Genomic DNA, 57671 nt, shown 5'->3' on the forward strand with positions numbered 1-57671 from the left:
CGGCTTGAATCCGTGGGCCGCCGCCACGCGCCATCCATGGCGCGGGGCGGCTAACCCGGCGTCCTGCCGGGTTACCCACGGATTCAAGCCTGCGTTCGGCCAGCGTGGTTTGACGGGGCGCCTAAGATCAAAAGCAGATCAAGATCAAGGGCGACTCGCTGCGCATCGTGGTTACGGTTGGGCGCTACAGCGTTGTGTGGAGACCTATGCTCATCGGGGGCACGCCCCCTCCCACATTTTGATCGGTGTCCGGCTCTAGTTTTTGGACTCAGTGATGATCTGACGGATCGCGCCAACGAAGGCTTCGGCCGGCTGGCCACCGCTGACCGCGTACTGGTCGTTGAACACGATGGTCGGCACCGAGGTCACGCCGCGGGTCAACCACAATTTCTCCTGCTCACGCACCTCGGCGGCATATTCGTCAGAGGCGAGAATATCAGCGGTGCGCTGGGGGTCCAGGCCAACGCTTTGGGCGATGATCGCCAGGGTTTTGTGGTCGGAAGGGTCTTGGCCGTCGGTGAAGTAGGCCTTGAACAGCGCTTCCTTGAGGTTGTACTGCAAACCTTCCAGCCCGGCCCAATGCAACAGGCGGTGCGCGTCGAAGGTGTTGTAAATGCGGCTTTGGCCGTCGGTACGAAAGGCAAAGCCCAGCTCGGCGCCCATGTCGCGGATGCGCGCGCGGTTGGCCTGGGACTCTTCGGCGCTGGAGCCGTATTTCTCGCTGATGTGCTCGACGATGTTCTGCCCTTCAGGGGGCATCTTCGGGTTCAGCTCGAACGGCTGGAAATGAATCTCGGCCTGCACCTCGGCGCCAAGCTGATCGAGTGCCTCGGTCAGGCCGCGCAGGCCGATGATGCACCAGGGGCAGGATACGTCGCTGATGAAATCGATTTTCAGGGGAGTACTCATGGTAGGCAACCTCGCTGGCATTAATGCGGCGCAAAGCGACACGATACACCACCTCTACAGCAGCTTCGAACGCGCCTCCACGTCAACCCGCGCCCAGTGCGCCGCATCATCGCGGTGGGCCTGCAGGTAAGGCAGCACCGCCGCCAGCAACGGCGCCTTGAATGCTTCCTGAAAACGATGGGCCAGGCCCGGAATCAATTTCAGCTGGCTGCCCTGGATATGCGCGGCCAGATGAACGCCATGCATCACCGGCAACAGCGGGTCGGCGGTGCCGTGCACCACCAGGGTCGGTACGCGCAGTTGGTTGAGCAACGGCACGCGGCTCGGTTCGGCGAGGATCGCCATGATCTGGCGCTTCACGCCTTCGGGGTTGAACGCGCGGTCATAGGCCAGCGCCGCCTGATGCAGCAAGGCCTGGCGGTCATCCTTCACCGTCGGGCTGCCCAGCGCAGCAAGCAGATCGGCTTGCTGCTCCAGGGCGACTTCGCGATTGGGCGCGCTGCGCCGCGACAACAACTGCACCAGCGCCGCATTCGGAGCGGGCAGGCCCTCGGCGCCGGAGCTGGTCATGATCAGCGTCAGGCTCTCCACCCGTTGCGGCGCCATCGCCGCCAGGTGCTGGGCGATCATGCCGCCCATGCTTGCACCCAGTACGTGGAATTGCCGAATCTGCAACGCATCCATCAAGCCCAGGGCGTCGTCGGCCATGTCGGTCAGCGTGTAGGGTGCCGACACCGGCAGGCCGAGCTTGTAGCGCAGCACTTCGAAGGTCAGGTTGGCACTGGCCGGGGTCTGGCGCCAGGTTGACAGGCCCACATCGCGATTGTCATAGCGGATCACCCGGAAACCCTGCTCGCACAGGGCGACCACCACTTCATCCGGCCAATGGATCAACTGCCCACCCAGGCCCATCACCAACAGCAAGGCAGGGTCGGACGCACGCCCGATACTCTGGTAGGCGATGCTCACCTGAGCCAGGTCGACCGTTTGGGTCGGGACATTGACATCACATCGAGAAGCCGCAAAAGACGGCAGGCCGAACAACAGAGCGGCCAGTAAAAGCAACACGCGCATGAAAAACACCGAAACGCAGAACCCCAGTAGAGCGCGAGTCTGATGAACTTTGTTCAAGCGCGCTGCCACAGTTCGATGACAGTTTGATGAAGAGTGCCCAGCGGTCAGTCGATAGCTATATGCAGCAGACCGGTCGACGCGTCCACCTCTAATAGGGCTTTGGCCTTCTAGAGCGAATCAGTCCCATGCTTGCTTCCATTGTCCTGCCTGCAGCGACGCACCCATTATTGCAACCGACCATCGACGCGCCTCTGTTCTCGGACGCCACGCAACGCCTGCAAGATTGCCGGTCCGAGCTGCTCACCCTGATGGCCGGTATTCCAACGCTGCGTAGCACGATCAACCTGATGCTCCACGAGCAGCTTCAACTGGACGGTGAACGCGTGACCCTGGTGTTCCCCGCCACCGAGCAACGGGGGCGTAGCCGGATAGCCCTGACCGATGCTTGCCTCTACATGCAACAACACCCGGCATTGGACACCGCGCGCGTGCCGCAGGCCAGCGTGGTCAATCTGCCACCGGCCCATGCATTGGCGCAGTACACCGTCGCCATGCTGCTCGATGAACTGAAAGTCCTCGATCTGGAGCAAAGCCTGGATGACCAGTGGCTGCGCTACTGGCGTACGCAGCGCGCGCCTCATTCGCCGGTCACTTGCTACAAGCGGGTCATAGAGCTGTACCGAATTCACATCGAAGCCAGCGCCGAGCGCGCGCTCGCCGAGGGGCAGGTCCACACCGAAGTCCTGGACCCCGTGTTCTCGCTGCTCTATCCAGGGCCGGCCACGGCGCAGGCGCCAACACGCTACACCGAGCACGTCTTTCTCAAACCCCACGGCGCCCACGCCATCGCCCTGCCCGGCGCCTGGGTATTGAGCCTGGATACAGAACCGCCGGTCAGCCAATTGCTGTACCTGCCGACACAGGTGCCGGCATGGCAGGCATTCAGCAGCCGTGGGGCCATGGAGCGCTCGGTGCTCGACCGCCAGCAAGCGCTGTTCGGCACCACCGAGGTCGATCCTTTGGCAAGGGTCGAATACAAGGTCAACAGCAACCCGCTGGAAATGGGCATCACCCTGTGGTTGAAGCAGTTGACCGAGGAGCAGTACCAGGACGCTATCCGCCCGCTCGCGAACGTGCCGCTGCACGACGCATTCCTGGCCCTTCAACACGTCGACGGGCTTGATGCCCAGCGTAAAACCCGATCGTTGTTTGCCGCGATGCCCGCACCGCCGGAATCGGCTGACGACACCGTGATCACTGCACACCTCCCTCAATTCGGCCTGCTGCACAACGGTGTCGATAGCCACCAGCGCAAGGCTTTAATGCAACACCACCGTCATGCGCTGGAAAACCTGCTGGGCAGCGACACGCCAACGAGTGAGCGCTGGCAGTCATTCAAGCAACAATTGGACGCCCTCAGGGTGCAACAGCACGCCGCTGAAACGGCGGCGCGCGCCATGCTCAATCGAGCACCGCTGGATCTCGACGCACTCAACAGGCACTACACAGCGCTGTACCAGGCTCGCGTGCAAGGTTTGCGGATCGAGGCGCACATCCAGCGCACCCTGGCGCAGATCAGTGAAGACGAACTGCACCTGATCGAAAGCGCTTTGGCCTCCCCCGCGCCTGACGTCGTCGCGCTGACACTGTCGGTTACTCGAACCGGCCATTCAACGCCAACCCGTACCGAACTCAGTGGGCCACTGGTATGGCTCCCACCCCGGACGGCATCGACGCCAGGGCCCCATGACGGCGTACATATCATTTATTGGCCTGGCAGCGACGGCGGCTTGCAGCGCTTCGATTCGCGCCAGGCCCTTGAAGAAAGCGTATTCGGCATACAACCCCAGGATAAGCAACTGGCCCTGCAGTTCACCACGCTCACCCGGAACCCGTTCGACCATAGCCTCAGCAGCCAACAGCTTGCCTTTGAAGACCAGGCCGCGCGTATACGTCAGGCATGGCCAGGCGATGAACACGCCTCACAACGTGCCGCAGCGCTTGAAAAGCTGCGTGCGCAAACGCTGCCGGGCCTGTTGATACCCGATAACTCGGCGCGCGAGGCGGCGTACTTGTTGCTCATCGAGCAGCACAATGCGCGACTGCTGGCCGAACAACTACCGTCATGGCTGGGCGCCCAAGCCGTGGAAAAACGCGAGGCCCTCAAAACGCTCCTGCGCGCCTGCGTACCGGCGTTGAAACGTGCGCAAGCGTTGCTGCAGCGCTCCCTGCCGCCACGCGAGGTGTTCGTGAGGCGCAAGATCGACGCGCGTATACGCAAGGATTTCGCCATCCAAAAAGGCTTTACGCTCCAACTGGAGATGCCAGACTCGGTGGAGCAGCGACGCGACACCATCGCCGGCTCCGCGCCGGGCACTCCGGTCAAAGTCATTGACGTGCCCAGTGCCAGTCGCAGCAAGGTATCCCTGGACGATCTGGCGCTACGCAACCTCGATGCCGATCTGAGCCTGCGCCTGGGGTTCGTGAGCGTCGAAGTGACCGCCGACGCCGCCGAGGAACGTGACACCCTCAAGGCAGGCGTCACAAAACGCTATCTGGCGAACCTGATCACCGACCTCGACCTGGCCAAGCAGTACGAAGTCCGTATCCTCGAAGCCTTCAAGGGTGCCCCCGGGGAATCCATCCATCAAAAGCGCTACCGCCGCGAATGCCTGGTGGAGCCGTGGCGCCTGATGCTCAACATACAAGGCCTGTTGGCGCGCATGCAGAACCACATCAGCGCCGACGCACTGCAACTGCTCCAGACCGCCATCGATGCCGACACCCAGGCCGCCTGGAACGCAGGCGGCAAACGCATCCGCCTGCTACCGGCCCACCTCAGTGCCGGCGGCGCGGATACGCGCCAGCAAAGCCAGATCACGCTGTCAGGCATCACCTTCATCGAAGAACAAAACTCGGGCAACACCCTGCTTTACCTGCCCGACGCACCTGACGAACGCTACCTGCGCAGTTATGCCAGCCTCGAGCAGGCGCGCATTGCCCTGTTCGAACTGTGCCGGCTCGACACCATGGTGCAATACGTGGCGGGACGTGCGGTCCAGGGCGATGTGCAGGCACACGTCCAGCGCATCGACCACGCCACCGTCAAAGGCTACGACGCGATGATTCAGGCAGGTTTTCCCTGGCCAACCACCACAACGCTGGCCACCCACCAGTTGGACGCCCACATGGGCCGTCTGCTGGAGGCCCATCGAAAGGAGGCGCGCTCCAACGACGACCTGGCCCACGAGAAATACGCGCTCCAGAGCGGCAAGGTATTGAACGGCATCAAAATCGCCCTGTCGTTCATCCCCTTTATCGGCACGGCAGTGTCCCTGGCTGACGCCACCACCAGCCTGTATCAAGCCGTTGCTGCATTCAGGCGCGGTGACACCGCGCATGGCATCGATCAATTGGCTTCGGTATTCGAATGCCTGGTGTATGCGGCCATGGATGCGCTGGCGATTGCCGCCGCACCCCGCGCGCGTGGCAGCGCGGCGCGGCAACTGAATGCCGCCCACCAACTTAAACAGGGCGTCGGCCTCAGCGTCTGGCGCGCCTTGAAGTCACGCCAGGGCGCGACTGCCCGACAACGCTTTGCCGGCTATGAACACCCCGGCATCCTTGAGGCCGGCAGCCTGCAACCGGTCCAGACCGGGCCCTATCGCCACACCCTGCGCCATACCTCAGGCGAGCATTACATCCTGAGTGAAGGTCGCCCTTTCAAGGTCCGGTTCGACGCCACCACCCACGAAATGCGATTGGTTGCCCAGGGCAAGTATTACTCTCCGGCCATTGCCCTGGATCAGGCCCTGCAATGGGATACCTATGGGGCCCTGCATGGCGGCCACCTCACCGGTTATGGCGGCGGCAGCCGGCGTACACGACGTGGCGCGTCGCGGGCACAGGCGAACGTCCCGGCGGCTGTCGCCCGGCAACTGCCTGCAGCGGCACTTGAGGTCAACATGCAGCGCCTTGATCTGGGCCAGTCACTGCAAAACCAGGCGCGTGACTTTTATGGCCAGGTCACCACGACCACCCACCACCTCAAGAAATTCACCAGCGACTATCCGGACCAGTCCGCCATAGCCCCGCAAAAACTGGTGGACAGTAAAAACCTGGACATCGCGCTGACCAGGGACATTGATAACGGCAAGAAAATGCACGCGTCGTTCGAAACGGCCAAGCAACAGCACGTGCATATTCGCGACCTCGACTATGCCGAGGAACTGAACAGAACAGCGCACATCGTAGCGGACCGCTTGAACCATCTGATCCAAAACGCGAAAGACCGGGCCAGCGTTCTTATTGACCGGACAATCGAGATCACCGGCCAACTGAACGATTCATCTCATGCCCCAGGCGTACGTCAAGCACTGACCCGTGAAATCAGACAGTGTCGCCTGGACTCGCTGGACGAGTTGGACACGATAGAGCGCTCGATGAAAGACATGGGCCAGTGGGTCAAACACATCACCGTCAGACACACACGCACGGAGATCTCCTCCTACTTGAATGCCTGGAAACACCGGTTTACCGACTTGCGCCTGGCCAGCATGAGAAGCAGTAATCTCATGCAGGCGCTCACCCTGCGCACGGAAACGATGACCATTGACTGGCTGTTCCAGGAGGTCGCCGTGCATCAATCCAGGAGCAGGTTCGACCGTGCGTTGACCACGCACATGACCCTCAACGAGGCCAATATCAGCCGGGTAGAACGCAACCGGGTATTGCACAACTGCATGAACGTCTACGAAGAACTGTCCCGTGACCTGAGCGCCTGGAACGCAAGCTCGCCGAACCATTTTGACAAAAGCTTTCTCACGCGCCTGCAAGACGACCTTGAACGCCTGATTCGAAAAGCTCAACGTGCAATCAAGAAACCCGCCTCCGAGCCAAAGCCGACCGCCACGCACGCCATCTTCGAAACCGAAGACGGGCAATTATTGATCGGCACCGAAAAACCGGCGGGGCAACAGTCCCCCAGGCAGTTCATCATCAGCGACGCAGACGGCGCGCCCGTTGAAATCTGGGACAAGATAGGCGATGGCAACACCTATCGCTTAAACACCCTCCAGAGCCGCCCGGTAACCGCCCCGCTGCCGCTGCCGACCGACATCAATGGGGTCGTCGCAAATGCCCAGGCGCGCTTGAGGGCAGCGGACACCTTCGAAAACCATGTCCGAAGCTACAAGACCATGGAGCCGGTCAACCTCGAGCACAGGCTGGTCACCGAAGCCAAAGAGCTCAGGTCCCGCGCCGACAACGTGCAACGCCTGGCCGCCGAGCACCCGATTATCGAACAACTGCGTACCCGCGCCAGCGCACTTGAGCAGGCCGGGGAAGGCCTGAGGGTCCAGCGCAGCCTGGAAAGCAGAACCCCAACCGAAGGCTATCTGGATTACCTGATCAGCAAGGGCCGAGTCGTGATTCGAAAGAAAGGCCCCCGCCAGAAGCTCAGGGATAAACGCCCGGATGGGCAAGACGACTATCTGCAGGAGTATGAGGTGTACGACACCGGCAAACAGGGGCCGGCCGACAAACCGATCTGGTACGCGCATTTTCACTATGACGCGCAGCATTCACCTTTCGACGGTTTCTCCAAGGCACATTTGAAGCGCCACGATCAACAGTACCTGGGCATGAAATGGCAAGCCGCTAGAGCGGGTGCCGGAGCGGCCTTTGCGGACACGGCCATCTGGCGCGGCAATATTGACAAGTCCTTTGCACGCGCGCACTTCCAACCACTGGGGTGAACCGAATGGCGCGAGGGCCAACATGAATACGGCTCAATGTCTTATCATTGCGCATAAATTTAATTCATGGAGACCACCGTGCTCGAAATCCGCCACCTCAAAACCCTGCACGCCTTGCGCGAAGCCGACAGCCTGGTGGAGGCCGCCGAGCGCCTGCACCTGACCCAGTCCGCGCTGTCCCACCAATTCAAGGAGCTGGAAGAGCGCCTGGGCATGCAGTTATTCGCGCGCAAGACCAAGCCCGTGCGCTTCACCAGCGCCGGCCTGCGCCTGCTGCAACTGGCGGACGCGACCCTGCCCTTGCTGCGCGGCGCCGAACGCGACATCGCGCGGCTGGCTGGCGGTACGGCTGGACGCCTGCACATGGCCATCGAATGCCACAGCTGCTTCCAGTGGTTGATGCCGACCATCGACCAGTTCCGCGATGCCTGGCCGGAGGTCGAGCTGGACCTCGCCTCCGGCTTTGCCTTCGCGCCATTGCCGGCACTGGCGCGTGGCGACCTGGACCTGGTAGTGACTTCCGACCCGCTGGAACTGCCGGGTATCTCCTATGTGCCGCTGTTCACCTACGAAGCCATGCTCGCCGTGGCCAACCAGCACGCGCTGGCAAACAAGGCGTACATCGTGCCCGAAGACCTGCTGACGGAAACCCTGATCACCTACCCGGTGGAACGTGACCGCCTGGACATCTTCACGCGCTTCCTGGAACCGGCCGACGTCGAGCCCGCTCAGGTACGCACCTCGGAGCTGACGGTGATGATGATGCAATTGGTGGCCAGCGGCCGTGGCGTGTGCGGCATGCCGCACTGGGCGCTGCATGAATACAGCTCGCGCGGGTATGTGAAGGCCAAGCGGCTGGGCGAGAAAGGTTTGTTCGCCACGCTGTATGCGGGGATTCGGGAGGACATGCTGGATGCGCCGTACATGCGCGACTTTTTGCTGACGGCCAAGGACACGTCGTTTTCCACCCTGGATGGGGTCAGTGCAGTGCGCTGAGCGCCGCCGGCAAACAGGTGGGGCTTGCCCTGATGTTGTAGGAGCGAGCTTGCTCGCGAAAAACTCACAGGCACCGCGTTCATTCAGGAAGCACGCGTTATCGTTGAGGTTTTTCGCGAGCAAGCTCGCTCCTACAGTGGGTATCAGTGATCGGTCAATTCGCGCCACAGGTGGATCTTGTCGAAATACTCATCCCCCACCCGCACCGCCAGCGGCTCCAGGCCGTACTGGATGAAACCGCAGCGCTGGTAGAGCGCAAGCGCTGCCTCGTTGCCGGCAGTCACCGTCAGCTGGATCAACTTCAGGCGCGGATGCCGGCGCGCTTCCACCAGCGCCGCCTCTACCAGCTGCCGGCCCAGGCCTCTTTGCTGGTAAGCCTGGGTCACGTACATGCCGAACAGGGTCACTTTGTGCCGCGCCTTTTCCCGAGGCTCGAATGCCAACCCGACAATACCCGCCAGTTGATCGCCCTCGAAGGCGCCGAGCAGCCGATCCAGCGGGCTGTCGAGGCGTTTTTCCCACCAGCTCAACGGCATCGCTGCGCGCTCGGCAACGCTGGAGGTGAACGCCTGGGGATAAGTGTCGTAAGCCTCAAGCATCAACGCGCGATAGGCTTGCGCATCGTCGGCGTCCAGCGGGCGAATCATCACGCGCCAGCCAGCGAGTCGCGATAGAACGGCAGGATCAAATCGCGCGTCAGAGGCGCCAGGTGCAGACCACCGTCGCCTGCTGGATCGATCCAGCGTATTTCTTCAATTTCCGCGGCCGGAGTGACCGCCACGTCGATGTGCAACTGGAACAGCTCGGCCTGCACGGTGAAGCCCGGTTCGTTGGCGGCGGGCGCCGAGAACTGGCCGAGGTACAGCGCTTGTGCCGGGTCGATGTGCAGGTTCAGTTCTTCATGCAGCTCACGGGCGAGCGCCTCCACGGCCTGCTCGCCAGGGTCGATCTTGCCGCCCGGTTGCATGAAGGCCAACGTCCCGCGCTTGCGCACCAGCAACGTTTGGCCCTCTTTATCGATCAGGACGGCGGCGGCGATGCGAATGGTTGAGTGGCTCATGTAGGAAGGGTTATCTCGTCAGGTTGCTTGATAAATACGCTGTATTTTGCCCCCTCCATCGCCTCGAATGCGATCAGTTTGTCCACCAGCGGCAGGTTCAGCACCTTGCCGGCGTTGAGCAATAACATGCCATTGTCGGCATTGAGGTTGCGCGCCAGCACCATACCGTCCTCCAGTTCGCGCGTGGTGAGGACTTTGACTGTGGGATCACCCAGTGTCACATCGCTGAGAAAGGTGGCGCAGGCCTGGACAAAATCCTCGACCAATTGCGGGTCATACAGGCGCCCGGCGTACCTGCAGATATACAGCAGCGCTTCGTCGCTGTTCAGGTGCCGCTCCAGGATCAGGCCCTTTTGCAGCTCGATGAAGTCCACGGCCAACTTCAACAGCCGCGAACCCGGCGGGATCGCGTCGCCCTTGAGGTGGTCGGGAAATCCCGAGCCGTCCCAACGCTCCTGGTGATGCCGAATGATGCGCGCCGCGTCCTTCATCGGCTCCAGGGTCATCAGCAACGACTCGCTCTGGGTCGGGTATTCGCGATACAGCTCACGGTCGGTGCTGTGCAGCCTGTCCGACGGCGCAACCATCATGCTGTCGTTCCAGCTCAGCTTGCCTATGTTGTACAGCGCGGCGGCCATGGTCAGGTCGCGCGTGTCGGCTTCATTGATGGATTGGGTGGTGCAGTACACGCGGACCAATTCGATCAACGCGCGGTTGGTCTGCTTGTCCTTGGGCAAGCGCAGGTTGGCCAGCAGGGAAAACACTTCGGTACCGGTCACGTAGCTGCGCTTGAGCTCGTCGTAGGCCAGGTCGAGCATGTCGGCGGTCTGTTGCAACTCGGCGGTGCGCGCCGTCACGCGTTTTTCCAGCGTGGCGTTGAGCGCCTTGAGCTGGTCGTTCTGCGCATGGGTGAGACGCTCGAGCCGCTGGTGTTCGAGGGTTTGCTGCAGGATCAACTGCAACTCTTCGTCATTCCAGGGCTTGCTGATGTAGCGGTGAATCTGGCCGTCGTTGATCGCCTTGACGATGGTGCTCAAGTCGGCATAACCGGTGAGCAGAATGCGGCGGGTGCCCGGGTACAGACGGTGGACCTCGGCCAACAGTGTGGCCCCGTCCATACCGGGCATGCGCGCATCGCTCATCACCAGGTCGATGGGCCGGGTTGCCATGATCTCCAGCGCCTGGGCACCGCCGGTGGCCAGCACGACGTCATAGGGCTGGCTGCGCAACAGGCGGCGCAGGCTGTTGAGGATCGACTCTTCATCGTCGACCAGCAAAACGGCAGGCTTGGTAGCGAGTGGTTCATCCATGGCGACTCTGCCTTCAAATTAAATCAAATTAAGCTCGATGGAACCGGTGTGCCGGGCCTGTCCAGGCCGAGCGCGCGAAAGCGTTGTTGATTTGACGCCAACTCACCGTCGATATCAAGCGAGCTGGGCTATGCTGTCAGGGCAAGTCGCCAGCATGGGCGAAAGTGGGCAGCACGCTACCGACGCCAATCACCAGGCCCCGGGCCGCAAGGAGTGCTCGCTTGAGCAACACGTGGCAGTTCGCCAATCTGCAACACGGCATCGATTCGACGCTGAACATCGTCGCCAGCGAACTCAAGTACAAGGCCGATGTGATCAAGCACTACACGCCACTGCCGGACATCGAATGCCTGGCCTCGCAGCTCAACCAGGTGGTGATGAACCTGGTGATCAACGCCGCCCAGGCCATGGGGCCGGAGCGCGGCACCATCACCATCAGCAACGGCGTGGACGGCGACACGGTCTGGCTGCAAGTGACGGACAACGGCTGCGGCATTGCCGCCGACACCGTACAGAAGATTTTCGACCCGTTCTTCACCACCAAGCCGGTGGGCGAAGGCACCGGGCTGGGGCTGTCACTGTCCTACGGCATCGTCAAGAAACACCGGGGGAATATCTCGGTCAGCAGTGAGCTGGGCAAGGGAACGACGTTTCGTGTGGTGCTGCCGATCCGGCAGACGGCGGCGCAGGGCACGCCGCCAAAAAACCGGACTGCTCACCGGTCTTGAATTGACACGGCTATCGCATCATGCGCAATGCGCAACTTTCTCGACTTCCTTGCAGATCTGAGCGCCCTTGGCAATTTCCGTAGTACGCAAATCATAGGCGGTCTGCAAGTTCAGCCAGAACTGCGCGGATGTTTCCAGTGCAGCCGCCAAACGCAACGCGACATCTGCGCTGATACTGCGACGCATCAATACGATGTCATTCACCGTGGGCGCGGATACGTGCAGCGCCCTCGCGAGCGCTGCCGCAGTCAGGCCCAGCGGCTCCAAGTATTCTTCCTTGAGAATTTCTCCAGGATGTACGGGACGCATGCCATTCTTAAACATGATTCACCTCAGTGGTAATCCACAATTTCAACGTTTTCCGGACCATTAGGCCCCCAAACGAAACAGACCCGGAACTGACCATTGATTCGGATACTGTGCTGCCCTTCTCTGTCACCATACAACTGTTCCAACCTGTTTCCTGGCGGTGACCGCAAATCGGCGAGGTCAACTGCAGCATCAAGCATGCTCAACTTTCGTTCCGCCACAGAAACGATGGCAGACCAACGCCGGGTTCGGCCGGTTTCAAAAAGGGTTCGTGTGTCAGCGCATTTGAAGCTTCTTATCATCGCTTAATGCTTAACGTTATTCGTTAATGACTGACTTTACATGGCTTTCTTGAATATTCAACTGACACGGATATACGGCGACGAGCGGTCTGGAAAAACAGTCAAAAACAGCCGCTTTGGGAACCAGAGCGGCCTGTGAGGAGCGTCCCGCAGTGGCCGATAAAACCGTTGTCACGACTTTCCGGCGCGCAACGCGGTAGCCAGGCCCACGGCATCCGACACCTCGTGCAAGCCGGTTTTGACGGAGCCCGGCGTGGCCTCGTTCTTTCTCACCGCGTCGAAGTAGCCTTTGGCGACGGCCTTGTAGTCCCCAGTGGCCGCGCCGACCAGCGCCTGGTCAAAGCCATCTGTACAGGTCTTGTTGAACCCGGCCAGTGCGCCACTGACAGCGCTCTCGCCATTGGACTTGGCCTTTGCAATGCCCAGCAACACGTTACTCATGCCAGGGATAAACCACAGGTTCTTGCCGGCCTCGGCGGCGAACCGCTGAAGCTTTCCCGGTTGAGTGCCGTCGCGGTTGACGTGGGAAGCCTCGTGCCGAGCGGCCCCGACCCGCTGCCCGGGCTGGGCGACAGGCTGTTCACGGCCGCCTGCGGGGGGCAGGCCTTGATTGATAATGGAATGGCCGGAAACAGCAGACGAGATCGGCATGAGCGATGACTCCAGAGGCAGGGGAAAGCGGGCGTCCTGCACCGATAGTGGCTACCTTTCAGCCAACGGTTCCATGGCGTGCGCCTGCCGCGACAGGGCCTTCAATCCTTGTCGCGTGTTTGGATACGGGCGCAGAATGCCGGATCGACCTGAAGAGTCCGAACCAAGGAAAAAACCGTATGAGCCTGTCGTTACTAAGCCGTTACGCGTTCTTTGCCGCATGCGTCATATTCACTCTGGGCAGCCTGCCCTTTATCCAACACGAATGGCTGTGGCCCGTCACGCTGGTCACCGGGCTCCTCAGCCTGATCGGCATTTTCGACCTGCTGCAAAGTCCCCACGCCGTGCGCCGCAACTACCCGATCCTGGGCAACATTCGTTATCTGGTGGAAGCCATCCGCCCGGAAATTCGCCAGTACCTGCTCGAATCCGACAGCGATGCCCTGCCCTTTTCCCGAGCACAGCGCTCGCTGGTGTATTCGCGCGCCAAGAACGAAACCGCCGACAAACCCTTCGGCACCTTGATCGATGTGTATCAGGCGGGCTTCGAGTTCATCGGCCACTCCATGCGGCCCGCACCGTTGAGCGACCCCAGCGCCTTTCGCGTGATGGTCGGTGGCCCGCAGTGCACACAGCCGTACTCGGCGTCGGTGTTCAATATTTCGGCGATGAGCTTCGGCTCGCTCAGTGCCAATGCGATCCGGGCGCTGAACCAGGGCGCCAAACTGGGCAATTTCGCCCATGACACCGGCGAAGGCAGCATCAGCCCCTACCACCGCGAAAACGGCGGCGACCTGACGTGGGAACTGGGCAGCGGCTACTTCGGCTGTCGCACCAGCGACGGCCGTTTCGACCCGCAACGCTTCGCCGTGCAAGCGCAGGACCCGCAAGTACGCATGATCGAAATCAAGATGAGTCAGGGCGCCAAGCCCGGTCATGGCGGGATTTTGCCCAAGCACAAAGTCACCCGGGAAATCGCCGACACCCGCGGCATCCTGATGGGCGAAGACTGTATTTCACCGTCGCGCCACAGTGCATTTTCCACGCCAATCGAGCTGATGCACTTCATCGCCCAACTGCGTGAGCTGTCCGGCGGCAAACCGGTGGGTTTCAAGTTCTGCCTGGGCCACCCGTGGGAATTCATGGGCATTGCCAAGGCCATGCTCGAAACCGGCATCCTGCCGGACTTTATCGTGGTCGACGGCAAGGAAGGCGGTACCGGCGCCGCACCCGTGGAGTTCACCGACCACATTGGCGTGCCGCTGCGCGAGGGCCTGCTGTTCGTGCACAACACGCTGGTGGGGCTGAACCTGCGCGACAAGATCAAGCTCGGCGCCAGCGGCAAGATCGTCAGTGCCTTCGACATTGCCAGTGTGCTGGCCATCGGCGCCGACTGGGCCAATTCGGCGCGCGGCTTCATGTTCGCCATCGGCTGCATCCAGTCGCAGTCCTGTCACACCAACAAATGCCCGACCGGCGTGGCGACCCAAGACCCGCTGCGCCAACGAGCGCTGGTGGTGCCGGACAAGGCCCAGCGGGTATTCAACTTCCACCGCAACACCCTCCATGCCCTGGCGGAAATGCTCGCCGCCGCCGGGCTTGATCATCCGTCGCAGCTGTCGGCCAAGCACTTGGTGCGCCGCATGTCGGCAACCGAGATCAAATTGTTCTCGCAGTTGCATGTGTTCCTCAAGCCGGGCGAGTTGCTCACCGGCGAGGTGAACGGCGAGTTCTATTCGCGGATGTGGCAGATGGCGCGGGCGGACAGCTTTGAGCCGCATGAGGTGGCCGCTGCCTGATTCCTCCAGTAAATGCCTGCCCGGACGCCGGGCAGGCCGTCGAGACATTCGGTAATACCCAGCCTTTGCAATTGCCTACAAATACCGCCAACCTGCGCCCGCCCGACGCGCGCATACGAAAACGCCCGCGCTCGCTAATCTACATTCAACAACTTGTTCAAGAGCCCGCAGCCATGCTGAACGGACGCGACCCGCGCATCGATTTTTTTCGGGGCCTGGCGTTGATCTTCATATTCTGGGATCACGTGCCCCACAACCCCTTGGCCCATGTCACCGTGCAGAACTTCGGGTTCAGTGACGCCGCCGAAATCTTCGTCTTCCTGGCCGGCTACGCGGCGGTGCTGGCGTACGGCAAGATCCTGCAGCGCGATGGCTACTTCATTGCCTGCCTGAAAATCCTGCGCCGGGTGTGGACGCTCTACGTGGTGCATATTTTCCTGCTGGCGCTGTTGATGGGCATCGTGATTTTCGCCAACAGCCATATCGAAACCCGTGACCTGGTGCAGGAGATGGGCCTGGAGTATTTCCTCAACAATACCCAGCAGGCCCTGGTCGATGAGTTGCTGCTGCGCTTCAAACCCAACCTGACCGACCCGTTGCCGCTGTATATCGTGTTGATTCTCAGCCTGCCCCTCACGCTGCCCTTGCTGTTGCGTGTGCCGAGGGTGGCAGTGGCCATTTCTGTGACGGTCTACCTGCTGGCGCCCTGGCAGGGCTGGAACCTGCCGGCCAGCAACGGCGGGGTGTGGTATTTCAACCCGATCACCTGGCAATGCCTGTTTATCCTTGGCGGCGCAGCGGCCTTGCGTGCGGCGCGCCCGGTTGAACAGCGCCCGCTGCTGCGTCAACCGTTGTTCATCGCGGCGGCGGCTTATGTGGTGACGGCGTGCGTGATCACCCTGTCGTGGCGCTGGCCCGACGTTCACGATGCGTGGATGCCGCGCCTGATCGGCGAATGGCTGTACCCCATCAGCAAGACCGACCTGTCCCCCGTGCGCTTGCTGCACTTCCTGGCGCTGGCCTATGTCACCGCGAAATTGCTCCCCGGTGTCGGCTGGACGCAACAGTGGCTGGCACGGCAACTGGCGCGAATGGGGCGCTACTCCCTGGAAGTATTTTGCCTGGGCGTGGTCCTGGCGCCGTTGGCGGACATGGTCAACGCGCTGACCGGCGATACCTTCGTCATGCAGGTATTCACCGCGCTGGTGGGGGCCGCCGTGATGATCTTGTTTGCCGCGTGGCTGGAGTTCAATCGGCAACTGGACCAGCGCAGGGCCGCTGCGCTCCAGCCGCCGGCGGTCTAGCACAACGCTGTAGCCTCAACCGTAACCACGATGCGAAGCGAGTCGCTCTTGATCTGCTTTTGATCTCAGGCGCCCCGTTAAACCACGCTGGCCGAACGCAGGCTTGAATCCGTGGGCAACCCGGCAGGACGCCGGGTTAGCCGCACTGGGCCATGGATGGCCCATTGCGGCGGCCCACGGATTCAAGCCTGCGTTCGGGCACACCGAGCCTAGGCGAGGTGCCGAGTGGTGGGGCAAGAGCCCTTTGGTTACTTTGGGGCTTTTCCAAAGTGACCCGCCGTCAGGGCGGAACCCTAAGTGGCCGTTACCGCAGAAACGGATATGTACGCGATCTGATCCAACATCCTGATCGGCTCAGAGGCCGTCATCGGGGGCAAGCCCCCTCCCACATTTGGACCGGGATCGACACCAACATCCTGGTCGGCTCTAAGGTCGCCATCGGGAGCAAGCCCCCTCCCACATTTGAGCCAGGATCGACACAAAATCCTGGTCGGCTCTGAGGCCGCCATCGGGAGCAAGCCCCCTCCCACAGTTGGGCCAGGATCGACCCAAAATCCTGGTCGGTCCTGAGGCCGCCATCGGGGGCAAGCCCCCTCCCACAGTTGGGCCAGGATCGACCCAAAATCCTGGTCGGATCTGAGGCCGCCATCGGGGGCAAGCCCCTCCTACATTTGGACCGGGGTCGGCCCAACATCCTGGTCGGTCCTGAGGCCGCCATCGGGGGCAAGCCCCCTCCCACAGGGGATCTGCGTTAACTGATCGGCATCAGGGCAAGCCTGCTCCCCTATTTCCCGGCTCCGGTTCAGCCTAAGGGTTCAGGCTGCGGAGCGCGCCGCCGCATTGGTCGGCTGCAACTTGAACACGTAATACAGCACCGTCAACAGCACCAGAAACGCAGGCCCCACATACAACGCCACCCGTGTGTCCGGGAAGTACGCCATCAAGCCCACCACCAACAGCAAAAACGCCAGCGCCAGGTAGGAACTGACCGGGTACAGCCACATGCGGTACTGCAGACCGGCACGCTCGGCAGGGCTCAGGCCCTTACGGAATTTGAGCTGCGCCAGCAGGATCATCAGCCAGGTCCAGATCGCGCCGAAGGTGGCGATGGAGGTCACCCAGACAAACACCTGGTCGGGCACCAGGTAGTTGAGCAGCACGCCCAACAGCAAGGCGAAAATCGACAGCAGCAACGCCTTGCGTGGCACGCCATTGCTGGATGTGGTGCCGAACGCGGCCGGGGCCTGGCCATTCTGCGCCAGGCTGTAGAGCATGCGCCCGGTACTGAAGATGCCGCCGTTGCAGGATGACAACGCGGCGGTAATCACCACGAAGTTGATGATACCCGCGGCGGTCTTGATGCCCAGGCGTTCAAAGGTCATCACGAACGGGCTGCCCTGGGTGCCGATTTCATTCCACGGGTAGATCGACAGGATCACGAACAGCGCGCCCACGTAGAACAGCAGGATGCGCCAGAACACCGAACCGATGGCGCTGGGGATGGTTTTCTGCGGGTTGCGCGCTTCACCGGCGGTGAGGCCGATCATCTCCACGCCCAGGTAGGCGAACATCACCATCTGCAACGACATCAAGACGCCCTGTACGCCGTTGGGCATGAAGCCGCCATGGGCCCACAAGTTGGAAATGCCCAGCGCCACGCCGTCATTGCCGAAGCCGAAGGCAATAATGCCGACGCCGCCGATCACCATGGCAATGATGGTGACGATCTTGATCAATGCGAACCAGAATTCGAACTCACCGAACGCCTTGACCGCGATCAGGTTGATGGTGCCCATGCTGATCAGCGCCGCCAGGGCCCAGATCCAGCGCGGTGTGTCGGGGAACCAGACGCCCATGTACACCGCCACGGCAGTGATTTCCGCGACGCAGGTCACCAGCCACAGGAACCAATAGTTCCACCCGGTGAGAAAGCCCGCCAATGGGCCCAGATAATCCTGGGCATAACGGCTGAACGAACCGGCCACAGGATTGTGCACGGCCATTTCGCCGAGGGCGCGCATGATCACCAGAATGGCCAGGCCACCGATGACGTACGAGAGCATGATCGCCGGGCCGGCCATTTCGATGGCCTTGGCCGAGCCGAGAAACAGGCCGACGCCGATGCAGGCGCCGAGCGCCATCAGGCGAATATGCCGTTCACCGAGTTCGCGTTTGAGCGGGCCGCCTTGGACGGTCTCGCCAGGGGGCAGGGGTTTGCCGACAGGCATAGGGATACAACCTCATTTTGTTATTGGATTTGACCACCGAGCGTCGGCGTATCTGCAGGTAGGCAAATACACCGCCTTGACCGGGCCTGCCTCGTGGGCAAACCCGCCTGGCATGTGTCAGCGGCCAGGTCAGCGGGCATGCAGTATAAAAAGCGCGCGCCAGGGTATTTCACTCTATAAACAGGCAAATTTGGCGATATGCCCCGAGAAAAAGCGCTTGGACGGAGCAAGCACCAAGCGTCTGGAACGGCCTTCTGCGCGCAAAACGGCGCAGAGTATTGCATAACGGGCCGGGGTCCAGACACCTCGGACAAACTCGTGGCATGCGGGCCCATCGACAAACTTCGTAGATCAGACAATTCGCGTCTACGCTTCAGACAAGTCCGATCAATCTGTAGGAATGGATCAATCGACTATGGGCGCACTGTGGCAGACCGACTCGCATCAGGCTGAAGCCGACAGCCCGTCACCCGCCCCATTGCCGAAAAAATCCAGACCGCCTCGGCCATGGCGTCGACTGTTCTGGCTGATCCTGCTGCTGGCGCTGGCCGCCCTGGGGTTCGCCGCGTTACGCGAAATGCACAGCGCCCGCTGGCAGGCGCGCATGCTCAGCCAATGGGCGTCACACTTGACCTATCGCGTGGAGCCCGGTGCCAGCGATGCCATCGTGTATCCCGGTGCCGGGCCGTTCGATCGGCGCCTGGGCTACAGCGCCCTGGGCGAATTCCTGCCGCGCTTGCTCAAGCGCAACTACGTGATCCAGTCTCAGGCGCGTTTCTCCACGGCATTGATGAACTACAGCGGTCACGGCCTGTTTATCCCCTATGCAGAAAAAATCCAGGCCGGGCTGAACATCACCGATTGCCGTGCCGCGCCGTTGTACCAATTCAACTACCCGACGCAGCTTTACGCGCAGTTCAGCGATGTGCCGCCGTTGATGGTGCGCAGCCTGTTGTTCATCGAAAACCGGGCGCTGCTCGACCCCGAACCGGCCCAGGCCAACCCGGCGGTGGACTGGCCGCGTTTTGCCAAGGCCGCCTGGTCGCAGGTGGCGCGCCAGTTGCATCTGCCGGGGCAGACGGCAGGGGGCAGCACCCTGGCGACGCAGTTGGAAAAGTACCGTCATTCACCGGACGGCCTGACCCTGTCGAGCAGCGAAAAATTGCGCCAGATGCTGTCGGCCAGCGTGCGCGCCTATCAACACGGTACCGACACGCTGCCGGCCCGGCAAAATATAGTGCGCGACTACCTCAACAGCGTGCCGCTGTCGGCAGTGCCGGGCCACGGTGAAGTGCACGGCATGGCCGAGGGCTTGCGGGTGTGGTACGGCGCAGACTTCGCCCAGGTCAACCAGGCCCTGGCCGACACTACGAACACCCCGGCCGGTCTGGCGTCACGGGGTCTGGCGTTGCGCCAAGTGCTGTCGCTGATGATCGCCCAGCGCCGTCCTTCGCATTACCTGAGCAAGGGCCGCGACGAGCTCGCGCAATTGACCGACAGTCACCTGCGGCTGCTGGCGCAGGAGGGGCTGCTGGAACCTGGTTTATTGAAAGCGGCGCTGGCCAGCCAGGTCAGCTATCGCGACTGGCAGCAGCAACCGACCACGCAGAAAATCGAGGCCAACAAAGGCATCGGCATGGCCCGCAGCCGCCTGGGCGCACTGCTCGATCGCCCGCTCTACGACCTTGATCGCCTGGACCTGTCAGCCACCAGCACGCTGCAGGGCGATTTGCAGGAACAGGTCACCGCCTACCTCAAGCGCCTGGCGGACCCCGCCTACGCCCAACAGATCGGGCTGTTCGGCGAACGCCTGCTCACCCCTGCCAGCACGCCGCAGGTGCGCTACAGCTTCACCTTGTTCGAGCGCACTACCGACAGCGCCCGCGTGCGCGTGCAGACCGACAACACCGACCAACCGTTCGACATCAACGAGGGCAGCAAGCTGGAATTGGGCTCCACCGCCAAGCTGCGAGTGCTGACCACCTACCTGCAAATCATCGCCGAGCTGCATGAGCGCTATGTCAACGTCGCGCCCGCGGCCTTGAGAAAAGTCCAGATCGCCGAACAAGACCGCCTCAGTCGCTGGGCCGTGGACTACCTGCTGCAAAATCCCGGCAAACCCCTGGCGCAGATGCTCGACGCCGCCCTTGACCGCACCTATTCCGCCAGCCCCGGCGAACGCTTTTTCACCGGCGGCGGCCTGCACCGCTTCCACAACTTTCGCAACGAAGACAACGGCCGCAACCCGACCCTGCGCGACGCCCTGCGTGAGTCGATCAACCTGCCGTTTATTCGCCTGATGCGCGATCTGGTGCGCTACACCACCTACACCGGCGCCGACAACAGCGCGCAACTGCTCAAGGACGACAACGAGCCCCGTCGCCAGGAATACCTGGCGCAATTTGCCGACCGTGAAGGCACCACGTTCCTGCTCAAGTTCTGGAAGAAATACCAGAAGAAAGACACCCAGGCGCGCCTGGAAACCTTTCTCGACAGCCTGCATCCCACGGCGATCCGCCTGGCTGCGGTGCACCGTTATCTGCTGCCCGAGGCCAGCCGTGACAGCTTCAACAGTTTCGTACGCGCCCGCCTGGCCGGCACCAAGGCCCAGCAGACGCTGACCGACAAGCGTCTCGACGCGCTCTACGACAGCTACGGCCCCGGCGCCTACGACCTGCCCGACCAGGGCTATATCGCCAAAGTGCACCCGTTGGACCTGTGGTTGCTGGGCTACCTGATCAACCACCCGCAGGCGACGTTCAGCGAAATCGTCAAGGCCAGCCAGTTCGAGCGCCAGGAGGTCTACAGTTGGCTGTTCAAGAGCCGTCACCAGAGTGCGCGCGACAGCCGTATCCGCACCATGCTGGAGATCGAAGCGTTCCTGGAGATCCATCAGCGCTGGAAGGCCGTGGGTTATCCCTTCGATCATCTGGTGCCGTCCCTGGCGACCGCCATCGGCAGCTCCGGCGACCGACCCGCCGCCCTGGCCGAGTTGATGGGCATCATCCTCAACGACGGCGTGCGCCTGCCTGTATTGCGCATCGACAGCCTGCACTTTGCCGCCGGCACACCGTATGACACGCGCGTGATCAACGACCCCGGCCGCGCGCGTCGAGTGATGCCCTCTGAAGTGGCGACCGCCTTGCGCGGCGCGTTATCCCAAGTGGTGGACGCCGGCACCGCAAAACGCGTCGCCGGCAGTTTCAAACAGGCCGACGGCACACCGCTGCCCATGGGCGGCAAGACCGGCACCGGCGATAACCGCATCGAAGCCATCGGTTCGGGCGGGCGCATCCTCAGTTCCAAGGCGATCAACCGTACCGCCACGTTTGTGTTCTACATCGGCGAGCGCCATTTCGGCACGCTCACCGCATTCGTACCGGGCAGCTCGGCGCAGGGGTTCAAGTTCACCTCGGCGTTGCCGGTGCAAGTGCTCAAAGGCATGGCACCGATAGTGATGCCTTATCTGCAAGGCGAAAGCCGGAGCGCATGCCTGCCTCAATGACGCCCTGCCAGGGCGGTAACCGGCTGTTGATTACTCTTGATTAATTGATCCGAAGCGCCGGTTTGCCGGGGCCTTGCCTTGATTTTTCAAACTTATTTTCAAGCATTCGGCTGAATAGACTCGAACGTCTTTTAAAGGACTATTCAGGTTGAAAGAAATGCCCATTTTGCTCGCCCCTGCAACGCCGGACAGTTTTCAGGGCCGCCACATCGAACACCTCAAGAACGCCCTGCCCGACTGGCTGACAGGCACCAGCCCGGCGCGCATCAGCGCGCTTGAAAGCGCAACGTTGCCCACTGCGCAACCCTATGCGCATGCCATCCCCCAGGCTCACCTGCCCCTCAGGCAGGCCATCGCCGAGCATTGGCGTGCGCAAAACACACTGGACAAACGCCTGGGGGATATCAACGACCTCTACACCTTCGCCGAGCCGTTGCTCAAAGCGGCATTGTTCACTGAGTACGGCGACATCGACGTCAAAAACACCTTTGTGCGCCTCTATACCGACGCCGCCCTGGCCTGGTGGACTGTCAACGTCAAAAAAGGCGTACAGAGCAAAACCCTGTCATTACTGGACGCTGCCCTGGGTAATTTTTCCGCTACCGACCGTTTTGTCGACTTCGCCTTTCTCAGCGCACAAGACCCGCGCGGGCAACAGGACATCCTGCACTTTCCCCATCGTCGTACGGGCGTGCGCCTTGGTGCAGAGACTTTCAAGAACATCTGCCGAAACCTCGACATCGGCGCTCGTTACCAGGCCCGTCTCCGGCAGCGGCTGGGATTCGACAACCCGCCCGTTGCGGTCGTGGTGCGCGATGAGGCTATCACCACCCACAAGGCCGCCCTCAACAGCGCCGCCCATCTGGCGCAACTCAAAGGCGACCTGCGCGCCGATGCATTGACGGCCGTGCAGGGCTTGATCGAACAACGCGCCGACGTGAGGCTCGATGGCCTGCCGATCAACAGTTACAACCTGAGCCTGCTGGACTGCCAACTGACCGGCATCCTGCTGTTCATGGCACAACCGGCCAATGGCCGGGTCATTGCCTATGTACCGGGAGACCCTGAACACCCCGTCAAGGAATACCCCGACCCCACTGCATTCGTCCGAGAACTGACCCGCCAGTTGAAGGGCGGCCCCGCGCAAACCACTGGCACCTACCCGCGTTTTTTCAGCCAGTTCGTGCCTCATCAACTGCGCGGCCGGTTTTTCGCGCAGCTCAGCGCGCGACTGAGCGCAGAGGCCGACCGGCCCAACCTGCAATTTCGCCTGCAAAACATCACCGAGGATTATCAAAACCGCGCGGACGACCCGGGCACCGATAATCTGTGGCGTTACCTCTACCGTGTCCACCTGAACAAGGTCGTCAATGACGCCAGGGACATGGCGGTGTCCACCGCCTACGTCGACCACCTGGCCCGGTGGGCCTGGTGGGATAACTTGCAGCAGGCGCTGTCGGACCTGCTCAATGCCGGCCTGTTGCTGATCACACCCTTTGTGCCCCTGTTGGGAGAACTGATGCTGGCCTACACCGCCTATCAAGTGCTCGATGAGGTGTTCGAAGGCATTGTCGACTGGTCCCAGGGCCAGCGCACGGAGGCTGCGCAGCACCTGCTCGGGGTGGCGCAGAACCTGATCCAGGCGGCGCTCTTTGCCGGCGCAGGAAAACTCGGTGAAATCCTCCCACTCGCGCCTTCCTCCTTTGTCGACGGCCTGCACCCGGTGCGAATGCCCAATGGTGGAGTCAAATTATGGAACCCTGACCTGCACCCCTACGCGCGACAGGAGCATGGCCTGCCTGCCGACGCGCTGCCGTCGCCGTCGGGCCTGCATGAGCATCAAGGCAAGCACCTGCTGGCACTGCACGGCGAACACTATGAGGTGCTCCCCGACGCGGATACCGGCGAGCATCGGATCAGCCACCCGACACGCGCGGATGCCTATCGCCCGCAGGTATTTTTCAACGGCGACGGCGCGGTATTGCACGAAGGGGAGCAGCCGCAGACCTGGGACAGCACCACCCTCATGCGTCGCCTCGGGCATCGGGTCGAAGGGTTCACCGATCGGCAACTGGCACAGATGCGCCAGGCCAGCGGCACCGAAGAGGCCGCGCTGCGCGCCATGCACCTGTACCATGAGCCCATGCCGCCACTGTTGGCGGGCACCCTCAGGCGCTTTGAAGCGCAGGCTTATCCGGCCATCGCCAGCGAAAAAATTCGCAGCGGCCGGCCGCTGGCGTCGGACCCTTCATCAGACTGGTTCATACAGACGGTCACCGAGCTGGACGGCTGGCCCGCTGATAAAGCCATCGAAGTGTTCCTCAACCCTGACTTGTCCGGACGCAGCATCAAGGTGGGCAACCCGCATGCTGCGTCGGCAGATACCTTGCCCCTCAGTTTCGCGCAAATGATGTCAGGTCAACTGCCCGAACATGTCCTGGGTTTTCTCGATGAAGCGGCGACCCGCCAACTGCTGGGCGGCGACATCGCCCAAGCGCAACGGGTGCAGCACCTGCGCGATCAACTGGCCGATCACGTGTTGCGCTGGCGCCGGGATTTCGCCGACAACGTGTACCGCCAGGTGTGGGAAATGACCGACGACCCGGAGCACTTGCTGTTGCGCCACGCCTTCCCCCACCTGGATATGGCCCTGCAGACGCGCCTGCTCGGCACCGCCAGCGGCCAGGAACACCTCACCATGGCCGCGCAACGCCTGCCCTTGCGCCTGCATAACCAGGCCCGTGAACTGGACGTGGCCGCGCAATCGGTGCAGGCCTTCGAAGGGTTTTATGCCGCGCCGCCCTTACCGGTCGCCACCGAGCGGATGGCCCTGAACACCCTCAAGGTGCACAGCGACAGCTTTGCCGACCTGCGCATTCAAGTCCGCGAGCAGACGCCCACCGGGTCCTTGCGTTGTGAGACCGGCCCTGTCGACGCCACGACCCGGCGGGTTCTGGTGCCGACCGCGCGTGGCTATGACCTGTTCGATGAAGCGGGCACACGGCTGTCTTCCCACACAGACCTGTACGAGGCGATCCTCGGCGCATTGCCCGCCGATAAAGCCCTGGCGCTGGGCTACCACCCCGGCCAGGGCGTGCCCTTCAAACAATGGCTGATGGACCGGCTGGCATCACTGGCCGAACGGCGTGCGGTGCTGGCCGAGCCACCGACCTACCGCCGGGCCGACCGGCAAACCGTGCAACTGCTGGGCGGCGCCGGTGTAGGCCGCTGCGCCGAGCCCCCGGTCGAGACCTCCGCTGACCTTGCCCGGCAAACCTTGCAACTGTTGTTTCCCACACTCAATCAACAGCGCATGGAACTGTTTATCGACAGCGTTCCGCCTCGACAGCTGCGCGGTCTGCTCAATGAGCTGACCGAAGAAAAACAACGCTTGCATGTCGAGCTGCACGCCTGGAAAGCCAGCCCGACCCAGCATGCCCGAGGCAGTCGGGAGGACCGTGCGGAACGGGCCAGGAGAACGCACCTGGGCGTTGCCGTCGAACGCTGCTGGGGCGACCGATTTGCAGAACACACCGATGCCTACGGCCATGTTCAAAGCGGTGCCCGCCTGGATCTGCACGACTGGACGTTGCCGTCGCCACTGCCTCGGCTGACGGCCAACTTCGAACATACGACCGCCCTGAACCTGAGCAACACCGAATTTGGCCCGCCCCACAGTGACTTCCTCAGGCACTTCCCCACCCTGCGCAGCCTGGACCTGCACGCCAACAGACTCATGGATGTTCCGCCGGCGCTGGCGCACATGCGCTGGCTTAAAGACCTCGACTTGAGCAGCAATGACCTGACGCTCAGTCCCGACGATGTACGTACCCTGAGAAAGGTCCGCCGCCTGGAACACCTCGACCTGAGCAACAACCCGCTGGTACTCACACCCGATATCAGCCTGATGCCTAACCTGCGCCACTTGGGCTTGAGCCGCACGGCAATCACCCAGTGGCCGGGCGGACTGTTTGCTCACCCTCGCGCCGACGATTTTGTGCTCGATCTGCGCGCCAACCCCATCGACGCGCTACCGGATGCCACCGCCGGTACACCCAACGCCCGGGTGATTGCCCGCACGCGCCTGGACCGAAACGCCCTGACGGCCCAGGCGCTTACCCACTACGAACACTACCGGACCGCCGCCGGACTGGACCCCAACCGCACCTATGAACCCATAGGCAACAGCGGCCCCTGGCTGCTGGAGGCTGACGCGCAAACCCGACCCATCGCCGAGCAGGTGTGGAACGCGGTCGAACGGGAAAACGGCTCCCAGGGCTTTTTCGAAGTGATCCGCTACCTTGAGCCTCCCGAGTTTGTTGAACAGGCCGAGGACCGCCTGCGCTATGAAGACAATCGCCGGGCCATGACGCAAAGGCTCTGGCGGCTGGTACGCGCCGCCCATGAAGACACCCCGTTGCGCGAACGCCTGTTCAAGATGTCCGGTTTCCCTGGCCTGTGCGACGACGCCGGCGCGCAGATTTTCAATGAGATGGGGATCGAGGTCATGGCCAGCGAAGCCGTGCGTTACTCACAAGACGCCGCCGAATGCGAAGACAAACTCGTCACCCTGGCCAAGGGCGGCGCCCGCCTCAAGCTGTTGGGCAAGGTGGTGGGCGAAGACATTGCCCAACGCGTAAGACCGGTGGCCGAAGGCGGGCTGGGCCAACGGTTCAGGTCCGACATGCGCGATGGCGTGCCCGGAGAGGTCGACGAAGTGGACGTGCACCTTGCCTACCAGACCGACCTGGCGACCAGGCTGGATTTGCCCTGGATATCCAACCACATGCTGTACCGCACAACGGCCAACGTCAGCGAGGAGCAGATCAACCAGGCCTACACCCGGGTGCTGGCGCTGGGCGAAGGCGACGGGCTCGTCAATCAAATGTTGCTGGAGCCCTATTGGGAACAGTACCTGCGCGACAGCCACGATCAGGCCTACCGCGACAATGAACAGCTGTACTCCACACGCTTCCTGCAACTCGATGACTTGCAGACCGCGCAGGCACAGTGGGCGCGATCTGACACCCTGACATCGGCACAAAAAGCAGTCCTGCGCGACACATTGCGCACTCTGGGCGAAGCGCTCCAACTCCCGGACAGTGTGGTATTTGCCGACGCGCCCATGTCCGATGACGTGTACAACGGGCTGCTCAACGATCTGGGATACAAGGAAAAGGAATGCTTACGCCAACTGACACGTCAGGCCCTCGCCCGTGACACGGGGCGCCGCAACCGCGCGTCGTGAGTGGGTACAACGCGGGCCTGGCCGCTTGAACCCTGACCCGCACCTTCAATAGTTACCGCCGCGCTCACTCGCCCTCGCCGCATGCTGATGGATCATTCCATCAGCATGAGGACAGTGCCAATGAGCACACCGACGCCCCCTTCGCCCTCACCCAAGCTTCAAGAAATACACACCCAGCTGCTTGAAATCGACCCGCAGTTGCGCACTCAAACCCGGCAGCCTGCCGTGTTACCCCCTGAACTGCTTGCGCTGGAAAAGCTCAATACCACCCTGATCAGCGCCAACAACGTCCTGCTGGAGAGGTCACGCAGTTTGTTTGGGGCATTGACGCAGGCGGACCTCACCCAAGCCGCCGGAAAAACACTGCTCGCCCAGCTCAAAACCGACCTGAACACACACCTGCGAGGCCTTGACGAAGCCAGCACAGTCAGTGGTCTGGGCCGCAAGAGCTATCTCGCCCAGACGGCAGGTCTTGGCGCGCTGGAGCAGCAGGCCAGGCTTGATGTGCGCGATTACCTGCTGGCCCCGGCAGAACAACGCATGGTTGAAGACTGCTCCCGGGGCGCGGATTATCGGCCGGGGATGTACTCGCTCAACTTCAGCTACCAGGACAAAACCGTGGAGTTTGCCGGGGCCTTTGTGCTTACGCGCAAATCCAGCCCGGTTGTGGATAACCTGACCTCGGGAGAGGACCTCGGCCAGGTGCTGTTGTTCACCCCAAACCGAGGCCTGGAGTCCTTCGATTCGCTGGCGCAACTCGACCAGCGACTCAAGCCGACGCTAGCGTTGCCGGCAGGCCACGAGGAGTTCTGCCAACACCTGCCGGTGCGTTATCAGGCGCTGGACGTCGACGATATCTGGCCACTGCAATTGCTGCCCATCAGCGGCGAGCCCTTGTTCGAACATACCTACAACGCGATCATCGACAAGCGCAGCCAGGACATCGAACGGGCATTGAGCCTGGTCGGAAACCCGCTGCACGAGGCAACGCTGCTCCAGTCGGCACTGGACGACGCGGTGAAGGCCGCACTGCCGGATTTGTCCTCGCGCCTGGCGTTCAGGCGCCAACGACTGCTGGAGCGCAGCGTGTACAACGGCCTGCCGGACTGGTATCGCCACGCGGCTGCGACGGACCAGCAAACCCTGAGTCGTTGCCTGCAGGATTACAATCAGGCCCGGGCGACCTATATCGAGCTGCTGGGGCCTGCCGCTTCGCCTCAGGCGCTGGCGCATTTCCAGCTGACCGAGTACCTGGACGAAGCGCTGGAAATCCACGACCTGAACCCGCTCCACCTGAACATCACCACCCGACGCCATGTCGCCCATGTCGGCACCTATGAGCAAACGCGCAGTCTGGCGCAATTAAGCCATGACGGGCTGCATGCGGGCGACGAGCTGCCCGGCTCTGATTTTTTGACCAACACCACCCTGACGTACGCGGGGGCGGCACTGCAAGGCGAGCATGCCGTGCTGAATGCGCAGAGCCTGCTCGAGATACTCCGCGAATCCGGCCTGCAACCGCGCCTGGACTTCGCCGCGCTGCAAAAACAAATGCAGACCGAAACCCGCTTCAGACAGGCGACTCGCGACCTGTTTGATCATCGCCTGGTGCTGCTGGCCTTTATCGCCCGCTTGCGAGGCGACCTGAGCCACGCGGACCATGCCTTGTTCGACACCTTGCGCGCCGGTACCAACCCGCTCCTGTGCGCACGCACCGTGCTGTTGCACGGCGCGCAACTCAAAGACCTGTGGCTATTGCGCGAGGTGGACGCCACCGGCCAAGTCCGGCGCTTGTTGCTGTGCACCCCGAACTCGCCGCGCGAGCGACAGTTCCAGGCATTCGCCACCGAGCGCGAATGCCAGGCGCATATCATCAGTTGGGCTGATGACCACACCCGGTCAGAGGGGCGCACCCTGCGCGACTACCTGTTGGAGCAATGCCCGCTGCGATTTCGGCCGAAGATGGGCACGTTCCTGGCAGGTCTGGGCTTCAAGCCCGACGCAAGGGAACACGAAGAGGTGACATTCGGCCCTGTGTGCTCGCACACGGTATGCCTGGACGCCATGGTCGTGCATTCGCAAAGCGCAGCGCAGGACGATTACGACTACAGCACCCCGCTCTGGTATCGCTCGGCCCAGCCGCCAGACCGAACCCGTTTGACCCGCCTTGCCGACGATGCCGCAGGTGCCTTGAGCACCTATGACGCCATGCCCGATTCGCACGCCAACTTCATCACCTTCGATGCCTATCTGCACGCCAAGGCCACACTCAGCCTGAACACGCTGCTGGGCCGTCCTCAGAATGATGTCGACCCTGACAGCGTGTTCGTGTCGGCGCCCTGGCCACTGCTGGGCGGCAAGCCGAAGCCCATTACCTATACGAGGCTGTACCGCGACGGTTACACGGACAACGTCGGCTTCATCGATCCGAAATTCTCTACCTCGGCCACGTTCAGCGGGCCGGCGGGCGTCGACCTGAGCCGCCTGACCCCGCAGAACGTGTCAAGGTCGGTGACCGGTGTCTGGATCGGTCGACGCTACACCGACGAAGTGCGCGCCAAATTGCAAAGCGCGAACAGCCCCGGATATGCCAGACGGCGCGACGCCACGCTGGCCATCACACAACTGCAGATGAAATACGCGGCGCTCGACTGCTGCCTGCGTGGCCATATCGCCCGGCTCGACCTGACCTGGCTGGAGCGAGCCATCGACGGCCTTGGCGACACGGCGGCTGCGACTCGCTCCACTTATCAGGTACACCGCCTGACGATTGACGGCGATTGGGTAATGGGCAACTACCTGTTCAGCCATGCAAACAACCCGGTGTTGCTCTACACCCCCAACGCACCCGACGGCATCGGCTTTCGTGAGGCGAAGCTGTTCAACTACTGGCTGAAAAAAGTCAACGGTGTGTCGGCTTACCTGCACGGTCGGGTGCCGGTCCAATCCCAGGCGCGGATCACCACGTTCCTGACGACTGCCCGCGATGGACTGCCCGAAACGATTGACCGCACCACCCCCAGCCTGGCGCGCTATGACAGGACAACGCCTGACACCACCCTGACCGACCTGCGCAACGATGTCTACAACAGGGTGCTGCAACGAAAAATAGACGATGTGACTGCCACCACGGTCAATCGCACAGAGATGATCATGGGGATTGTCTGGACGTGCGTCGAACTGGTCACCACCATCGCCACCATTCCATTCCCCGTGTTGAGCCTGGGCCTGGGTGGCTTGTTGGCCTTCAAGGACGCGATGCTCGCCATCACCGCCTACCAACAGGGCGACATGGCCGGCGCCTTGAAACACTTCATCGGCTACCTGGCCAATGTGGGCGGTGCTGTGTTGTTTGACGTTCGCCAGGCCCTTAAAGGCCCCTTCAATACATTGTCGATCAGACCGGTGACCAAAGCGCTGACACAGTCCACGCTGATCAATGATATCGACCCCGGTATTGCTGCCGGCATGAAACCCGTGATGTTCGATACCCATCAGTACTGGGTCAAAAACACACCGGATTCTCTGGGGCGGTATCTGCTGTTTCGCCATGACCCCGTCACCGAGCAAATGCAGTCGACTGCACGCCTGGTCAACCAGAACGCCGATGGCCATTGGGTTCGTTCCGGGGTTGCGGGAGGTGGCCGTAGAAAGACCTATACGCTACTCCAGGAGGAGGCCAACCAGTCCCTGGCGCGCTATGAAATTGCACCCGAGCAAGGCAAGTACTTCAGATCAGCGCTCAACCTTGAGTACGTGCGCACCATCACCAGTCATCCGGATGACACCATTGCGCAGGGCGCACGTGAAGGGGCCTATCTGGATTTGAAGCCTCTACGTGACAGCTACCGCAATCAGGTGAAACACCTGACTGAAGATACGCAGGCACTTTACGCCTCGCCTCCAGCACGCCCGGACCGCACCGGCTTGCCGGTACTGGCACCCGACTCCAGCCCGTCTACCGTACTGGCCGGCCTGTTCCCACTCAAGAAGCGGCTGATCATTGGCGCCTCCAACACCAGCGTTGCCAGCAAGCAGTTACTGATCGAAAACCTGCCGGCCCTGGCAGCGCAAGGACTCAAGCGCTTGCACATCGAAAACCTGCCGGCTGACGTTTTCCGCACCAAACTCAAAATCATCAATGGCGAAACCAAGGGCAACCTTGCGTACGCCTTGAAAAAGGTCGGCGACCATCTGGCGCGCGTCGATGCGAGTTTGGGCTGGGGCGCGGATGCGCCGTTTACCTTCCGTAAACTGATGCTCGAAGCCCACAGGCACAAGGTCGCAATCGACGGCGTGGACGCCTCGAGTTCTTATCATCTGGAACACGCGCTGGAGCTGTCTGACAAAGAGCGGTTTATCCCGCGCAACAGCCAGCTCAGAAATTTCTATTCCCACAAAGCCCTCGCGCAAAACGATCCCGATGATGGCTGGATCGCCCTGGTAGATCACAGTCGCATAGGCAGTACCGACGAGGTGCCGGGCCTGGCTGACTTGCAGAATGTCATTGCCTTGCGTGTGGATGATGCTACCCCTGGCCAGGCAGTGGGCCTCCTGCCTGATACATCCGCCGCCGCGCTGTCGCGGGGTGATTACAGGCTGACAATGGCCACAACCGCCCAAACCTTGCCGACGGCCGGCCCCTCAAGAGCGGTACCGGGCCCCCCATCACCGTCTCATTACCATGAGTTTGATCTGCCCGCGTCGTTCAAACCGGACCTGGACGAGATGGTGCATAGGCATGACAGCTTTGACCCCATCTACGGGCCTCGAACGGGAGACCCGTACCATCCGGCGCACCAGGCGTTCAAGCAAACACGCAGTCGCCTGGATGAAACCGCCAAACAGGCGTTGGCCGCCTACACGCCACTGCCACGCCCGGATTTCGCCGACCTTGCCACGGCGACCAGCGAGGAGGCGTTCATCACGCAGTTGTTTAAAAAGATACGGGGACTGGTTATCGGCGAGTCCCATCTTGATACCTACAGCAAACGGTTCCTGATCAAACACATGAAGCTGTTGAAGCAGGAGGGCGTGGAGACCTTGTACCTGGAGCACCTGCTCACCGATCTGCATCAGGCAGAGCTGGAGGATTTCTTGCGCATCAGCGAAATGCCGAAAAACCTCAAACGCTACCTGAGCGCGCAGGATGCCGGCCATATGCGCGGTTATACCGGGCCCGACACTTACACCAATGTGGTCAAAGCCGCGAACAAGGCGGGCATTCGGGTGCGGGCGCTCGACTGCACAGCCAGCTATCACGTCAAGCGCATGTACGGGGACAAGGCCCGCATGAACCTGTTCAGCTATTTCGCCAATGAGGTGATCAAGGCTGACCAACTGGCACAGGGCCCGCATCGATGGGTCGCGCTCATCGGGGATGCCCACTGTGACCTGCACCTGGGTGTCCCGGGCATTGCCCAATTGCAGGATGGCGTCAGCTTGAGGATACGCGATGTCCACCCCACCCAGGCATTGCCGCTGCAGCGGGGCGGATGGGAGTTCGTCGAAGGTCAGATCGGCTCCCCCGGAACAAAAACCCTGCGCAGTGACTTCACGTTGCACGTCGGTATTGCCGGTAAGCCCATGCCGTTTCCCAAGGCGGTGCCGGACCGCGCATGGCTGAGAAACGTCGACGAGTTCCTGATCGAGCAGCCTTCAGCCGCCCACGCCAATGTGCTCCACCGTTCCGAGAGCGGAGCGATTGTGTCCACCCCCATTCAAATTAACGATACCGGGGAATTTTTTGTCGAGCGTTGGCCGCAGTTGCAAGGCAGGTCCTATACGACCCTGGAAAACCTGGCGGCGCAGCTTAAGGCGGAGGTGAACCTGTCACCTGCCTCCAGGGCGGCCCGGCCAAGCGAGCTACTGCGACAGGTGAAGGGGACGTTGCCTGCCTTCTGATCGCTAGCCGACGCCTGTCGGCTGAAGCACCACTCAATGTCAACTTTTCACGTTTATTCCTGCCCGGCCCAAGTGCCGGGCAGCCCTTGACTGTTCCTTAAAAAGGCAACCTGACCATGCTATTGGAGTCTCCTTATCAACACGCTGCACGCCATGCAGAAACGGGTATTCACTTTGACTTGATCAAGCGTGCACTCCCCGCTTGGCTCAGCTCGACAACGCTGGCCCGCGTTCGCGCGGTGCAGGCCGCGAGCCCCTGCGTCTACACACGAATCACGTCTATCGACAGGCCCCTGAACACGGCTTCGACAGAGGCCATGGCCGAGCATTGGACAGCCCGGAACACGCTGGATGAAACATTCAAATACGTAAAAGACGTTTATACATTCGCTGAACCCCTGCTCAAAAAAGCCTTACGTGAATACGGCAACATTGATGTAAAAAACACCTTTATTCGTCTTTATGCCCCCGCTAAAAACAGCTGGTGGGCCATTGGCGTGCGCAAAGGCGTGACCAGCCGGACCGTATCGTTACTGGACGCAGCCCTGCATAATTTTTCTGCCGGCGAGCAATTTGCCGACTTTGCGTTCTTGTCCAGGGCGGACGCTCAAGGCCAGCAGAACATTCTCCAGCTCACCTCGCGCATCAACGGCCAGGCCTTGACCGCACTGGGCTTCAAAGACCTGTGCCGCAGCCTGAATATCGGCCTGCAATACCAGACGCGATTATTGAAAGTTTTGGGGTTCAACAATCAGGTGCAGGCCGATAAATTACGCCGCAGGGTGATTGCCTGCGATAAGGCGGCGCTGAAAAACGCCGCCTGTATCGCCCTGTCGCAAGGGCATATCCAAGACGATGCCCGGCAATTGCTCTTGGATATCGCCGAGGGCAAGCCGGCCCCGGCCCTGGGTGGCATTGCGGTGCAGTACTACAACCTGAGCCTGCTGGATGCCCAACTGAGCGGTATTGTGCTGATTGCCGCGCCACAAGGTCGCGACAAACACATCGAGCGCTTGCTGGCCTTCATCCCCGAAGACCCCGAGCACCCGTTGAAGGAGTACGCCTCGCCGGTCGAGTTCATGAACGAACTGACACGCCAACTGCGCGACAGCACCGCGACCCTCGATGAAAAGGGCCAGGCACTCTCCAAAGCCACCTACCGGCAATTCTTCAGTCAATTTGTGGACCATAAACAACGCGGATATTTTTTCGCCGAGCTGCAAAACCGCCTGTTCAAGGTGCAATGGCATCAGAAGAAACGCACCGACAGCGGCCCCAGCTGGCAAACCATCCCGGTTGACACGCCGCAGTTGCATTTCAGCGTGCAAAACATCTTTGACGATTACCAGAACCGCCCTCCGGCCGGCCATTCCGAACCCGATACGCTGTGGCATTACCTGTACCGGGTCAAACTCAACAAGATCGTCAACGATACCCGGGAAATTGCCATCACCACCGCCTATGCAGACCTGATGGCCCGCTGGGCCTGGTGGGACAACCTGGGCAAGATGCTCTCGGACATCCTTAATGCCGCGCTACTGGTGGTCACGCCATTCGTACCGTTCCTGGGGGAGTTGATGCTCGCCTACACCGCCTACCAGGTGGCCAACGAGGTATTCGAAGGCATCGTTGACTGGGCACAGGGTGACGGGCTGCAAGCGATTGCTCACGCCATGGAGGTGGCTCAGGCGGTGGTGCAACTGGGGGTTTGGGCGGGGGCCGGCGCGGTAGGCCAGACGCTTGCACTCACGCCGTCGCCCTTCGTCGAAGGGTTGCACCCGGTGGAACTTGCCGGCGGCGAAAAACGCTTGTGGAACCCGGACCTTTCGCCGTACCAGCAAAGCATCAGCCTGCCCAAAGGCACCCTGCCTGACGCACAAGGCTTATATCAGCATGCTCAAAAACACTGGCTGGCACACGCAGACAACCACTATCAGATCGAACACGACCCCCAACTGCCTCACCAGCGCATCGTGCATCCCCGCCGTCCACACGCCTATCAACCGAAGATACGCTTCAATGGCAGCGGTGCCTGGGTGCATGAAGGTGAACAACCCCGCAGTTGGGACGATCACACGCTGATGCGCCGGATCAGTCCCGCCACCCAGGCGCTGAGTACCGAGCAGCTCGAGCAGATCCGGGTCATCAGTGGCAGCGAGCCGGACCATCTGCGCCACATGTACGTGCGCAACCGACCCTCCGCACCGCTGTTGGCCGACAGCCTTGAACGCTTTCAAGCAGGCCGGTTTGCCGAAGAATCAGCCCGCAGGATGCGCACAGGCCAAACACTCGAGCCGTATTCCTATTGGTTCGAACAGGCCGTCACAGAACTCCCCGGCTGGCCGCCAGACAAAGCCCTGGAGGTATTTCACAACAGCGACCTGAGCGGCGAGTCGCGTAAATATGGCAACGCCGACGCCGCACCGGCAGATACCTTGACCATCAGCCTGGCCGACGTAATGGCTGCCAGGCTGCCGGAGCGCGTGCTGGATTTTTTCGACGAACAACAGATCACTACGTTACTGGGCGACAGCTTGCCCCCGGCCGAACAGGTGCAGGCGTTGCGCAATCGACTGGCGGACTACGTCGACGGCTTTGGCGGTCATATCGCCAACAGCCATTATCAATTGGGCCAAGTCAGCAGCGACCCGCACGTGGCCCTGCTGCGCCAGAGCGCTCCCGAGCTGCCAGTGAGCTGTGCCAACGCCCTGCTCAGGCAGGCTTGGCCGCAAGAGTCCACGGTGATGACGCACGAGCAGCGCCTGCCCTTGCGTCTCAAAAGCCTGGCACGCGAGCTGGACGTCGACAGCCAGGCCTGCCGCGCTGTCGAAGGGCTCTACCCGCATCATCAACCCTCGGTGCAAAGCGAACGGTTGGTGCTCAACACCTTGCGTCTGCACAGCGATGCGTTCGCCAACCTGAAAGTCGACCTGCGCAACGGCAGCCCCGGCGGCCCTTTACGCTGCAGCGTCGGCGATGCCAATGCGCCCCAGACCCGCACCCTGGTGCGCAGCACAGACGGGCACTATGCGGTGTTCGACGCCGATGCCAAGCCGCTGACCGCTGCCGCCACGCTGTACGAGTCCCTGCTCTGGACCCTGGCACAGGACCCGCAACGCGCGCCTCTCTTCGCCGTCGGCGAAGGTGAGCAACTGCGCCAATGGGTGATCGAACGCAATCAGACGCCCGCCGAGCGGCGCCTGGCCCTGGCCGACCCCACCGTGAGCAGGCGACCTGCGCCCGAGACCGAAGTGCTGCTGGGCGGCGGTGCCTCGTGCAAAATGTCCCGCGTCGACAGCTATGACATGCAGCCCAAAACCATTGAAGAGCGCATCAAGCTGTTACTTCCCGCAATGAGCAAAGACAGCGTTCGACGCCTGTCTATCACGCTGGGCACAGCCGAAGGCGAGCAAACGCTGACGCAGATGGAGTCGCAAAAACAGCAGCTGTTCCATCAGCTCGATACCTACATAAAAAGCCCGACGCGCTGGGAAAGCACCCTGCTGGAACCGCAAGTGCGCAAGCGTCGAGCGGAAGTCGCGACCCGCCTCTATGACGGCTGGAGCAATGGCCTGACGGTGCATCTGGACGACAGCTTCGAACACCGCGGCGGTATCGCCCTGGACTTGTTCAACACCCCCCTGCCCGACGACCTGCCCACCCTCAATGTGCCACTGAACCACATCAGCGACCTGGACCTGCGCGGTTGTGAATTTTCCGATAGCCATGCCGCCTTTCTCGACAATTTCCCGCATCTGCGCGACCTCGACCTGAGTCGCAACACACTCACCAGGCTGCCTGAGACCCTCGGCAAGCTCAAACGCCTGCGCCGTTTGTACCTGGAAGGAAATGCCATCGTGCTGGATGAGGCGGCCATGTCGACACTCGCCCGGCTCAAGCGCCTCAAACAGCTTGAAATGGCCGGTAACCCGCTGGGGCAGGCACCGGACATCCGCCAGATGCCGGCCCTGACCCTGCTGAACCTGCGCGATACACAGATAAACGACTGGCCCGCCGGGCTCATCGGCCAATCCCGCGCGCGCGGATTCCAACTGGACCTGAGCGAGAACCCGATCACCCGGTTGCCCCATGTCGCCCCAGGCTCGGATGATGCCGACATCATCGCCCGCACACGGCTGGACCAAAGCAGGCTCACCTCGGACTTTCAGGACTTGCTCGCCGAATACCGCGAGTCAGTGGGGTTGGACGCGCTGCGCACCTATGCGCCCAAAGGCCAGAGCGAACCCTGGCTGACCTACATCAAGCCGGCAGAGCGCGAGCGCCATCGGCAACTGTGGGAGGAGATTGAAAAGGAACCGGGCTCCCAGGGCCTGTTTGAAGTGATCGGATCGCTTGAGGAACCCGATGAGTTTCAAGCCGAGGAGGACCGCCTGGCCTACCAGAGCAATCGGCCGGAATTGAGCCAGCGGGTGTGGCGCCTGCTGCGGGCGGTCGAAACCGACAGCGACCTGCGCGAACGCGTGTTCAAGGATACCCGCTACCCCGGACTGTGCCCCGACGCGGGCGCGTTGATCTTTCAGAAGCTGGGGGTCGAAGTGCTTGCCAGTGAAGCCCATCGCACCAGCACATCACCAGAGGAACTTGAAGCCAGGCTGGTGGTGCTGGCCCGCGGCGCCGCGCGCGACGCGTATATGGGCAAAGCCATCGGCGAAGATATCGCCCACCGCCTCAAGCCCAAAGACCAGGGCGGGCTGGGGCAACGGCTATGGTCGCAGGTCATCGACGGCGAGCATGGCGAGGTCGACGAAGCGGGCATTCATCTGGCCTATCGCAGCAGCCTGGCGGACCGACTGGACCTGCCCTGGCTCTCGTCGCATATGACTTACCGCACACTGGCTGACGTGACCCCCGCACAGATCGACAAGGTCGCCGCAGCGGTCGAAAGGCTCGAAGAAGGTGACGGACTGGTCAATCAGATGCTGCTGGACAAAGGTTGGGAGCGTTACCTTGAGCAGCACCACCCCACCGCCAAATGGAACAATGACACCGCCTTTGACCGCAAGTACCTCCAGCTCGATGAACTACAGGCACTGCAAGCGCAATACGCTCAGTCGCAGGACCTGCCGCAGACCGATCGGCAAGCCCTGCAGGCGAAACTGCGCGACCTGGCGCAGGCGCTGGAACTGGATGAAGCCGGCGTATTATCCGGCAACCCGATGAGTGCGGCGCAGTACGATACAACCCTGAACGAGCTGGGATACCGTCACAATCAGTGGCTGCGAGACCTGACCCGCGCCGCGCTGAACCGGGCAGGCGCACGCAAGAACCGCACTTGACGGAATCGAAGGCTCAGGGCGCCAGAAAGTCGAACATCAGGTGCACCGTGCCGTAGTAGGCACCGCCCTGGTAGCCCCCCTCGGGCTCGATCGGAGCAATCTCCAGCTCGACGCGCCGGCCCATGCCCGCCTCGTCAGCGCTGAGTACCCGGGTCGAGTCCAGGGTCAGGGGCACCCGGTTGAACAGCACGCGCAAATCAATACGGTCGCGGCCGCTCAACAAATAGGGCGTGTCCCCTAGGCGCGCGGCCACGCCGCCATTGAGGTTCTTCACGTCGAAGTTCTTGCGCAGGCGTCCGAGCCTGGAGGTGGCCAGGTCCCATGCCAGTACCTGGTCCTGCCCCATCCAGTCGGGTTCGGAGGGCAACACATAGGCCTCATGAACAGGGATAGTCACCGACACCTCAAAACTGTGGCGCTCCTGAAACGCCTGTGCCGGCCCGCCGATGAACAACGTTGCGACCAACCCCGCCCATACCGTCAGTTGCTTGAACATTGTCATCACCCGTTGCTGTTGACCGTCATCGGTTTTTTGTCGCGGCCTTCAATCATCTGGAAGCGGTACTCGCGGCCAGGTTTCTTCTCCAGCGTCCACTGACGGCCCGGCAGGATGTGGTGCTTGGTGGTGGCTTCGCAGTCGGTTTTTTTCGCCACCGAACAGTCCCGGAATTCGTCGAGCACCACCACACTGTTTCCGGCATTGCGCAGGGTGTACTGGCTGGCTGTCTCGACAACCTTCGTATCGAAGCGGGTGTCCTTGGGTCGCACGAAAAACACGGTGCCGTAGCCGGCCATGATGTTGACCCCGGCCGCCAAGTTCTTTCTGTACGCGTCACGCTCGACGTCGGTGACGGCAAAGTCGTCGTCCTTTTCCGGTATTACCGGGATGAAGCGCACCCGGAAGTAACGCTCTTTGTCGCGCTGGCCCATGTACAGCAGACGGGTGCCCTGGCGCCCGCCCGCCGGGACGATCAGCCGCGCCGGGCTGGCCATCAGACCGTCGCGGCTGGTGGCGCCACCCTTGTCATCGGCCAGGGAGGCGATCGGGATTTCCCTGGACGTGCCGTCGGCGCTGTAGACGATCTCCAGCACATTGACCTTGATAAAGGCGGTGCTGGTGCCCCCATTGAACACCCGCTTGAGGTAAGAACTGCGGTCACCTTCCAGGTAGTCGTACACCACGCCGACATTGATCGCCGGCCCGGCCTGTGCCGCCCACGACATCAGCAACAGCCCAGCCACTAACACTGCATGTTTCATGTTTGCTTACGCCTCATTGATTGAACGCGGCTCACCGCCCGCTGCGGCAGCCGATATGCGGGCAATGCCCGCTAGACTTCCGAATCCCAGATCACCGTGGCCACGCCGGAATAGGTACTGCCGGGTTTCTTGAGCATGTCGGCGACATCATCCCTGGCCACTTCGAAATGCAACTTGCCCTCGCGGTTGTTCACGTATTGCGTTGGCTGGAACAGTTCGGTGCCCACGCCGTCGAGGCGCAGGGGCAGCTTGTTGACGCCTTGGTCGTGCTGGTCACGCAAGCCATAGGGCAGGCTCACGGCCACTTGCAGCGGCACTTCGTCACCGTCGCTGTTGCGCAGGCCGCAGGTGTTGCCGATGACCAGGCCACACTCAAGGGTCATCTTGAAACGTGAGCTGGCGGAAATCGCAAAGGTCTGGTCGCGCCACAATCGCGACGGGCGCCGCCCCTGGTTGAGCCAGGCTTGCCAGCCGCCCTCGGGGAGCAGCTCGACGCGATTGGCGCCGGCCGGCAGGTCGACCTTGAGCACGTGTTCCACCGACAGGATGAAATTGAAGGTCAGGGCCGTTTCGTCGGGGATCATGGCGTTGCCGAAATCCATATCACCGCCCGGCCCCATGGTGTAGGTGATGGAGCCTTCATAGGTACCGGCGTCCATGCCCAACGGGTTTGGCGTCTTGAGTTCATAACCGTACTCAAGCGAGCTGTAGCTCAACCGCGGAATCTCCACACCGTTGGTGACGCTGCAGGCGCCGGCGTTCTCCGGGACGATCCAGAAAAACAACGCGAACGCGGCTCCTGCCGCAATGTAATTGATCGGCATACACGGTGCGGGCGCCCCTCGCCAATAAGTGCTCCAACCCACACCTGGCGTCGCCCAGCCGGACACGCCCGGAGGGTAGGAAACATTCCACCGGCCACCGATACCGGCAATACGCATCTGCACCGTCTCCGTGCGACCGGTAACGGCGTGTTTCACTTGCAGGTCGCGAAAGGCCGACGGCACCTTGAAATAAGCACTCTGGCGTGGATCCTCGGGGAACGCCGGTATTGGCCCATTGGAATAGGCCCGGAACGCAGTGTTACGAATACTGAAGGTATTGACCGCCTCGCACTTGGCTGGAACGTGCCAGGGACATAAGCCACTTTGCGGCGTGGTGTTGACGAATTTGTTGTTCGTCGGGTTGGCCGGATCGGGGCGAAACACCGCCGTGATCTGCTCGACAATAGCCAGCGCCGGCAGGCTGTAAGCGCCTAGAGCCAGCGCTAACGCACACAGGCCCAGGCGTTTTTTGGTTGCGGTAATCAAGGTCATGAACTCCAGTTTCAACCGCCGTCAACCGGCGGTTTCGGCGTGATAGGTCGCTTCGGCCAAGGTGTCCGGCGTGCAGCGCAAGTCACCAATCATCAACACGTCGTTTTCGTTCGGCGCATTGCTTGGGTCCAAACGAAACTGGCAAAGCAGCTGGTTTTGGTAGCGCACTTGCAAGGTGGGCGCGCTGGAACTCATTTCCATCGAGAAAAATCCGTCCACCTCGCTGACCCCACGGCTGGCGTGATTGATCACGTGATGCCCCTTGAGCGGTGCTCCGCGCTCGTCCAGCAACCGCCCAAGCACAGTGACGGTTTTCATCACGGTGATTTTTCGATAGTCCACACCGCCTTTGTTCAGGTGATAGCTGGCGCGGGTTGGTTGAATATTGGCCGCCGGCGGGTGGTTGCCTTCAAAGTCGAAACTCACGCTGCTGCTCTTGTAGGCCGAGACCGGCACGTAGTTGCGCCCCGGCCGCAGGATCGCACCGCCACCACCGAGGTCGTCGGCGCGCAGTTCGATTGCGTCAAGGTCGGTTTCAACGTCGATGATCATCCCCGCACCGTTACCCTGGTACTGGCTGCTCAGCAACATCTTGCCGGCACCGGCAACGAAGGTGCTGTTGAGGTTCAAGCCACCACTGAGGTCACCGTTGAAGGAGCTGCGCTGCACAAAGCCGTCACCGCTGACCGCGCTGGTATTGAAGCTGGCCATGCCCGACAGGCCAACGCCGTAGGTATCGGTGATGGCGGTCGCGGAGACGCTTTGCAGCATGTGGTCGGTGAGGTCCTGGCGCACCGTCACCGAGGCATTGTTGTCGCGCCCGCCGTCTCGGGCCGTGCGGGTGCCGATGCTGCCGGAAATCTGCCGGCCTTCAGTGCCCAGGTTGACACTCACGCTCACATCCACGCCACGATTGCGCGCGTCGTTGGTGCCGGCGCTGCCGGGCCGGTCGAACACCGAGAATCGCCAGTTGGCGTCGCTGCCGAACAGGTTGTCGTGGCGACTCCAGCCCAGGTCCAGCCCGGCCCCCTCGATATTGCCCTCACTGTGGGACAGGCGCATGTTCAGGGTGTTTTTCGCGTCGAGCCGGTGGTTGACCGACAACGCGGTGTTGCTGGCCTCGCCCACGAAGGTATTGCGGCGCAGGCGCGTACCATCCGGTAGGGTTTCGTACGTGTCACGGGTGTCCAGCCAGCTGCGGTTATGGCTGAACACCAGGTTGGTCGAGCCCAGGGTGTAGAGCCCTTGCAGGTCCAGGCCGGTGCCATGTTCCTGGGTCTGGTACAGGTTGGCATAGACGCTGGTGTTGTTGGCCACCGTCCAGTCCATCGACCCGCCGTATTGCAGCTGCTCGCGCACCTGGCGGGCCGACAGGCCGAGGATCACGCGCGGGTGCACCAGGTAATTGAGCGACGCTCCGGCCGTCACCGCGCCCGAGGCCTGCTCATCCCAGTTGCTGAGGAGCTTGGTCTCGCGTCCGGCAAATACGTTGTAGCGCCAGCGGTCTTCGGCGTTGCGCCAGTTGCTGGGTTTGTACACCAGTTCCTGGGTGGTGCTGGTCGTCAGGCCGTCCTCCACCAGGCGCACTTCAACCTCATAGATGCCGCCGGGCAGTGGCCGGGTATCCAGGGTTTGCAGCCCGGCCGCCACGGCCTGGGTGTTGATCAACAAGCCGTTGCGGTAGATCTCAACCGCTGCCTGGCGGTTGGCGGTTACGTAGATCGGATACACGCTGGGTTTGGAGTTGTTGATGGCCAGGCTGTCGGAACTGCCATACATCAGGCCCACCGCCGTATCGGGGCTGGCACCGAAGCTGCGCAGTTGACGGGTCAGGCCATCGGAATTGGGGGTGAAGTGGCCGAGGCGGAAAAACTGCCCTTCCAGTTCACGCTGGGTATACAGCTCATGGATCGCATGGCGTACTTGTTCCTCATCGCCACTTTGCCGCGCCAGTTGCAGGTTGAGCACCTGGCTCCAGTTGCCGAGGCTTGAACTGGCTTGCAAGCCGTAGCGTCCGCCCAGGCTGTCTTCCTGGCTGCCGTTGAGGTTGAGCTGGTTGTTGATGATCAACCCGAGGCTGCCGCCTTGCGGCTGGTCGTAGAAGCGCGGGGTGTCATCACTGCGTTCGACGTCCTGGGTGAGGATCGCGAGCTGGGAGTTTTCCAGGTTGTAGAACGCCGAGATCATCTTCTCCGGGCAGGTCTGGGTGCAGGCGCCCAATGCCACGCCGTTCTCCAGCAGCGCCTGCCAGGTATCACGGGTGGCGGCCGGGACTTTGCTGTCGCCGGTATCGGTAAATTCGAGCAGGGTCACACGGTCATCCCGCGACAAGACGATCAGCGCCTCGCCCAGCAGTTGCCGATCGAGATCCACGCGCACCGCCAGCGGCACGTCGAAAAAGTGATCGCTGAACCCCGCGGGCAGGCCTTGGGCCTGGGCGATCAGACTGCCGGGGGTTGCAGCGCCGGAAGCAGCAGGTGCCGCCAACGCACTCGTACACATCAGCAGCACAAGCGCAGCCGCGATAGGCGTCATCGGAAACATGAACGGATACCCTGAATGCCAAGAGAGAAAAAATCAGGTCGGCGGACAGAGAACGAAATCAGCCGACCTGCAAGCAAATGCCCGTGGTCAACGGGCATGCATTGGCATCAAAGCGTCGGCAATACGGCGTCGAATACCACCGGCATCACTGCGGTGTAGGAGCCGCGTTGAGTGGCGGTAGGCTTGGCCGCGACGATGCGCATTTCGGCGCCCACGCCTGGGGTGGAGTCGGCTTCGTTGACCACTTCCTGAGGCGTGCCGGTCAGGGTGACGCCGTTGAGGCTGGTGGTGAGCGCGATGTTCTGCGCAGCGTCACCATTGAACAGTACAGCCGGGCCGCCTTCGATGTAGGCGTGTACCGAACCGTTGGTGTTCTTGATGTCGTAGATCGCGCTCAGGGGCGCCAGCTCGCCGCTGACCAGGTTATAGGTCATGGTTTCGTCACGACCCCAGTTCGGGTCACGCGGTTGTGCGTGGAAAACGGTGGTCGGGATAGTCGCCTTGATGTTGACGGTATGGCTGGCTTCTCCGGCAGCAAAGGCTGTTACCGAGGAAGACAGGGCCAGAATAGCCAGAGGGGCAGCAACAGCAAACTTTTTGAACATGGAGTCAATACCTGTAGTTGGAAAACTTATTGATTTTTTCGTCGCCAAGAGCATCCTCGAACAACGAACAACCGCGCCGGTTAGTTGCACCGTGCGCTGCCAGGCAATAATCGACCCAAACTAAAAGCAGGTATGCAGGCGCATTCCAATATACGCGTAGCCCTTGTAAACAGGCGCCGCGTGAAAAAGATGGCATTTTGCCAAAACTTTAAAAGTGTCCGTAGGAATTGAACTACATGCGCATAATACAGGGGGCGTGAAACATCGAAAGGACGTGCACTAGACAAACAAAACAAGTTTCAAATAATCACGCACATCGGCGCACATTCGAGCATCAGCTCTAATTAAAGTTATAACTCTAATTTGATTATCCTCCAAGCAGCTTTCAACTAAAGGCCGTTGCACGCCGTGCGCAAACCTGGCCCTGACCGCTGGTCGGCAGAGACTGGCGCACACCACAAGATATATCTTAAGTTATATCTAAATGAGCGCAGAGGAGGACCATCATGAAGCCTGAACATCGCGGTGACTTTGAAAAACGCGGCGGTCGCGGCCCACGGGTTTTCGCCCCAGGCGACCTGAAGCTGTTGCTGCTGGCGCTGATCGCCGAGCAACCCTGCCATGGCTACGACCTGATCCGCCGCATCGAAAACCTCTTCGACGGTGCGTACAGCCCCAGTCCCGGCGTGATCTATCCCACCCTGACCTTCCTCGAAGAGAGCGAGTTGATCAGCGGTGACGCCCAGGGCGGGAAAAAACACTACACAATCACCGACGCCGGTCGTCTCTTTCTTAACGAGCAAGCCGTTGCCCTGGACGGCGTGCGCATGCGCATCGACGTCAGCAAACGCTCGCTGCGCGGCCACGACCGCCCACCGGAAATTCACGAGGCGGTGCACAACCTGCGCCATGCCCTGCATTCGCACCACGGGCGCTGGAGCCCGGAAGAAATCGTTCGTGTCGCGGCGCTGCTCAATCGCACCGCTCAAGCCATTGCCGACGGGAGAGATCAATGAACACACACACCATCCATCGCGTGACCCACGAAATCAAACGCCGCCGCCTGCAGGTAATGCGGGTAGTCGATATCACCCCACGCATGCGCCGCATTACGCTGGGTGGGCCGGAACTGGCGGGGTTTGTCAGCCTGGGCAGTGATGATCACATCAAGCTGCTGTTCCCGCAGAACGCCGCCGAGCAAGCCGCGCTGGAAAGCCCGACCTTCAGCATCAAGGGCGACGGCCCGCAACCTGCAATGCGCGATTACACGCCACGGCGTTTCGACCTGGACACTGGCGAACTGGATATCGACTTCGTGCTGCACGGCGACGGCCCGGCGTCGACCTGGGCCGAGCAGGCGCAAGTCGGCCAGCACCTGCATATCGGTGGGCCACGGGGTTCGATGATCGTGCCGGATATCTTCGACAGCTACCTGCTGATCGGCGATGAAACCGCCCTGCCCGCCATCGGGCGACGCCTGGAAGAATTACCCGCCGGGCGCAGGGTGCTGGCGGTGATTGAAATTGCCGATGGCGCCGAGCAACAGACACTGGAAAGTGCGGCGGATGTTGAAATCATTTGGGTGCTGCGTGGCCAGGACGACCTGCTCGACGTGGTACGCAACCTGACGCTGCCCGGCGGCACGCTGTACAGCTTTGTCGCGACCGAAACCAAGGTGTCGCGCCAGGTGCGGCGGGTATTGCTGGAGACGCACAAGGTCAACGAGGAATACCTCAAGGCCGTGGGCTACTGGCGCGCGGAAGGCAGCGACGAAGATTAACCTGTGGGAGGCGGCTTGCCCTGATGCCAGTCAGTTAAGCGTACACCGCCCTCTGTAGGAGCGAGCTTGCTCGCGAAAAACGTCAACGATAACGCGTACTTTCTGAATGAGCGCGGTGCCTGTGACTGTTTCGCGAGCAAGCTCGCTCCTACAGACATTGATCGTGCCCACTTTAAATCGAGCGTGGTTTGAGGCGTTTATCCAGCCCCACTAACGCCAGCGCAATGACGATGAACCCCGCCAAAATCCCCCCCGCATTCACGAACACCTGTGGATAACCCAGGCTGTCCACGTCCATGAACGGGTACTGATACTGCCCAAGCAAATGCCCGCGCAGCAGCACATAACCAAAATACACCACGGGGTAAATCACCCACCCGGCGATGTGCTTGAGCTGCAAGGTGCCTTTGGGCACGCAGCGCCACCAGTAGATCAGAAACAGCAGCGGCATCACGTCATGCAGCAATTCATCGGCGATGAACTGAAAGCCTTCGGGGCTCCATAAATGCCGTAGCAGCAGGTTGTAGGCCAGGCTCACCACCACGATGCTGGTGGCAATCGCGCCGCAGATGCCGGGCTTGAGGAAGAACCGTCTGGCGGCGGATTCGCGGGTGACCAGCGCGTAGCTCAGCACCACGACCACCAGCGTATTGGTCAGCACCGTGAAGAAACTGAAGAAGCTGATCAACCCGCCCAGCAGGCTCGCGCCGCTGGACCAGCGCGAATACAAAATCAGGTATTGCTGGATCGCCAGCCCCACCCAACCGGCGAGCGCGGCCGCTGCGACATAACGCTTCATGGGCTCAGTCCAACGGGCGTTTGGTGCGCATCAGCTTGACGTACAACCCTTCGACTTTTTCACGGGCCCAAGGGGTCTTGCGCAGGAAGGTCAGGCTCGACTTGATGCTGGGATCGCTCTTGAAGCAGCGGATATCAATACGCTCGGCCAGGCCGCTCCATTCGTAATGCGCCACCAGCGTGGTGAGGACATGTTGCAGGGTCACGCCGTGGAGTGGGTCGTTGCTTGTCGCGGTCATGCCGGGCCTTTTGCAGGAGAGGAAACACAGCCGCGCACCTTAGCCGACGGGGCGTATCGGTGGAAGCACTGCATTGAATATAGCCGCTTGGCAAAAGTTCCCCTTCGCAGCCTAAAAAGAGATGTTATATTGTAACATCTCTTATCAAAATCCTGCCAAGGAATGTCCGATGTCCGTCTCCTGTTTCTGGCGTTTGTCCCCGCTCGCCGCCGCCCTGCTGATCTGCTCCGAAGGCCACGCCCTGGAGCTGCAACCGCAAATCATCACCGCCAATCCCCTGGGCAGCGAACAGCTCGCCTCGCCCACCACCGTACTGGAAGGCGATGAGCTGACCCTGCAGCAAAAAGGCAGCCTTGGCGAAACCCTGAGCAGGCAGCCGGGGGTGTCGTCTTCCTACTTTGGCCCGGGCGCCAGCCGGCCGATCATTCGTGGCCAGGACGGTGACCGGATTCGCCTCCTGCGCAATGGCGTCGGTGCGCTGGATGCATCGTCGCTGTCCTATGACCATGCCGTGCCGCTGGACCCGATCAACGTCGAACGCATTGAAATCGTGCGCGGCCCGGCGGCCTTGCTGTACGGCGGCAGCGCCATCGGCGGCGTGGTCAATACCTTTGACAACCGCATCCCCACCGCCGCCATCGAAGGCATCCACGGTGCCGGTGAACTGCGCTACGGCGGCGCCGACACCACCCGCAGCAGCGCGGGCAAGCTGGAGGCCGGCGACGGCACCTTCGCCTTGCACCTGGACGCCAACGCGCGGGAATTCAACGACCTGAAAATCCCGGGCTCTGCGCGTAGCCGCCATGCCCCCGACACCGAGGATGGCCCCGGCAAGAACGGCCGCCTGGGCAACAGCGACGGGCGCCAGGATGGCGGTGCCGTAGGCGGTTCCTACACCTGGGATGACGGCTACGCGGGGCTGTCCTACAGCAACTACGACAGTAACTACGGCTCCCCGGCCGAGCAGGATGTGCGCATCCGCATGCAGCAGGAGCACTACGCCTTCGCATCCGAGATCCGTAACCTGCAAGGGCCGTTCACCTCGGTGAAACTCGACGCGGGCTATACCGACTACGAACACCGCGAAATCGAAGGTGGCGAAACCGGTACAACCTTCAAGAACAAAGGCTATGAAGCCCGCGTTGAAGCCCGTCACCAGCCTGTCGGCCCATTCGATGGCGTGGTCGGCGCCCAGGTGACCCGCAACGAGTTCTCGGCCCTGGGCGAAGAAGCCTTCGTGCCCCAGACCGACACCAACGCCGGTGCACTGTTTATCCTTGAAGAGATGCAAGCCAGCGAACGCCTGAAGCTCAGCCTCGGCGGGCGCCTGGAACACACCAGCGTCGACCCGGATGCCAAGGGCAACGCGCGCTTCGCCAATGCCGACAAGGCCAGTGACTTCACCGCAGGCAGCCTGTCCTCCGGCGCGGTTTACAGCCTGACGCCGATCTGGTCACTGGCTGCAACGTTGGGCTACACCGAGCGTGCGCCCACGTTCTACGAGCTGTACGCCAATGGTGCCCACGTCGCCACCGGCACCTACGAATTGGGCGATGCCAACCTGTCCAAGGAAAAAGCCGTGTCCAGCGACCTGGCCCTGCGCTTCGACAACGGCACCCATAAAGGCAGCTTCGGCGTGTTCTACAGCCGCTTCTCCAATTACATCGGCCTGCTCGGCACTGGCCGTACGTTGAACGACGAAGGTGAAGAGGACGCCGGCGGTATTCCCGAGTACAGCTATTCCGGCGTACGCGCGCGTTTCGCCGGTTTCGAAGCCCAGGATCACTGGAAACTCGGCGAAGGCGCCTACGGCAAGTTCGCCCTGGAGCTGTCGGGCGACTACACCCGCGCGACCAACCTGGACACGGGCGAAGCCCTGCCGCGCATTGCGCCGCTGCGCTTGAACAGTGGGTTGCTCTGGGAACTGGACCGCTGGCAGGCGCGTATCGACGTGGAACATGCCGCCGGCCAGGGGCGCGTGCCGAGCAATGAAAGCGGCACCGATGGCTACACCACCCTCGGCGCAAGCGCGGGTTACCACTTCAATGTGGGTGGCAGCCAGTGGCTGGCGTTCGTCAACGGTGAAAACCTGACCAACCAGACGGTGCGCTATGCCAGCTCGATCCTGCGCGACATCGCGCCGGCACCGGGGCGCAGTGTACAGTTCGGCATCCGCACCACCTTCTAACCCACACCACAAATCCCCCTGTAGGAGCGAGCTTGCTCGCGAAAACCGTCAACGATAACGCGTGCTTCCTGAACACACGCGGCGCCAGTGGGTTTTTCGCGAGCAAGCTCGCTCCTACAAAGGCTATTCAGGCAGCGACTATCTGTCACTGTTACCAAATCTGAAATGATGCATCTTGCGATTCACCCTTTCTCAAAATGCCCCGCCGCATTATCCTTCGCAACAATCTGAAACGCCTCACCTCCCGGTCGACCCATTTTGCCGAATCTCCCTGTACGCAAAGACAGCGCTGTCTGAAATAGACCTGCGCATGGGGTGTTATTGCTTGCCTGTGGATAACCCGATTATCCACAGAAAAAACCAAAAAAAACGATGAACCAAGCCCGTGCCGAATCGTCATCTACAGTGAGTGAAGCACGGGGTTACATAATTCCAACGTAACGGAGAAACACACTATGAGCACTGATGGTGCCTCAAGCCCAAGCCGCCTGCTGCCCAGGTTGCTGGGCGTCTTGCTGCTGATCATGGGGCTGGCCTTGCTGGCCGGTGGGGTCAAGCTGAGCATGCTCGGCGGCTCGCTGTATTACCTGCTGGCCGGTATCGGCATCGCCCTGACCGGCGTATTGCTGCTGGCCACCCGCCGTGCTGCGCTGGGCCTGTACGCATTGGTGCTGTTCGCCAGCACCGTGTGGGCACTGTGGGAAGTGGGCCTTGACTGGTGGCAACTGGTGCCGCGCCTGGCCCTGCTGTTCGCCCTGGGCATCGTCATGTTGCTGCCGTGGTTTCGCCGTCCGTTGCTGCGTGGTCAGGCCGCGCCGCTGGGCACGGGCGCGCTGAGCGTAGCCGTGGTGCTGGCGGGCGCTACCGCTCTGGCCAGCCAGTTCACTAATCCAGGTGAAATGGTCAAGACCGGCCAACTCGACCGCGACGCGGTGCCTGGTATGGCCAGCGCTGCGCCGACCCAGGCCGACGGTGACTGGAATTCCTATGGCCGCTCGGCCTTCGGTGACCGTTACTCGCCACTGGCGCAGATCACCCCGGAAAACGCGCACAAGCTGGTGCCGGCCTGGACCTTCCGTACCGGTGACATTCCCGGCGCGGGCGATCCCGGTGAAACCACCGCGGAAAACACCCCGCTGAAAGTCAACGGCATGCTGTACGTGTGCACCCCACACAGCCAAGTGATTGCCCTGGACCCGGACACCGGCAAGGAAATCTGGCGTTTCGACCCGAAGATCACCACCCAGGGTGCTGAAAACTTCAAGGGTTGGGCACACATGACTTGCCGTGGCGTGTCGTACCACGACGACGCCGCCTATGCCTCCGAGCAGAGCCCGACCGGCAGCGCCAACCTCGCCGCCGCGCCGAACGCCTGCCCGAAACGCATCTTCGTGCCGACCGCCGACACCCGTCTGATCGCCCTGAACGCCGACACCGGCAAGATGTGCGAAGACTTCGGTGACAAAGGCCAGGTCGACCTGCGTGCCAACATCGGCAGCTTCGCCCCAGGCGGCTACTACTCCACCTCGCCACCGGCAGTGACCAAGAACCTGGTGGTCATCGGCGGTCACGTGACCGACAACGTTTCCACCGACGAGCCAAGCGGCGTGATCCGTGCGTTCGACGTGCACACCGGCAAGCTGGTGTGGAACTGGGACAGCGGCAACCCGGAGGACACCACCCCGTTGGCCGAAGGCAAGACCTACACCCGCAACTCGCCGAACATGTGGTCCATGTTCGCCGTGGATGAAAAACTCGGCATGCTCTACCTGCCGATGGGCAACCAGATGCCCGATCAATACGGCGGCGACCGTACTGACGACTCGGAAAAATACGCTGCCGGCCTGACCGCCCTGGACATCGACAGCGGCCATGTGAAGTGGACCTTCCAGTTCACCCATCATGACCTGTGGGACATGGACGTGGGCGGCCAGCCGTCGCTGATCGATATCAAGACTGCTGACGGTGTCAAGCAAGCAGTGATGGCATCGACCAAGCAAGGCAGCATCTACGTGCTGGACCGCGCCACCGGCCAACCGGTCGTACCGATCAATGAAATCCCGGTGCCGCAGGGCGCTGTCGCGGGTGATCGTACATCGCCAACCCAGCCCAAGTCCGACCTGAACTTCATGCCACCGCCCCTCAAGGAGCGTGACATGTGGGGCGTGACGCCGTTCGACCAACTGATCTGCCGGATCGACTTCAAGTCGCTGCGCTACGACGGCCCGTTCACCCCGCCGTCGCTGCAAGGCTCGATCGTGTACCCAGGCAACTTCGGCGTGTTCGACTGGGGCGGCATTTCGGTTGACCCGGTGCGCCAGATCGCCTTCGTGAACCCGAGCTACATGGCGTTCAAATCGAAACTGATCCCGGCTGCCGACATCGCCAAGCAAGGCCCGCGCGTCAGCGAAACCCAAGGCGTACAGCCAAACAAAGGCGCGCCGTACGGCGTGATCCTCGAAGCGCTGCTGTCGCCAATGGGCCTGCCGTGCCAGGCACCCGCGTGGGGTTATGTGGCAGCGGTCGACCTGACCACCCACCAGACCATCTGGATGCACAAGAACGGCACCGTGCGTGACAGCTCGCCGATTCCGATCCCGTTGACCATGGGCGTGCCGAGCCTGGGCGGTACGTTCACCACCGCCGGTGGCGTTGCGTTCCTCAGCGGCACCCTGGACCAGTACCTGCGTGCCTATGACGTGAAAAACGGCAAGCAACTGTGGGAAGGCCGCCTGCCTGCAGGCGCGCAAACCACCCCGATGACCTACACCGGCAAGGACGGCAAGCAATACGTGCTGGTCGTGGCCGGCGGTCATGGCTCCCTGGGCACCAAGCAGGGTGACTACGTGATGGCGTTCAAACTGCCGGAATAAGCAAGACTGGCGGTATTAAAAAGGCGGTTACCTTCAACAGGTAACCGCCTTTTCTTTGCGCCGCTGAAGGCTCGTTCCCTTGCTCCGCGTGGGAATGCATCCCGTGACGCTGCGCGTCAGCCTCGCCGGGCCCGCATGAAATCCCCCCAGCGCCGCACCAGGTAGTTGTGCTCATCCATGACCGAATTCCATACCGCAATATGCCCCATGCGCTGTTCATAGGAGCCGCCGTCGCGCACTTCGCCAATATCGATCAGCGGCAGACCATCGCTTCCCGGCAGTTGCTCTCGCGCAGGCTTGCCCGCGTACCAGTAATCCCACTCCGCACGGTTCAAGTGATCGCGACTGCGCGCCGGATTACCGATGTAATAGCCCTGCCGAGCCATCACCGCCCCGGGCCAGCCCGACAGCCACCAATTCAAGTAAGCATAGGCCGCATCCAGCACCGCGCCCTGGGCATGGCGCGATAATGACAACCCACCAAACCAGGCCCGATAGCCTTCACGTGGCACCGCCAGGCGGTATTTCACCCCGGCGCGGTGCAGGCGCATCAAGGTCGGCGACCACAGGCTCTGGATATCGATGCTGGGGCTGAGCATCAATTGCGCGGCTTCTTCGTCATCGGACCAGAACGCCGCAAAGTGGCCTTCCTTCTGCTTGCGCACCAGGACGTCGGCCAGCAAATCGATCTCTTCGATGCTCATGTTGCCGATGTCCTTGAAGCTGGCCAGCCCTGCCCCCTGCACCGCCAAGGCGGCGTCCAGGGCGCCGATGGCGGCGTCGCTTTGCAAGGCCGTGCGCGCACGCCACGCGGGGTCCAACAGCCAGCCCCAGCTTTCATTGCCGTGGCAAAACCCGTCGGGCATACGCTCGGGACGGTAGGCAAAGCTGTCGGCGTTGTGGGTCAGGGGCAGCATGCTGATGCGCTCGGTAACCGTGCTGCCCAGGCTGCCATCGTGCTGCACGAATAACCGCTCGCTGGGCACGCTGCCGCTGCCCAGGCGATCATCGGGCGACAGGCGTCCGCGCTTGGGCAGGTCATTGATCTCGTGCCACAACGCGACGCGCCGGGTGTCGATGGGTTGGATCGCCCGGGCCGGCCACACGAAATCGACATTGTGAAACCACTGGTCGTACAGGTCGTAGCTTTCGGGCTGCATCACCGCGATGCGCTGGGCCTGTTCGACGTCGTGCACCTGATACACCAGGCGGATACCCAGTTCCTGCTCGGCCCGCACGCGCAGGCATTCGAGCAAGGTGACCGACGTGCCGAGGACCCTCAACGTGATCATGCTGCGAACCGCCGCGAGAACACATCGAAGGAGCGACGCAACAGCGCAGGGTCGAGGCCGCGCAGGATAAACACCAGGCGCGATTGCCGGTCGCTGCCCGGCCACGCAGGCAGATGCACCGGCGCATGCAGGCAGTGCTGCACGCCATGAATGACGATGGGGGTGTTACTGGCGTTCACGTTGAGCAGTCCTTTGACACGAAGGATTCGTTCGCCGTGGCATCTTAACAGCATCGACAACCACACCCCGAAACCGACCCAATCCAGAGGCTGGTCGAAGGTCAGGCTGCACACTTGCGCGGTGCCGTGGCTGGCTGTGGTGGTCTGATGCAACTGCCAGCGGCTGACTTCAATGGCCGGTTCGGCGCTGCGCAGGCCTTCGCCAAGCAGCAGTTGGTCGCCGCTGTGAATGGCATGGGTATCGAGGATCGGCGTGCCGGCATTGAGTGCCCGCAAATGTGCGCGCAGTGCCGTGCAGTCGCCCGCCAGATCGGTCTTGCTCACCAACACACGATCCGCCGCCGCCACCTGGGCCAGCCATTCCGGGTGCAGGCGTTCCTGCAGGACGGCGTGGCTGGCGTCCACCAGGGTAATCACCAGGCCGATGTGCAAACGCCCGCGCAGTTGCACGTCGTTATTCAAGGTGGCGAGGATGGGCGCCGGGTCGGCCAGGCCGGTGGTTTCCAGGATCACCCGCTTGAATGCCGGGATTTCACCGCGCTCGCGACGTTGCAGCAAGGTCAGCAGCGCCTCCTTCAGCTCGCCACGGATCGAGCAGCACACGCAACCGCTGGGCAGCAGCACCGTGTCCGGCGCGATGTCTTCCACCAGCAGATGGTCGATGCCGACGTCGCCGAATTCGTTGATCAGCAACGCGGTGTCGCCCAGGCTTTCATCCTGCAGCAGGCGCTTGAGCAAGGTGGTCTTGCCGCTGCCGAGAAAACCGGTGATGACGTTGAGAGCGATGCTCATTTCTTATACCTCCGCCCCTTGCAGGAGCGAGCTTGCTCGCGATGAACTCATGGACACCGCGCTTATCCAGGATGCACGCGTTATCGTTGACGTTTTTCGCGGGCAAGCCCGCTCCTACAGTGGGTTGCATTCCAAATGGTCGAGCAGTTTGGGATCGAGGGGATCCAACGGACGACCGAGCATGTCCTGGGCCGCCTGCCACAGCTGATCCAGGCCGCTGGCCAGGGCCTGTTTGCCGGTAGCGCCCAGCAGCAGATAGGACGCACCCTGGAAGTCTTCGACCTTGAGCCGGAACACCGCCAGCACCTGGTTGATCGCCGCGATCCGGCGCAGGCGTTCGCGGCGCCTGGGCAACTCGTCGCCCAGGGGGTCGCTCCAGTGCAGGTCTTCGCCGAGCAATCCGCAGAGTCCGCACATGACTACACCCCGCTCATGGCATGACATCGCCGGAATTCGGGCCCAGGGTCTGGCCGACAAACAGGTTGCCGCCGGGCTCGCTGGCCAGCAGCACCGCCGTCGGCGCCACTTCGTCGGCCAGCCCGAAGCGGCCCAGGGGCAGCTCCCTGGCCTTGGCACGCTTCCAGTCATCGCTGATGCCGCTGACCAATGGCGTCTCAATGGGGCCGGGGGCGATGGCGTTGACCAGCACATTGTCCTTGGCGACTTCCAGCGCCAGGGACTTGGTAAAGCCAATCACGCCGGCCTTGGCGGCGGCGTAATGCGTCAGTTCGGCGCCGCCCTTGATCCCCAGTTGCGAGGCGACATTGATGATCCGCCCCCAACGCTGCGCAACCATGTGCGGCAAGGCGCGCTGGCTGGCGACGAAGACGCTGGTGAGGTCGACGCGCAGCATGTCGTTCCACATCGCGATGGACACGTCGACGCAGCGCGCCTGGGTGAGCATGCCTGCGTTGTTGACCAGGATATCGATACCGCCCAAGTGCTCGACGCAACAGTCGACACTGGCCTGGGCGCCTTCGACGGTGCCGACGTCAGCCAGGCATTCGAACACCTCGGCACCGAGGTTGCGGCAGGTGATCGCGGTTTCGGCGAGGCTGGCGGCGTTGCGGTCGGCCAGCACCAGGCGTGCGCCTTCAGCGGCGTAGGCGCGGGCGATAGCGGCACCGATGCCGCTGCCGGCGCCGGTGATCACGGCGCGGCGGTGGGCGAGTTGGTTCATGTAGACGATCTCCCGAATAAACACAGTTCCAATGTGGGAGGGGGCTTGCCCCCGATGGCGATGGCTCAGAAAAACAACTGTGGCTGACCCACCGTCATCGGGGGCAAGCCCCCTCCCACATTTTTGAGCCAGTACAGTCAGTCAGGCCAGCGTACGGTCAGGCCACCATCAATTACGATGCTCTGCCCGGTCAGGTAACTCGATGCATCACTGGTTAAAAACTGCACCAATGAAGCCACTTCATCCGCGCGCCCTACCCGCCCCAGCGGAATCGCACGCGCTGCTTTCGCCAGGCCCTGCGGCCCCAGCGAGTTCTTCGCATCCAGCGACTGCGGCGTCTCGATCAACCCTGGAATTACCGCATTACAGCGTATGCCCTTTGCCGCCAACTCCACCGCCAGCGAGCGGCACAACCCCGGCACGCCGGCCTTGGCGGCCGCGTAATGCGAATGCTCTTGCCAGCCATACACGCCGCCGGCAATCGACGAAATCGCCACCAACGCGCCGCCTTCGTGCATGTGCCGCGTCGCCGCGCGAAAGGTGCGCATGACCCCCGTCAGGTCGACATTGAGCATCTCGTCCCACAGCGCATCGGTCATCTCCAGCAACGGCGCGCGACGCAGCAACCCGGCGTTGGCCACGGCGTAATCCAGCCGACCAAAATGCTGCACGCCCTGCGCGGCCAGGGCATCCACCGAGGCGGTATCGCCCACGTCCAACGGCAACATCAGGCATTCGCCGCCGGCGGCCTGCACCAGGCTGACGGTGGCCTGCGGGTCATGGGGGTCCGCCGGGTAGTACCCGCCGACCACCGCCACACCGTGGCGCGCATAGGCCACGGCGAGGGCTTGGCCGATGCCGCTGGCGGCACCGGTAATCAAGGCAACTTTACGGCTCATCATTGACTCCTTACTGAACGGTTTCCGGACGCACATGGCGCGCGGCAAACATCAACAGGCCGGACAAAAAGCACGGCACGGCGCCGAACCACAGTGCGGCGGTCTGCCAGTCACTGCCGGCGGACAGCACCTGGGTTGCACCAAAGCCTGCGACCACCGCACCAATCGGGCCCATGGCATGGATGATCGCGCCGCCGGTGGCGCGGATGCTGGTAGGGAAACTCTCGCTGATAAAGAACAGCGCCGCCGAATACGGCCCGATCAGGAAGAACAGGCCCAGGCTGTACAGCCCGACCACCATCGCCATGTTGCTCGGGCCGAACAGCATCCCGGCGAACGACAGACCACCGAGCATCCAACCCAGGCCGATCACGTTGCGACGGCCGATCTTGTCGCCCATCCAGCCGTGGCTCAAGTAGCCGCAATAACCCACCAGGTTCGACAGCACGAGGATGATCAGCGAGTTCTCGAACGAGATGTGGTGCACGCTGACGATCACCGAAGTCCCCAGCACGCTGAACACCTGGATCGCCGCCCAGTTGAGCAACAACGCGGCGCCGATCACCAACGTGGCACGGCGAGCCGGCCCACGGAACGCGGCCTTGAGACCGGCCTTGCTGTGCTCGTCATAGTCCACGCCATAGGTCTGCGCTACGTTCTGCGCGTCGCTCACCGCGCCGCTTTTACGCAGCCGGCTGATGCGTTCGTGGATCTGGAACTGCGGGCTCTCCTTGAGCTTGCGCGCCATGATCGCGATCACGACAGCCGGGATCGCCGCAAAAACGAAGCAGCCCTGCCAGCCGATGATCGGCAGCAACAGCGCGGTCAACCCGGCGGCGATCAACGCGCCGACCGGCCAGCCGCCCTGCACCAGGCTGTAGATAAAGCCGCGACGCTTGGTCAACCGCGGATCTTCCGAGGCGCCGTACAGCTCGGTCAGATAGGTGGCGTTGACGGTTTCCTCGGCATAGCCCAGGCCGCCCAGCGAACGGATCAGGATCAGCGGCGATTTGCCCCACGCCCCGCCTATCGCAGTCAGCGCCGAGCACAACGCGGAACCGGCTACGGTGAAGATAATCCCTTTGCGTCGCCCCAGCTTGTCCACGATCGGTCCGATGGCCAGGGCGACCACGGCGGTGCCGACCGCCACCCAGGTCGCGATCTCGGCCTGCTCCACTTCACCCCATCCAAAGTGCCGGCCAATCTCCGGCAGCAGGGTGCCGAACAGGATGAAGTCGTACACCGCAAACACCCAGGCGAAAAACGCGATCCAGGTGGCGAAGCGCACCTCCCGGGAAGTCAGCTGCCGGGGTTTCCAGCCAGTCAGGTCAAGCTTGTTGTAGATG

34 protein-coding genes and 1 pseudogene (1 of these 35 running past the window's edge) are annotated in these 57671 nt (G+C 61.9%); 13 read left to right on the forward strand and 22 right to left on the reverse strand.

All coding sequences use genetic code 11. The features are described from left to right. Positions 1-255 precede the first annotated feature (255 nt). Entirely contained in the window at positions 256-909 is a 654-nt protein-coding gene (locus J1G34_RS20245) for a DsbA family oxidoreductase (protein WP_065894033.1), read from the reverse strand. A gap of 54 nt (positions 910-963) precedes the next feature. Continuing rightward, positions 964-1983, reverse strand: a complete 1020-nt coding sequence (locus J1G34_RS20250) for an alpha/beta fold hydrolase (protein ID WP_222994543.1) — start codon at positions 1981-1983, stop codon at positions 964-966. Between the two features lie 185 nt (positions 1984-2168). Between J1G34_RS20250 and J1G34_RS20255 the strand changes: the two genes are divergently transcribed. Together J1G34_RS20255 and metR are read left to right on the forward strand one after the other, a co-directional pair. Beyond that, entirely contained in the window at positions 2169-7739 is a 5571-nt protein-coding gene (locus J1G34_RS20255) for a dermonecrotic toxin domain-containing protein (RefSeq protein WP_262411884.1), read from the forward strand. A gap of 78 nt (positions 7740-7817) precedes the next feature. Further along, positions 7818-8735 (forward strand): transcriptional regulator MetR, encoded by a 918-nt coding sequence (gene metR, locus J1G34_RS20260; RefSeq protein ID WP_065886448.1) that lies wholly within the window; start codon positions 7818-7820, stop codon positions 8733-8735. A gap of 143 nt (positions 8736-8878) precedes the next feature. Here the strand turns inward: metR and J1G34_RS20265 are convergent, their stop codons facing one another. The 3 genes from J1G34_RS20265 to J1G34_RS20275 are packed head-to-tail and all read right to left on the reverse strand — an operon-like array spanning position 8879 to position 11105. After that, on the reverse strand, positions 8879-9385 hold the full coding sequence (locus J1G34_RS20265) for a GNAT family N-acetyltransferase (protein WP_065894031.1): 507 nt from the start codon (positions 9383-9385) through the stop codon (positions 8879-8881). Then, positions 9382-9795 carry an NUDIX hydrolase gene (locus tag J1G34_RS20270; protein ID WP_065885970.1) on the reverse strand — a complete coding sequence of 138 codons (414 nt, stop codon included), beginning with the start codon at positions 9793-9795 and terminating at the stop codon, positions 9382-9384. The genes J1G34_RS20265 and J1G34_RS20270 overlap by 4 nt, the downstream gene beginning before the upstream one ends. After that, the gene (locus tag J1G34_RS20275; RefSeq protein WP_222994544.1) at positions 9792-11105 is read right to left on the reverse strand and encodes an HD domain-containing phosphohydrolase; all 1314 of its coding nucleotides are present in this window, start codon (positions 11103-11105) and stop codon (positions 9792-9794) included. The genes J1G34_RS20270 and J1G34_RS20275 overlap by 4 nt, the downstream gene beginning before the upstream one ends. Positions 11106-11335: 230 nt before the next feature. On the opposite strand from J1G34_RS20275, the pseudogene J1G34_RS20280 reads away from it, so the two are divergent. Continuing rightward, positions 11336-11833 (forward strand): annotated as a pseudogene (locus J1G34_RS20280) (sensor histidine kinase); the annotation flags it as partial. A gap of 18 nt (positions 11834-11851) precedes the next feature. Here the strand turns inward: J1G34_RS20280 and J1G34_RS20285 are convergent. The 3 genes from J1G34_RS20285 to J1G34_RS20295 form a co-directional block, all read right to left on the reverse strand. Then, positions 11852-12157 carry a HigA family addiction module antitoxin gene (locus tag J1G34_RS20285; protein ID WP_065898223.1) on the reverse strand — a complete coding sequence of 102 codons (306 nt, stop codon included), beginning with the start codon at positions 12155-12157 and terminating at the stop codon, positions 11852-11854. 8 nt (positions 12158-12165) lie between these two features. Next, entirely contained in the window at positions 12166-12444 is a 279-nt protein-coding gene (locus J1G34_RS20290) for a type II toxin-antitoxin system RelE/ParE family toxin (RefSeq protein WP_083205687.1), read from the reverse strand. Between the two features lie 171 nt (positions 12445-12615). Then, positions 12616-13095 (reverse strand): hypothetical protein, encoded by a 480-nt coding sequence (locus tag J1G34_RS20295; protein ID WP_065898224.1) that lies wholly within the window; start codon positions 13093-13095, stop codon positions 12616-12618. A 179-nt stretch (positions 13096-13274) separates the two neighbouring features. On the opposite strand from J1G34_RS20295, the gene J1G34_RS20300 reads away from it, so the two are divergent. Then, entirely contained in the window at positions 13275-14894 is a 1620-nt protein-coding gene (locus J1G34_RS20300) for an FMN-binding glutamate synthase family protein (protein WP_065898225.1), read from the forward strand. Between the two features lie 173 nt (positions 14895-15067). Beyond that, positions 15068-16198 carry an OpgC family protein gene (locus J1G34_RS20305; RefSeq protein ID WP_122562064.1) on the forward strand — a complete coding sequence of 377 codons (1131 nt, stop codon included), beginning with the start codon at positions 15068-15070 and terminating at the stop codon, positions 16196-16198. Positions 16199-17013: 815 nt separating this feature from the next. Here J1G34_RS20305 and J1G34_RS20310 read toward each other — a convergent pair. After that, positions 17014-18426, reverse strand: a complete 1413-nt coding sequence (locus J1G34_RS20310) for an amino acid permease (RefSeq protein ID WP_065898227.1) — start codon at positions 18424-18426, stop codon at positions 17014-17016. Between the two features lie 415 nt (positions 18427-18841). Here J1G34_RS20310 and J1G34_RS20315 point away from each other — a divergent pair, with 415 nt between their 5' ends. The 4 genes from J1G34_RS20315 (at position 18842) to J1G34_RS20330 (ending at position 38380) form a co-directional block, all read left to right on the forward strand. Beyond that, positions 18842-21931: a transglycosylase domain-containing protein gene (locus tag J1G34_RS20315; RefSeq protein ID WP_065898228.1), complete on the forward strand. Its 3090-nt coding sequence runs from the start codon at positions 18842-18844 to the stop codon at positions 21929-21931. A 157-nt stretch (positions 21932-22088) separates the two neighbouring features. Further along, complete coding sequence (locus tag J1G34_RS20320) at positions 22089-27179, forward strand: dermonecrotic toxin domain-containing protein (RefSeq protein ID WP_222994545.1); 5091 nt, start codon at positions 22089-22091, stop codon at positions 27177-27179. A gap of 120 nt (positions 27180-27299) precedes the next feature. Next, complete coding sequence (locus J1G34_RS20325) at positions 27300-33083, forward strand: membrane-targeted effector domain-containing toxin (RefSeq protein WP_222994546.1); 5784 nt, start codon at positions 27300-27302, stop codon at positions 33081-33083. Between the two features lie 317 nt (positions 33084-33400). Further along, positions 33401-38380 carry an NEL-type E3 ubiquitin ligase domain-containing protein gene (locus tag J1G34_RS20330; protein ID WP_262411887.1) on the forward strand — a complete coding sequence of 1660 codons (4980 nt, stop codon included), beginning with the start codon at positions 33401-33403 and terminating at the stop codon, positions 38378-38380. Between the two features lie 13 nt (positions 38381-38393). Here the strand turns inward: J1G34_RS20330 and J1G34_RS20335 are convergent, their stop codons facing one another. From J1G34_RS20335 to J1G34_RS20355, 5 genes are all read right to left on the reverse strand, one after another. Beyond that, positions 38394-38876: a CS1 type fimbrial major subunit gene (locus J1G34_RS20335; RefSeq protein WP_222994548.1), complete on the reverse strand. Its 483-nt coding sequence runs from the start codon at positions 38874-38876 to the stop codon at positions 38394-38396. Between the two features lie 5 nt (positions 38877-38881). Continuing rightward, on the reverse strand, positions 38882-39640 hold the full coding sequence (locus J1G34_RS20340; protein ID WP_222994549.1) for a molecular chaperone: 759 nt from the start codon (positions 39638-39640) through the stop codon (positions 38882-38884). A 71-nt stretch (positions 39641-39711) separates the two neighbouring features. Then, positions 39712-40956 carry a hypothetical protein gene (locus J1G34_RS20345; protein ID WP_122462525.1) on the reverse strand — a complete coding sequence of 415 codons (1245 nt, stop codon included), beginning with the start codon at positions 40954-40956 and terminating at the stop codon, positions 39712-39714. 21 nt (positions 40957-40977) lie between these two features. Then, positions 40978-43500, reverse strand: coding sequence for a CS1-pili formation C-terminal domain-containing protein (locus J1G34_RS20350; RefSeq protein WP_222994550.1), 2523 nt, complete (start codon positions 43498-43500; stop codon positions 40978-40980). A gap of 107 nt (positions 43501-43607) precedes the next feature. Then, positions 43608-44105, reverse strand: a complete 498-nt coding sequence (locus J1G34_RS20355) for a CS1 type fimbrial major subunit (RefSeq protein WP_065895711.1) — start codon at positions 44103-44105, stop codon at positions 43608-43610. 506 nt (positions 44106-44611) lie between these two features. On the opposite strand from J1G34_RS20355, the gene J1G34_RS20360 reads away from it, so the two are divergent. Together J1G34_RS20360 and J1G34_RS20365 are read left to right on the forward strand one after the other, a co-directional pair. Further along, positions 44612-45121 carry a PadR family transcriptional regulator gene (locus J1G34_RS20360; RefSeq protein ID WP_065895712.1) on the forward strand — a complete coding sequence of 170 codons (510 nt, stop codon included), beginning with the start codon at positions 44612-44614 and terminating at the stop codon, positions 45119-45121. Next, positions 45118-45885 (forward strand): siderophore-interacting protein, encoded by a 768-nt coding sequence (locus J1G34_RS20365; protein WP_222994551.1) that lies wholly within the window; start codon positions 45118-45120, stop codon positions 45883-45885. Before J1G34_RS20360 ends, J1G34_RS20365 begins: the two co-directional genes overlap by 4 nt. A gap of 172 nt (positions 45886-46057) precedes the next feature. Here the strand turns inward: J1G34_RS20365 and J1G34_RS20370 are convergent, their stop codons facing one another. Both J1G34_RS20370 and J1G34_RS20375 read right to left on the reverse strand, forming a co-directional pair. Further along, positions 46058-46684, reverse strand: coding sequence for a Pr6Pr family membrane protein (locus J1G34_RS20370; RefSeq protein ID WP_065895714.1), 627 nt, complete (start codon positions 46682-46684; stop codon positions 46058-46060). Positions 46685-46688: 4 nt separating this feature from the next. Next, a complete protein-coding gene (locus tag J1G34_RS20375; protein ID WP_065885949.1) occupies positions 46689-46922 on the reverse strand; it encodes a VF530 family protein in 234 nt (77 codons plus the stop codon). 169 nt (positions 46923-47091) lie between these two features. Between J1G34_RS20375 and J1G34_RS20380 the strand changes: the two genes are divergently transcribed. Next, positions 47092-49110: a TonB-dependent receptor gene (locus tag J1G34_RS20380; protein ID WP_222994552.1), complete on the forward strand. Its 2019-nt coding sequence runs from the start codon at positions 47092-47094 to the stop codon at positions 49108-49110. A 455-nt stretch (positions 49111-49565) separates the two neighbouring features. Next, positions 49566-51983, forward strand: a complete 2418-nt coding sequence (locus J1G34_RS20385) for a glucose/quinate/shikimate family membrane-bound PQQ-dependent dehydrogenase (protein ID WP_222994553.1) — start codon at positions 49566-49568, stop codon at positions 51981-51983. A gap of 116 nt (positions 51984-52099) precedes the next feature. Here J1G34_RS20385 and J1G34_RS20390 read toward each other — a convergent pair whose 3' ends face one another. The 6 genes from J1G34_RS20390 to J1G34_RS20415 all read right to left on the reverse strand — a co-directional run. Continuing rightward, positions 52100-53275 (reverse strand): ABC transporter substrate-binding protein, encoded by a 1176-nt coding sequence (locus J1G34_RS20390; protein ID WP_065895717.1) that lies wholly within the window; start codon positions 53273-53275, stop codon positions 52100-52102. Then, a complete protein-coding gene (locus J1G34_RS20395; protein ID WP_122462543.1) occupies positions 53272-54246 on the reverse strand; it encodes a CobW family GTP-binding protein in 975 nt (324 codons plus the stop codon). Before J1G34_RS20395 ends, J1G34_RS20390 begins: the two co-directional genes overlap by 4 nt. Positions 54247-54360: 114 nt before the next feature. Next, positions 54361-54663 carry a hypothetical protein gene (locus J1G34_RS20400; RefSeq protein WP_065885944.1) on the reverse strand — a complete coding sequence of 101 codons (303 nt, stop codon included), beginning with the start codon at positions 54661-54663 and terminating at the stop codon, positions 54361-54363. Positions 54664-54676: 13 nt separating this feature from the next. Beyond that, positions 54677-55426 (reverse strand): SDR family NAD(P)-dependent oxidoreductase, encoded by a 750-nt coding sequence (locus J1G34_RS20405; protein WP_065894858.1) that lies wholly within the window; start codon positions 55424-55426, stop codon positions 54677-54679. A 137-nt stretch (positions 55427-55563) separates the two neighbouring features. Continuing rightward, the gene (locus J1G34_RS20410) at positions 55564-56325 is read right to left on the reverse strand and encodes an SDR family NAD(P)-dependent oxidoreductase (protein ID WP_065885942.1); all 762 of its coding nucleotides are present in this window, start codon (positions 56323-56325) and stop codon (positions 55564-55566) included. Positions 56326-56335: 10 nt separating this feature from the next. Continuing rightward, positions 56336-57671, reverse strand: partial view of an MFS transporter gene (locus J1G34_RS20415; RefSeq protein ID WP_065894857.1) — the 3' portion only. The gene runs 5 nt beyond the window's last position; only the last 1336 of its 1341 coding nucleotides appear in the window; its start codon lies off the right edge, out of view; the stop codon is at positions 56336-56338.

It is taken from the genome of Pseudomonas sp. Wu6 (assembly GCF_019891515.1).
GTDB lineage: Bacteria > Pseudomonadota > Gammaproteobacteria > Pseudomonadales > Pseudomonadaceae > Aquipseudomonas > Aquipseudomonas orientalis_A.

What these genes read in the sequence shown, in the direction of transcription:
- J1G34_RS20340 (WP_222994549.1), bottom strand. Translation starts at nt 39,640, where the DNA reads ATGAAACATGCAGTGTTAGTGGCTGGGCTGTTGCTGATGTCGTGGGCG.
- J1G34_RS20335 (WP_222994548.1), bottom strand. Translation starts at nt 38,876, where the DNA reads ATGTTCAAGCAACTGACGGTATGGGCGGGGTTGGTCGCAACGTTGTTC.
- J1G34_RS20360 (WP_065895712.1), top strand. Translation starts at nt 44,612, where the DNA reads ATGAAGCCTGAACATCGCGGTGACTTTGAAAAACGCGGCGGTCGCGGC.
- J1G34_RS20370 (WP_065895714.1), bottom strand. Translation starts at nt 46,684, where the DNA reads ATGAAGCGTTATGTCGCAGCGGCCGCGCTCGCCGGTTGGGTGGGGCTG.
- J1G34_RS20310 (WP_065898227.1), bottom strand. Translation starts at nt 18,426, where the DNA reads ATGCCTGTCGGCAAACCCCTGCCCCCTGGCGAGACCGTCCAAGGCGGC.
- J1G34_RS20350 (WP_222994550.1), bottom strand. Translation starts at nt 43,500, where the DNA reads ATGTTTCCGATGACGCCTATCGCGGCTGCGCTTGTGCTGCTGATGTGT.
- J1G34_RS20365 (WP_222994551.1), top strand. Translation starts at nt 45,118, where the DNA reads ATGAACACACACACCATCCATCGCGTGACCCACGAAATCAAACGCCGC.
- J1G34_RS20380 (WP_222994552.1), top strand. Translation starts at nt 47,092, where the DNA reads ATGTCCGTCTCCTGTTTCTGGCGTTTGTCCCCGCTCGCCGCCGCCCTG.
- J1G34_RS20390 (WP_065895717.1), bottom strand. Translation starts at nt 53,275, where the DNA reads ATGATCACGTTGAGGGTCCTCGGCACGTCGGTCACCTTGCTCGAATGC.
- J1G34_RS20320 (WP_222994545.1), top strand. Translation starts at nt 22,089, where the DNA reads ATGCCCATTTTGCTCGCCCCTGCAACGCCGGACAGTTTTCAGGGCCGC.
- J1G34_RS20345 (WP_122462525.1), bottom strand. Translation starts at nt 40,956, where the DNA reads ATGACCTTGATTACCGCAACCAAAAAACGCCTGGGCCTGTGTGCGTTA.
- J1G34_RS20400 (WP_065885944.1), bottom strand. Translation starts at nt 54,663, where the DNA reads ATGTGCGGACTCTGCGGATTGCTCGGCGAAGACCTGCACTGGAGCGAC.
- J1G34_RS20375 (WP_065885949.1), bottom strand. Translation starts at nt 46,922, where the DNA reads ATGACCGCGACAAGCAACGACCCACTCCACGGCGTGACCCTGCAACAT.
- J1G34_RS20255 (WP_262411884.1), top strand. Translation starts at nt 2,169, where the DNA reads ATGCTTGCTTCCATTGTCCTGCCTGCAGCGACGCACCCATTATTGCAA.
- J1G34_RS20290 (WP_083205687.1), bottom strand. Translation starts at nt 12,444, where the DNA reads ATGATAAGAAGCTTCAAATGCGCTGACACACGAACCCTTTTTGAAACC.
- J1G34_RS20295 (WP_065898224.1), bottom strand. Translation starts at nt 13,095, where the DNA reads ATGCCGATCTCGTCTGCTGTTTCCGGCCATTCCATTATCAATCAAGGC.
- J1G34_RS20405 (WP_065894858.1), bottom strand. Translation starts at nt 55,426, where the DNA reads ATGAACCAACTCGCCCACCGCCGCGCCGTGATCACCGGCGCCGGCAGC.
- J1G34_RS20305 (WP_122562064.1), top strand. Translation starts at nt 15,068, where the DNA reads ATGCTGAACGGACGCGACCCGCGCATCGATTTTTTTCGGGGCCTGGCG.
- J1G34_RS20270 (WP_065885970.1), bottom strand. Translation starts at nt 9,795, where the DNA reads ATGAGCCACTCAACCATTCGCATCGCCGCCGCCGTCCTGATCGATAAA.
- J1G34_RS20315 (WP_065898228.1), top strand. Translation starts at nt 18,842, where the DNA reads ATGGGCGCACTGTGGCAGACCGACTCGCATCAGGCTGAAGCCGACAGC.
- J1G34_RS20250 (WP_222994543.1), bottom strand. Translation starts at nt 1,983, where the DNA reads ATGCGCGTGTTGCTTTTACTGGCCGCTCTGTTGTTCGGCCTGCCGTCT.
- J1G34_RS20300 (WP_065898225.1), top strand. Translation starts at nt 13,275, where the DNA reads ATGAGCCTGTCGTTACTAAGCCGTTACGCGTTCTTTGCCGCATGCGTC.
- J1G34_RS20395 (WP_122462543.1), bottom strand. Translation starts at nt 54,246, where the DNA reads ATGAGCATCGCTCTCAACGTCATCACCGGTTTTCTCGGCAGCGGCAAG.
- J1G34_RS20245 (WP_065894033.1), bottom strand. Translation starts at nt 909, where the DNA reads ATGAGTACTCCCCTGAAAATCGATTTCATCAGCGACGTATCCTGCCCC.
- J1G34_RS20330 (WP_262411887.1), top strand. Translation starts at nt 33,401, where the DNA reads ATGGCCGAGCATTGGACAGCCCGGAACACGCTGGATGAAACATTCAAA.
- J1G34_RS20385 (WP_222994553.1), top strand. Translation starts at nt 49,566, where the DNA reads ATGAGCACTGATGGTGCCTCAAGCCCAAGCCGCCTGCTGCCCAGGTTG.
- J1G34_RS20325 (WP_222994546.1), top strand. Translation starts at nt 27,300, where the DNA reads ATGAGCACACCGACGCCCCCTTCGCCCTCACCCAAGCTTCAAGAAATA.
- J1G34_RS20285 (WP_065898223.1), bottom strand. Translation starts at nt 12,157, where the DNA reads ATGTTTAAGAATGGCATGCGTCCCGTACATCCTGGAGAAATTCTCAAG.
- J1G34_RS20410 (WP_065885942.1), bottom strand. Translation starts at nt 56,325, where the DNA reads ATGAGCCGTAAAGTTGCCTTGATTACCGGTGCCGCCAGCGGCATCGGC.
- J1G34_RS20275 (WP_222994544.1), bottom strand. Translation starts at nt 11,105, where the DNA reads ATGGATGAACCACTCGCTACCAAGCCTGCCGTTTTGCTGGTCGACGAT.
- J1G34_RS20355 (WP_065895711.1), bottom strand. Translation starts at nt 44,105, where the DNA reads ATGTTCAAAAAGTTTGCTGTTGCTGCCCCTCTGGCTATTCTGGCCCTG.